Source organism: Streptomyces sp. NPDC001858, assembly GCF_053594615.1.
Genome location: NZ_JBSFEV010000052.1, coordinates 1 through 50787, shown reverse-complemented (window position 1 = coordinate 50787; position 50787 = coordinate 1). Strand labels below are relative to the sequence as shown.

42 protein-coding genes are annotated in these 50787 nt (G+C 72.5%); 21 read left to right on the top strand and 21 right to left on the bottom strand.

What is annotated here, in order from left to right:
* The first annotated feature begins 142 nt into the window (after nucleotides 1-142).
* Nucleotides 143-2323: an ATP-binding SpoIIE family protein phosphatase gene (locus ACWCPF_RS41005; protein ID WP_451050233.1), complete on the top strand. Its 2181-nt coding sequence runs from the start codon at nucleotides 143-145 to the stop codon at nucleotides 2321-2323.
* 50 nt (nucleotides 2324-2373) lie between these two features.
* Complete coding sequence (locus ACWCPF_RS41000) at nucleotides 2374-2859, top strand: SRPBCC family protein (RefSeq protein WP_451050232.1); 486 nt, start codon at nucleotides 2374-2376, stop codon at nucleotides 2857-2859.
* 49 nt (nucleotides 2860-2908) lie between these two features.
* On the opposite strand, the gene ACWCPF_RS40995 is transcribed toward ACWCPF_RS41000, so the two are convergent.
* On the bottom strand, nucleotides 2909-5446 hold the full coding sequence (locus ACWCPF_RS40995) for a SpoIIE family protein phosphatase (protein ID WP_451050231.1): 2538 nt from the start codon (nucleotides 5444-5446) through the stop codon (nucleotides 2909-2911).
* 139 nt (nucleotides 5447-5585) lie between these two features.
* On the opposite strand from ACWCPF_RS40995, the gene ACWCPF_RS40990 reads away from it, so the two are divergent.
* Complete coding sequence (locus tag ACWCPF_RS40990; protein WP_451050230.1) at nucleotides 5586-7667, top strand: SpoIIE family protein phosphatase; 2082 nt, start codon at nucleotides 5586-5588, stop codon at nucleotides 7665-7667.
* Between the two features lie 39 nt (nucleotides 7668-7706).
* Here ACWCPF_RS40990 and ACWCPF_RS40985 read toward each other — a convergent pair whose 3' ends face one another.
* Together ACWCPF_RS40985 and ACWCPF_RS40980 are read right to left on the bottom strand one after the other, a co-directional pair.
* Entirely contained in the window at nucleotides 7707-8315 is a 609-nt protein-coding gene (locus ACWCPF_RS40985) for a TetR/AcrR family transcriptional regulator (RefSeq protein WP_451050229.1), read from the bottom strand.
* 22 nt (nucleotides 8316-8337) lie between these two features.
* Nucleotides 8338-10389 (bottom strand): discoidin domain-containing protein, encoded by a 2052-nt coding sequence (locus ACWCPF_RS40980; RefSeq protein WP_451050236.1) that lies wholly within the window; start codon nucleotides 10387-10389, stop codon nucleotides 8338-8340.
* A 434-nt stretch (nucleotides 10390-10823) separates the two neighbouring features.
* Here ACWCPF_RS40980 and ACWCPF_RS40975 point away from each other — a divergent pair, with 434 nt between their 5' ends.
* Both ACWCPF_RS40975 and ACWCPF_RS40970 read left to right on the top strand, forming a co-directional pair.
* Complete coding sequence (locus ACWCPF_RS40975) at nucleotides 10824-12824, top strand: flavin monoamine oxidase family protein (RefSeq protein WP_451050228.1); 2001 nt, start codon at nucleotides 10824-10826, stop codon at nucleotides 12822-12824.
* 91 nt (nucleotides 12825-12915) lie between these two features.
* Complete coding sequence (locus ACWCPF_RS40970) at nucleotides 12916-13857, top strand: TIGR01777 family oxidoreductase (protein WP_451050227.1); 942 nt, start codon at nucleotides 12916-12918, stop codon at nucleotides 13855-13857.
* 87 nt (nucleotides 13858-13944) lie between these two features.
* On the opposite strand, the gene ACWCPF_RS40965 is transcribed toward ACWCPF_RS40970, so the two are convergent.
* Both ACWCPF_RS40965 and ACWCPF_RS40960 read right to left on the bottom strand, forming a co-directional pair.
* Nucleotides 13945-14661, bottom strand: coding sequence for an alpha/beta fold hydrolase (locus ACWCPF_RS40965; RefSeq protein WP_451050226.1), 717 nt, complete (start codon nucleotides 14659-14661; stop codon nucleotides 13945-13947).
* 22 nt (nucleotides 14662-14683) lie between these two features.
* The gene (locus ACWCPF_RS40960) at nucleotides 14684-15652 is read right to left on the bottom strand and encodes an alpha/beta hydrolase (RefSeq protein WP_451050225.1); all 969 of its coding nucleotides are present in this window, start codon (nucleotides 15650-15652) and stop codon (nucleotides 14684-14686) included.
* Nucleotides 15653-15813: 161 nt separating this feature from the next.
* Here ACWCPF_RS40960 and ACWCPF_RS40955 point away from each other — a divergent pair, with 161 nt between their 5' ends.
* The gene (locus tag ACWCPF_RS40955) at nucleotides 15814-16689 is read left to right on the top strand and encodes an alpha/beta fold hydrolase (protein WP_451050224.1); all 876 of its coding nucleotides are present in this window, start codon (nucleotides 15814-15816) and stop codon (nucleotides 16687-16689) included.
* A gap of 62 nt (nucleotides 16690-16751) precedes the next feature.
* Complete coding sequence (locus ACWCPF_RS40950; RefSeq protein ID WP_451050223.1) at nucleotides 16752-17042, top strand: hypothetical protein; 291 nt, start codon at nucleotides 16752-16754, stop codon at nucleotides 17040-17042.
* 75 nt (nucleotides 17043-17117) lie between these two features.
* Here the strand turns inward: ACWCPF_RS40950 and ACWCPF_RS40945 are convergent, their stop codons facing one another.
* Nucleotides 17118-17411: a DUF6355 family natural product biosynthesis protein gene (locus ACWCPF_RS40945; protein ID WP_451050222.1), complete on the bottom strand. Its 294-nt coding sequence runs from the start codon at nucleotides 17409-17411 to the stop codon at nucleotides 17118-17120.
* 338 nt (nucleotides 17412-17749) lie between these two features.
* Between ACWCPF_RS40945 and ACWCPF_RS40940 the strand changes: the two genes are divergently transcribed.
* The 4 genes from ACWCPF_RS40940 to ACWCPF_RS40925 all read left to right on the top strand — a co-directional run bounded on the left by ACWCPF_RS40940 (nucleotide 17750) and on the right by ACWCPF_RS40925 (nucleotide 22509).
* Nucleotides 17750-18325: a hypothetical protein gene (locus ACWCPF_RS40940; protein WP_451050221.1), complete on the top strand. Its 576-nt coding sequence runs from the start codon at nucleotides 17750-17752 to the stop codon at nucleotides 18323-18325.
* Nucleotides 18326-18508: 183 nt separating this feature from the next.
* On the top strand, nucleotides 18509-20074 hold the full coding sequence (locus ACWCPF_RS40935; protein WP_451050220.1) for a hypothetical protein: 1566 nt from the start codon (nucleotides 18509-18511) through the stop codon (nucleotides 20072-20074).
* Nucleotides 20075-20245: 171 nt separating this feature from the next.
* Nucleotides 20246-21619 (top strand): D-alanyl-D-alanine carboxypeptidase/D-alanyl-D-alanine endopeptidase, encoded by a 1374-nt coding sequence (gene dacB / locus ACWCPF_RS40930; RefSeq protein ID WP_451050219.1) that lies wholly within the window; start codon nucleotides 20246-20248, stop codon nucleotides 21617-21619.
* A gap of 191 nt (nucleotides 21620-21810) precedes the next feature.
* The gene (locus ACWCPF_RS40925) at nucleotides 21811-22509 is read left to right on the top strand and encodes a LuxR C-terminal-related transcriptional regulator (RefSeq protein ID WP_451050218.1); all 699 of its coding nucleotides are present in this window, start codon (nucleotides 21811-21813) and stop codon (nucleotides 22507-22509) included.
* An 18-nt stretch (nucleotides 22510-22527) separates the two neighbouring features.
* Here ACWCPF_RS40925 and ACWCPF_RS40920 read toward each other — a convergent pair whose 3' ends face one another.
* The gene (locus ACWCPF_RS40920; protein WP_451050217.1) at nucleotides 22528-23559 is read right to left on the bottom strand and encodes a LacI family DNA-binding transcriptional regulator; all 1032 of its coding nucleotides are present in this window, start codon (nucleotides 23557-23559) and stop codon (nucleotides 22528-22530) included.
* Nucleotides 23560-23673: 114 nt separating this feature from the next.
* On the bottom strand, nucleotides 23674-24672 hold the full coding sequence (locus ACWCPF_RS40915) for a hypothetical protein (RefSeq protein WP_451050216.1): 999 nt from the start codon (nucleotides 24670-24672) through the stop codon (nucleotides 23674-23676).
* A gap of 234 nt (nucleotides 24673-24906) precedes the next feature.
* Between ACWCPF_RS40915 and ACWCPF_RS40910 the strand changes: the two genes are divergently transcribed.
* The gene (locus tag ACWCPF_RS40910) at nucleotides 24907-25200 is read left to right on the top strand and encodes a zinc-ribbon domain-containing protein (protein ID WP_451050215.1); all 294 of its coding nucleotides are present in this window, start codon (nucleotides 24907-24909) and stop codon (nucleotides 25198-25200) included.
* A gap of 10 nt (nucleotides 25201-25210) precedes the next feature.
* Here ACWCPF_RS40910 and ACWCPF_RS40905 read toward each other — a convergent pair whose 3' ends face one another.
* Entirely contained in the window at nucleotides 25211-26305 is a 1095-nt protein-coding gene (locus ACWCPF_RS40905; protein ID WP_451050214.1) for a sugar ABC transporter substrate-binding protein, read from the bottom strand.
* Nucleotides 26302-28665 carry a SpoIIE family protein phosphatase gene (locus tag ACWCPF_RS40900; RefSeq protein ID WP_451050213.1) on the bottom strand — a complete coding sequence of 788 codons (2364 nt, stop codon included), beginning with the start codon at nucleotides 28663-28665 and terminating at the stop codon, nucleotides 26302-26304. Before ACWCPF_RS40900 ends, ACWCPF_RS40905 begins: the two co-directional genes overlap by 4 nt.
* Nucleotides 28666-28786: 121 nt before the next feature.
* Between ACWCPF_RS40900 and ACWCPF_RS40895 the strand changes: the two genes are divergently transcribed.
* The 6 genes from ACWCPF_RS40895 (at nucleotide 28787) to ACWCPF_RS40870 (ending at nucleotide 36694) form a co-directional block, all read left to right on the top strand.
* Entirely contained in the window at nucleotides 28787-29875 is a 1089-nt protein-coding gene (locus ACWCPF_RS40895) for a sugar ABC transporter substrate-binding protein (RefSeq protein ID WP_451050212.1), read from the top strand.
* Nucleotides 29876-29955: 80 nt separating this feature from the next.
* Nucleotides 29956-30732 carry an ATP-binding cassette domain-containing protein gene (locus tag ACWCPF_RS40890; RefSeq protein WP_451050211.1) on the top strand — a complete coding sequence of 259 codons (777 nt, stop codon included), beginning with the start codon at nucleotides 29956-29958 and terminating at the stop codon, nucleotides 30730-30732.
* Nucleotides 30729-31934, top strand: a complete 1206-nt coding sequence (locus ACWCPF_RS40885; RefSeq protein WP_451050210.1) for a sugar ABC transporter permease — start codon at nucleotides 30729-30731, stop codon at nucleotides 31932-31934. Before ACWCPF_RS40890 ends, ACWCPF_RS40885 begins: the two co-directional genes overlap by 4 nt.
* 267 nt (nucleotides 31935-32201) lie before the next feature.
* Nucleotides 32202-34349: a sensor histidine kinase gene (locus ACWCPF_RS40880; protein ID WP_451050209.1), complete on the top strand. Its 2148-nt coding sequence runs from the start codon at nucleotides 32202-32204 to the stop codon at nucleotides 34347-34349.
* Between the two features lie 187 nt (nucleotides 34350-34536).
* Entirely contained in the window at nucleotides 34537-35610 is a 1074-nt protein-coding gene (locus ACWCPF_RS40875) for a right-handed parallel beta-helix repeat-containing protein (protein WP_451050208.1), read from the top strand.
* Nucleotides 35611-35665: 55 nt separating this feature from the next.
* The gene (locus ACWCPF_RS40870; protein WP_451050207.1) at nucleotides 35666-36694 is read left to right on the top strand and encodes a methyltransferase; all 1029 of its coding nucleotides are present in this window, start codon (nucleotides 35666-35668) and stop codon (nucleotides 36692-36694) included.
* 97 nt (nucleotides 36695-36791) lie between these two features.
* On the opposite strand, the gene ACWCPF_RS40865 is transcribed toward ACWCPF_RS40870, so the two are convergent.
* The 10 genes from ACWCPF_RS40865 to ACWCPF_RS40820 form a co-directional block, all read right to left on the bottom strand.
* Nucleotides 36792-37121: a TcmI family type II polyketide cyclase gene (locus ACWCPF_RS40865; protein ID WP_451050206.1), complete on the bottom strand. Its 330-nt coding sequence runs from the start codon at nucleotides 37119-37121 to the stop codon at nucleotides 36792-36794.
* Nucleotides 37122-37144: 23 nt separating this feature from the next.
* Complete coding sequence (locus ACWCPF_RS40860; protein WP_451050205.1) at nucleotides 37145-37624, bottom strand: SRPBCC family protein; 480 nt, start codon at nucleotides 37622-37624, stop codon at nucleotides 37145-37147.
* Nucleotide 37625: 1 nt separating this feature from the next.
* Nucleotides 37626-37880 (bottom strand): acyl carrier protein, encoded by a 255-nt coding sequence (locus ACWCPF_RS40855; RefSeq protein WP_451050204.1) that lies wholly within the window; start codon nucleotides 37878-37880, stop codon nucleotides 37626-37628.
* A 36-nt stretch (nucleotides 37881-37916) separates the two neighbouring features.
* Entirely contained in the window at nucleotides 37917-39167 is a 1251-nt protein-coding gene (locus tag ACWCPF_RS40850) for a beta-ketoacyl synthase N-terminal-like domain-containing protein (protein WP_451050203.1), read from the bottom strand.
* Nucleotides 39164-40435 carry a beta-ketoacyl-[acyl-carrier-protein] synthase family protein gene (locus ACWCPF_RS40845; protein WP_451050202.1) on the bottom strand — a complete coding sequence of 424 codons (1272 nt, stop codon included), beginning with the start codon at nucleotides 40433-40435 and terminating at the stop codon, nucleotides 39164-39166. Before ACWCPF_RS40845 ends, ACWCPF_RS40850 begins: the two co-directional genes overlap by 4 nt.
* Complete coding sequence (locus ACWCPF_RS40840) at nucleotides 40432-40842, bottom strand: cupin domain-containing protein (RefSeq protein ID WP_363174508.1); 411 nt, start codon at nucleotides 40840-40842, stop codon at nucleotides 40432-40434. Before ACWCPF_RS40840 ends, ACWCPF_RS40845 begins: the two co-directional genes overlap by 4 nt.
* A gap of 73 nt (nucleotides 40843-40915) precedes the next feature.
* Nucleotides 40916-42073 (bottom strand): SchA/CurD-like domain-containing protein, encoded by a 1158-nt coding sequence (locus tag ACWCPF_RS40835; protein ID WP_451050201.1) that lies wholly within the window; start codon nucleotides 42071-42073, stop codon nucleotides 40916-40918.
* A gap of 200 nt (nucleotides 42074-42273) precedes the next feature.
* Entirely contained in the window at nucleotides 42274-42996 is a 723-nt protein-coding gene (locus ACWCPF_RS40830; protein WP_451050200.1) for a class F sortase, read from the bottom strand.
* A 115-nt stretch (nucleotides 42997-43111) separates the two neighbouring features.
* Nucleotides 43112-43582: a hypothetical protein gene (locus ACWCPF_RS40825; protein ID WP_451050199.1), complete on the bottom strand. Its 471-nt coding sequence runs from the start codon at nucleotides 43580-43582 to the stop codon at nucleotides 43112-43114.
* A 145-nt stretch (nucleotides 43583-43727) separates the two neighbouring features.
* Nucleotides 43728-45395 (bottom strand): FAD-dependent oxidoreductase, encoded by a 1668-nt coding sequence (locus ACWCPF_RS40820; RefSeq protein ID WP_451050198.1) that lies wholly within the window; start codon nucleotides 45393-45395, stop codon nucleotides 43728-43730.
* 317 nt (nucleotides 45396-45712) lie between these two features.
* On the opposite strand from ACWCPF_RS40820, the gene ACWCPF_RS40815 reads away from it, so the two are divergent.
* Nucleotides 45713-47431 (top strand): protein kinase domain-containing protein, encoded by a 1719-nt coding sequence (locus tag ACWCPF_RS40815; RefSeq protein WP_451050235.1) that lies wholly within the window; start codon nucleotides 45713-45715, stop codon nucleotides 47429-47431.
* Nucleotides 47432-47456: 25 nt separating this feature from the next.
* On the opposite strand, the gene ACWCPF_RS40810 is transcribed toward ACWCPF_RS40815, so the two are convergent.
* The gene (locus tag ACWCPF_RS40810) at nucleotides 47457-48392 is read right to left on the bottom strand and encodes an anti-sigma factor RsbA family regulatory protein (RefSeq protein ID WP_451050197.1); all 936 of its coding nucleotides are present in this window, start codon (nucleotides 48390-48392) and stop codon (nucleotides 47457-47459) included.
* Nucleotides 48393-48532: 140 nt separating this feature from the next.
* Between ACWCPF_RS40810 and ACWCPF_RS40805 the strand changes: the two genes are divergently transcribed.
* On the top strand, nucleotides 48533-49156 hold the full coding sequence (locus ACWCPF_RS40805) for a DUF6629 family protein (RefSeq protein WP_451050234.1): 624 nt from the start codon (nucleotides 48533-48535) through the stop codon (nucleotides 49154-49156).
* Between the two features lie 96 nt (nucleotides 49157-49252).
* Nucleotides 49253-50749 carry a sigma-70 family RNA polymerase sigma factor gene (locus tag ACWCPF_RS40800; RefSeq protein WP_451050196.1) on the top strand — a complete coding sequence of 499 codons (1497 nt, stop codon included), beginning with the start codon at nucleotides 49253-49255 and terminating at the stop codon, nucleotides 50747-50749.
* Nucleotides 50750-50787: the final 38 nt, after the last annotated feature.

Below are 50787 nucleotides of genomic sequence, written 5' to 3'. Positions count from 1 at the left end.
GCGCTCCGCTGGAGGTGCCGCGATGTGCCGTCGTTCGGCTGCGGCGCCGTCGTGGCCGGTCGCGCAGTTCCCCGCGCCCCTTCAGGGCACCTCTGACGAGCACGGGGAGTGGGTATGCGTCGGTCGGCGTACCGTCGTAACTGTGGACGTCGCTGCGGACCGACTCGTGTCCTGTGCCACGCGTGAGGTCCGACTCCGCGCGGACCGGCTGATCGACGACGTGCAGCAGGCGCTGCGGCGCGAGGTGCCCGACATCTGGGACGACCCGGACATCGCCCGGCTGATGGCGGAGAGCGTCGCCGAGCACATCCTCGTCGCCCTGGCCGGCCTGGAGGACGGCGTCGAGCCGAGCCTGCTGTCGACCTCCGCCATCGACCTGGAACGCACCCGCCGGGTGGCCCGGCGCGGATCGCCGCTCAGCGTGATGCTGCGCTCGTTCCGGCTCGGGCAGGGCGTCGTCCTCGACCGGCTGCTGGCCGAGCTGCCCAAGCTCACGGACGACGTCGAGCTGCTCAGCACGGCGGCCCGCCAGCTGGTCGAGACGGCCACCGGGTACGTCGACCGGCTGTCGGAGCAAGGGGTGGCGACCTACCAGGAGGAGCGGGACCGGCGTCTGCGGTGGCGGCTGTCGGTGGTCAACGACGCCGGCCTGCGCATCGGCACCACCCTCGACATCGTCCGCACCACCGAGGAGCTGGCCGACCTCGCCACCGAGTACTTCGCCGACCTCGTCACCGTCGACCTGCTCGACTCCGCGCTGCGCGGACACGACACGCAGGCGCAGGGCCCACTGGTGCTGCGCCGCGTCGCCCAGCGGGCGGCCGAGGGCGTCCCGGAACCGGCGATCCGGCCGCAGCAGCTGCACACCTGGCCGGACGGCACACCGCCGGCGCGCGCCCTGCTCACCGGACGGCCGGTCCAGCACCGCTCCGGCCCGGCCGGCGCCGCCCACGCGACGCTGGCAGTGCCGCTGCGCGCCCGCGACTCCGCCCTGGGCATCGCCCAGTTCGTCCGCCACCGCAACGCCGGCGCCTTCGACGACGAGGACCTGCTCCTCGCCCAGGAGATCGCCGCGCGGGCGGCGGTGGCCGTCGACAACGCCCGCCGCTACACCCACGCCCGCAGCGCCGCCCTCACCCTCCAGCGCAGCCTGCTCCCGCGGCACACCGCGCGGCAGTCGGCCGTCGACATCGCCTGCCGGTATCTGCCCGCCGGCGGCCAGGCCGGCGTGGGCGGCGACTGGTACGACGTCATCCCGCTCTCCGGCGCCCGGGTCGCCCTGGTGGTGGGGGACGTCGTCGGCCACGGCATCCACGCCGCGGCCACCATGGGCCGGCTGCGGACCGCGGTGCGCACCCTGGCCGACATCGACCTGCCGCCGGACGAGCTCCTGACGCATCTGGACGATGTGGTCCTGCGGCTGTCGGCCGAGGCCTCCAGCGACCCGGAGCCGGGGACCGACACCGACGGGGACGCGGCGCAGGCGGGCGGGACGGTCGTGGCGCCGGGCGGGCAGGAGGGCGGCGAGGAGATCGGCGCGACCTGTCTGTACGCCGTCTACGACCCCGTCGCCGGCCGCTGCACGCTCGCGCGCGCCGGGCACGTGGTGCCCGTCGTGGTGGCCCTGGACGGCACCGCCGACCTCCTCGAACTCCCCGCCGGCCCCCCGCTGGGCCTCGGCGGCCTGCCGTTCGAGGCGGCGGAGATCGACCTGCCCGAGGGCAGCGTCCTCGCCCTCTACACCGACGGCCTGATCGAGGCCCGCGACCACGACGTCGAGACCGGCCTCGCCCTGCTCCGGGAGACCCTCGCCGCGCCGGCCCCCTCGCTGGAGGCCACCTGCGACGCCGTCCTCGACGCCCTGCTGCCGAGCCGCCCGGAGGACGACGTCGCCCTGCTCCTGGCCCGGACCCGCATCCTCGGCGGCGATCACGTCGTCAGCTGGGAGCTGGACGCCGATCCGGCCGCCGTCTCCCAGGCCCGCTCCGACGTCGCCCGGCAGCTCGGCGTCTGGGGGCTCGAAGAGCTCTCCTTCACCGCCGAACTGGTGGTCAGCGAACTGGTCACCAACGCCGTCCGCTACGGCCGGGCGCCCATCCTGCTGCGTCTGATCCACGACCGTTCCCTCCTGTGCGAGGTCTCCGACGCCAGCAGCACCACCCCGCATCTGCGCCGGGCCCGGGTGTTCGACGAGGGCGGCCGCGGCCTGCTGCTGGTCGCCCAGCTCGCCGAGCAGTGGGGAACGCGCCACTCCCGGGGCGGCAAGACGGTCTGGGCCGAACTGGGCGACTCCGCCGGCCTCCCGGCCTGGGAGGTCGGATGACCGACAGAACAGAGCGAGAGACAGAGCGAGAGACAGAAGGGACCGGACAGATGAGTGTGACCAGCGTGGACAAGGATTTCGAGCATCTGACCCTCACCCTGATCGCCGACTTCCCGGCCGCGACCGACCAGGTCTGGCAGCTGTGGGCGGATCCCCGTCGGCTGGAGCGCTGGTGGGGGCCGCCGACCTACCCGGCGACCGTCGAGAAGCACGATCTGACGCCGGGCGGCGAGGTCACCTACTTCATGACGGGCCCCGAGGGCGACGAGCACCACGGCTGGTGGCACGTCACCTCCGTCGCCGCGCCCTCGTCCCTGGAGTTCACCGACGGCTTCGCCGACGACCATGGAAACCCGAGCCCCGGTATGCCGACCACCACCATCCACACCGAGCTGACCCCGCACGGGGACGGCACCCGGATGGAGATCCGGTCCGCCTTCGGCGATCGGGACCAGATGCAGCAGCTGGTGACCATGGGCATGGAGGAGGGCCTCAAGGAGGCGGTCGGCCAGATGGACAAGCTCCTCGGCGAGTGACGACGAGCGACGTCGAGCGACAGCGCATGACGGCGCGTGACGGCGACTCTCAGGGAATCTCCTGCTCGGCCCAGATGATCTTTCCGTCGGCCGTGTACCGGGCTCCCCACCGATGGGCGAGCTGAGCCACCAGGAAGAGGCCGCGGCCCCCCTCGTCCATGATCCGGGCATGTCTCAGCCGCGGGGCCGTGCTGCTGGCGTCGGCGACCTCGCAGGTCAGGCGTGCGTCGTACAGCATGCGCAGCCGGATGGGCGGCGTGGCGTGGCGGACGGCGTTGGTGACCAGTTCGCTCACGATGAGCTCGGAGGTCATGGCCAGCTCCCCCAGTCCCCAGTCCGTCACCTGGCGGGTCGCCCGGGCGCGGACGTCGGCGACGGCGGCCGGGTCCGCGGGCACCTCCCAGGAGACGACGCGGTCGGCGTCCAGGGCGTGGGTGCGGGCCATGAGCAGGGCGATGTCGTCGGGCTGGGGCACCGGCACGAGCTGTCGCACGGCCGAGGTGCACAGCTCGGCCAGCTCGGCCGACGCGGTGTCGGACCGGGCCAGCAGCTCGCCGAGGCGGGACATGCCCCGCTCCAGGTCGCGGTCGGCGCCCTCGATGAGGCCGTCGGTGTAGAGGCCGATCAGGCTGTTCTCGGCGAGTTCGATCTCGGTGGCCTCGAACGCCATCCCGCCCAGCCCCAGCGGGGGCCCGGCCGGGGGCTCCGGGAACGACACCTGCCCGTCGGGGGCGACGACGACCGGCGGCGGGTGTCCGGCCCGGGCCATCGCACACCGGCGGGTGACCGGGTCGTAGACGACGTACAGACAGGTCGCCCCGATGAAGGCGGTCGTGCTCTGCCGGTCTGCCGGGTCCGTCGCGTCGTCGCTGCGCTCCACGCTCAGCCGGAGCACGAGGTCGTCGAGGTGGGCCAGCAGCTCGTCGGGCGGCATCTCCATGTCGGCGAGGGTCTGCACGGCGGTGCGCAGTCGGCCCATGGTCGCGGCGGCGGCGATGCCGTGCCCCACCACGTCGCCGACGACGAGACCCACCCGTGCCCCGGACAGCGGGATCACGTCGAACCAGTCGCCGCCGACGCCGTCCGTGGGGTCCGCCGGCAGATACGAGGAGGCCACCTCCAGCGCCGTGCCGCCCGCCAGGGCGTGCGGCAGCAGGCTGCGCTGCAGGGTGACCGCCGCCGTGTGCTCACGGGTGTACCGGCGGGCGTTGTCCACGCACAGCGCCGCCCGCGCCACCAACTCCCGGGCCAGCAGGACGTCGTCGGGCCGGAACGACACCGGATTGAGCGAGCGTACGAAGGTGGCGAGGCCGAGGGCGGTGTTGCGGGCCCGCATGGGCACGGAGATGAGGGAGTGCAGTCCGAAGGCGCGGATGCTCTCGGCCCGTTCGGGCTGTTCGGTGGCCCACAGCCGGTCGGACGGGTCGAGCACGGGGATGAGGATCGGCTCGCCGTGGAGGAGCAGGTTCGCGTCGTGCGGCGGCGGCAGGAAGTCCACCCGGTCGCCGACGCGGGCCACCGCCTCCGGACAGCCCTCCCGCACCGATCTCATCCCCGCGCGGCGCATCTCCGGCCGGGCGGGGGCCGGTCCGGCGTCGGTCAGCCAGGCGCCGTGCCCTTCGGTGCTGAGCACCGGCTCCAGGAGGTCGACGATGACGAAGTCGGCGAAGCGGGGGACGGCGAAGTCGGCGAGTTCCTGCGCCGTGCGCATCACGTCCAGGGTCGTGCCGACGCGGGTCCCGGCCTCGTTGACCAGCGCCAGCAGCTGTCGCGCGTTCCACCGCTCGGTGACGTCCTGGACCATGTAGCACACCCCGGTGACGGAGTCGTCGACGCCCGTCAGGGGGAAGAAGGACGTCGAGTAGGCATGCTGCCGGTGGGGATCGGCCCAGCTCCAGCCCAGGTACTCGTAGTCGGTGACCGGAGCGCCGGTCTCCAGGACCTTGCGCATCAGCCCCTCCAGGGTGACCGCCTGGAGCCCGGGGAGCAGTTCGCTGAGCCGTCGGCCCAGCCGCTGTTCGCGGGGGACGCCGCCGAAGCGTTCCAGCGTGTCGTTCAGCCAGACGTACCGCAGCCCCGGATCCATCACCGCCATCCCGACCGGGGCCCGGGTCAGGAACCCGTCGAGGACGGACCGGCCCGCCGCCCAGGGCCGGCTCTGCTCGCGTGCCGAGAGCAGAAAGCACTCCTCGTCGCCGATCCGGAAGGACGCGGAGACCCGCAGGTCGACCTCGACGGTACGGCCGTCGCGGTGCCGCAGGCCGATGACACCGCTCCACCCCATGCCCGCCCGGCACCGCGCGGCGACGGCGGCCACCCGGGCCGGGTCGCGGGCCATCGCCGTCAGGGCCGCCGCGGAGCGGCCGACCACCTCCGACGGCGGGCGGCCGAGCAGCGCCTGCGCGCCTCGCGTCCAGCCGACGACGACGCCGTCAGCGGAGAGGATCGCCGCCGCGTCGGTGGACGCGTCGAGGAGATCCGGTGCCCCCGCGGGCGCAGGGGCCTCGCCTTCGGCCGGGGCTTCGGCCGTGGCGGCGGCCTCGGCTCCGGCCTCGGGAGCTTCTCGCGCAGAATCCGCAGAATCCATGGGTGCCGTCCTCTACACGACCATGGTCCTGCTTGTCCGCCCGATGCGCACGGCGCCGCCGGACCGCCCTCCCGGGAGCACCCCGCTACCGGACCGGCCGGGCGAGGCGCAGCATGGAGGTGCTGGAGGAGGATCCGCGATGACAGCCGAACCCATCCGGTCCGAAGGCGACCCGTACCGTCCCGGGGCGCCCCCGCCCACCGGTCTGCTGGACATGCTGAGCGTGGCCGCCATGGTCGTCGACGCCGACGGACGCATCGTTTTCTGGACCCCGCAGGCGGAGGATCTGTTCGGGTACACCGCGCAGGAGGCCCTCGGGAAGTACGCGGCGCGGCTGTTCATCCACCCCGAGCATCTGAAGTCGGTGGTGCGGCTGTTCACGGAGGTGCTGGAGACGGGCCGGAGCTGGGCCGGCGCCTTCCCGATCCGGCACAAGGACGGCAGCAGCCGGCTGATGGAGTTCCGCAACATGCGGCTCCAGGACGACCTCGGGGGCGTCTACGCGCTGGGCATCGCCGCCGACCACGGCCTGCTCCAGCGCCTGGAGACGGATCTGGCCCTGTGCGAGCGGCTGATCAACCAGTCCCCGATCGGGCTGGCCCTGCTGGACCCCGAACTGCGCTACGTCCTGGTCAACCCGGCGCTGGAGCGCATCGACGGCATCCATGCCGAGGACCACGTCGGCCGTCTCCTCAGGGAGACCCTGCCGCTGCCCGACGTGGACACGATCGAGTCGGCGCTGCGCCAGGTGCTCACCACCGGCACTCCGCTGCTCGACCAGTACCACGTGGGCCGGCCGCAGACCGATCCCGAGCACGAGCACGCCTGGTCCCTGTCCTTCTACCGGCTGGAGGACCCCGGCGGGCGGATCCTGGGCGCGGCCGCCTCGGTCGTCGACGTCACCGAACGGCACCGCGCGGCCGCCGAGGCCGACCGGGCCCGGCGCCGACTCGCCCTCATCGCCGAGGCCTCCACCAAGGTCGGCACCACGCTGGAGGTGGAGCGGACCGCGCACGAGCTGGCCGAGATCGCCGTCCCCCAGCTCGCCGACGTGGTCGCCGTGGACGTCCTGGACTCCGCGCTGGCCTGCCGCCGCTCCCGTCGGCCGGACAACGGCCCGGAGCTGTTCCGCGCCCTCGCGCTCAAGGCGAGCCACCCCACGGTGGCGCTGCGCGCCGCCGACCCTCCCGGCGACCTCGCCGCCTACGACGGCGACCGGCTGGTCACCCTGTGCGTGCACACCGGGCGGCCGGTCCTGGTGCGGCATGTCGGCGACCGGGATCTGCGCCGCATCGCCCGGGACGCGGAGGCGGGCTCGCTGCTGGCCCGGGCCGGGGTGCACTCGTATCTCGCCGTGCCGTTGATCGCGCACGGCGAGGTGCTCGGCGCCTTCGACCTCAAGCGCACCCGCAACCCGCTGCCGTTCGACGAGGACGACGTCATCCTCGCCAGTGAGCTGGCCGGGCGGGCGGCCGTGGCCATCGACAACGCGCGCTGGTTCCAGAGCGTGCGCAACACCGCGCTCACCCTGCAGCGCAGTCTGCTGCCCGACCACCCGCCCTGTCAGACCGGTCTGGAGCTCGCCTCCCGCTACCAGCCCGCCCAGGCCACCAGCGAGGTGGGCGGCGACTGGTACGACGTCATCCCGCTGACCGACGACAAGACCGCGCTGGTCGTCGGGGACGTCATGGGCAACGGCATCGACGCCGCCGCCACCATGGGCCGGCTGCGCACCGCCACCTGTGCCTACGCGGACCTCGACCTCGACCCGGGCGCCGTGCTCCAGCACCTGGACAAGATCACCTGCGATCTGGAGCACTACATCGTCACGTGTCTGTACGCCGTGTACGACCCGCACACCGGGCAGTGCCGCATCGCCAACGCCGGGCACATGCCGCCCGCGCTGGCCCGCCCGGGCCGGGCCCCGAGCCTGCTCGAACTCCCCCCGGGGGCTCCGCTGGGCGTCGGCGGCGTCGCCTTCGAGACCACGACGACCGAGTTCGCCCCCGGCGATCTGCTCGTCCTCTACACGGACGGCCTGGTCGAGACGCGACACCATCCCATCGACGACCGGCTGGCGGTCCTCCTCAACTTCCTGGACGAACCCGACCGTCCCCTGGAGGAGATCTGCGACCTCCTGCTGTACGGCCTGCGCCACCCGGAAGACCACGACGACGTCGCCCTGCTGGTCGCCCGGGCGGTGGCGACCGACGCCCCGTGACCGGGGCACGACCCGCGGGTCGGGACCTCCCCGCGCGGATCAGACGGCCTGGTCGCGGGTCGTCACCAGTCCGGCGATATGCGCGGTGACCGTGTCGAGAATGCCGGTCCAGGCCTCCGCGTCGCCGAGCACCAGATAGTTGAGGGTCAGGCCGTCGGTCATGGCGGCCAGGTAGCGGGCGAGGACCTGGACGGGGACGCCGAGCCGGAGGTCCATGCTCGCGCACAGCGTCTCGATGAGTTCGGCGTACGCCTCCTCGTAGAGCTCGTACTGGCGGCGGGCCAGGTGCTCGAACCCGGGCTCGCGCAGGGCGTACTGGGTGAGCTCGTAGGTCAGCATGTGCGCGTCGGGGTGGGCCCGGACGTGGTCCCAGTACGCCCCGAAACCGGCCCGGACCGTCTCCTCCAGGGTGGCCCTGGGCCGTAGCGCCTCCTTCACGACGCTCACCGAGTGGCCGGTGAGCGTCGTGATGACGGACTCGACGAGGGCCTGCTTGGAGTCGAAGCAGTAGTGGAAGACGCTCAGGGACACGCCGGCCTCGGCGGCGATGGACCGGGTGGTCGTCTTGGGGACGCCGTCCCGGGCCATCGCCCTGATCGCCGCTTCCGTCAGCTGTCTGCGCCGCTCGGCCGACGGCATGCGTGCCATGCGTGTCCCCCGCTCTCGTGCCTCAGGCGCTGTGGACGCCCACTTCGTACAGCGAGTATCCCCAGTCCGTGCCCCGGTCGAGGCCGTGCACCCGGACGTAGCGGGCCGGGGCGCCGGTGAACTTCGCCGTGTCCAGGCCGCCGTCGCCCGCGGTGGTGGACCAGGCGGTCGTCCAGGTCGTGCCGTCGGTGGAGAGTTCGACGCGGTAGGACTTGCCGTACGCGCGCTCCCAGTCGAGGGTGACGCGGGAGACCCGGTGGGTGGCGCCCAGGTCGACCTGCCAGTACTGGTCGTCGCTCCAGTCGCTGGCCCAGCGGGTGGCGTCGTCGCCGTCGACGGCCCGGCCGGGCTGGTAGCTGGTGAAGGGGTTCGACTCGGACGAACTGGCCGTGGCCGCCTTGCTCTTGGCGAGGTCGACCGACGCCTGGTGCTGTTCGGTCGAGCCCCAGGTGCCGAGGTAGGACTCGGCGCCCTTGAAGAGGTCGTCCACCACCTCCTGGCCGCCGACGAGCCGGATGTCCTCGATCCAGTCGGGGATCTGGCCGACGTTCGCGGCGCCGTCCGTGTTGAAGTCGAAGGTGCGCTGCCCCACGGTCTGCCGGTCGATCACCGAGCCGCCGTCGACGCTGGTGAAGGGGTAGGTCACCTTGTTCGCGGCGTCGGCTCCGCGCGGGGCGGGGTGGTCGCCGATGCCGTTGAAGTCGGTTCCGTAGCCGTAGCCGACGCCGTACTCGTCGCGCAGCGCCTCGGTGCGCTCCGCCTCGCTGACGAAGTCCTCGGAGCCGTGCATGTACTGGGCGACGAAACCACCGAGGGAGTAGACCCGCTCGGTCCAGTCCAGGTCCATCCAGCTGTGGGAGGAGAGCACGCCGGGGTAGTTCGCGGCCTCGAAAAGGTCGAGGGCCTGGCCCGTGGCCTTGACGCTCATGTGGTCGATCTCGAGCATCATCTTGCGCTGCATCATGCCGCGTACGGCGTACTCGCCGAGGTCGGTGAGACCGCGGGTGTTGCACTGCGCGTCCTCGTCGTAGGCCGGGACCTCGGTGCCCGCCGGCAGATCCGCCTCCGCCTCGGAGGCGGCGGTCCCGATCGGGTTGTCGTGCATCGCGGTGGTGCACTTCTCGGTCTGCCAGAAGGTGCCGGTCGACAGGAACTGCCCGACGTTGATGGCCGTTCCGAGACCGCCCTCGTCGAAGCGGACGCCGCACAGCGCGTTGTCGAACTTGTGGCACAGGAACATGCTGCGCACGCCCAGCGCGTACAGCTCGTCCAGGCCCTTGTCGATGTCCGCCTTGCTGCACTGCGCGATGTCGAAGATCTGCTTGCAGCCGAACGGCTCGGAGGTCTCCACGCCGAGAATGACCGCGAGCTTGCCCTGCTCGATCACCTCACGCGCCTGGGCGCTGTCGAGGACGATCCGGAACCAGCCCTTGCCGGCGCCGCCGTACTGCTTGTCGATGTAGGCCTGGAGGTCGTAGGTCAGCTTCGCCTGGAGCCGGATCGACGTCATCTCGTCGCAACTGCGGTCCTTGAACGGGTAGATCGAGCAGATCATGCCGTTGGTGACGAGGTCGTTGACGAGCACCCGCTGCCCGCCGCGCCAGGCCCGCTCCACCCAGGCGTAGTAGTTGGCCTGGTGGGTCATCGAGTCGTAGGCCGGCCAGTCGGTGAAGGTGGGCCAGCCGACGGGGTCGTGCCGCCCGTCGCCGCCGTGGGTGATGTAGTCGAAGAGCGCGAGGGTGCCGTCGGGGTAGTGCTCGGGGCAGTCCTTGAGCGCGTCGGCGACGCCGGCCTCGGAGAAGACCTTGCCGCAGATCAGCCGTCCGCCGAACGCCTCGTTGGAGAACAAATGGTTGTGCGCGTCGACGAAGCCGCGCACGTCCCCGGCGGAGTCGGTGCCGGTGAACGGCTCGCCGGTGACGTTGATCTGGGAGTCGGGGGCCGGCCGGGCCGTCGGCGTCCACCAGTCGGTACCGGCGGCCGAACTCTGGGCCGGCCCCAGGATCGTGGCCAGGACGAGCAGGAGCAGCGAGACGACGGTGACAGGGCGTCTGCGGTACGGGCGTCGGGTCATGGTCACAGCCCACTCCCTCGGTCGACGGGAAGGCGCGGTCGACGAGGGCGTGCTGACTGCCCATGAGATTGTCATGACCGACGCAAGATAGTGCGACGAGAATGCGGACTGCCGCCGTTCCGAGTCAATAGTCCGGGACGCTTGACCTGATAGACCGACCGGCAAATGGGGGGTGGGAGAAGGAGCGGGGCTGGGTGCGTGCAGCCGCAAGGCGGAGGAGGGAGGCAACGCGGAGCGTTGGTGACTGACGACAACGCCGCAGATGCGCGTGCCCAGCCCCGCGACGCCGCCCCCCATTTGCCGGTCGGTCTAAAGTGCCTCGGCCCGCGCAAACCTCGTCGTGGGAGCACGCCCGCGACAATGCGCTTACACGTTCAGGTGATGATCCGCGCGACCCCGCCGAAGGCCCCCCATGCGCCCCCTATCCAGGGCACATGGACATCTACCGCACTTCCGCAGACCCGGGGCGGCTCTCCCGTCGCCGGTTCACGGCCACCGCCGGCGCCGGAGCCGCCGCCGCGCTGGCGGCCTCCGCCGCCCCGGCCGGGGCCGCTCTCCCCCGACAGGCCGACTGTCCGCCCGAGTCCACCGCGGACTGGGCGACCTGCCTGGCCGTGGCCCGCGCGCTGCTCGTGGTCGACGAGGACGACCGGCCGCTCGTGCCGGGGTACGCGAAGATCCTCGACCAGGGTCTGCCCCGGGCGAAGACGGGCGCCGCGAAGAAGGTGCTCGTGATCGGCGCCGGGCCCGCCGGACTGGTGGCCGCCTGGCTGCTCAAGCGGGCCGGGCACCGCGTCACGCTCGTGGAGGCCAACGGCAACCGGGTCGGCGGCCGGATCAAGACCTTCCGCACCGGCGGGCACGAGCACGCGCCGCAGGCCTTCGCCGACGCCCGCCTGTACGCGGAGGCGGGCGCGATGCGGATCCCCGGCAGCCACCCGCTGGTGATGGGCCTGATCGCCCGGCTGGGCGTCGAGAAGCGCCGGTTCCACCTCGTGGACGTCGACGCGGACGGCAAACCGGTCAACAACGCCTGGCTGCACGTCAACGGCGTCCGGATGCGCCGCTCCGCGTACGCGGCCTCGCCGCGCCGGGTCAACCGCTCCTTCGGGGTGCCCCGCAAGTACTGGGACACCCCGTCCTCGACGATCCTGCGCGAGGCCCTGGACCCGGTGCGCGACGAGTTCAGCACCCGGGGCGCCGACGGCAAGCGGGTCGACAAGCCGCTGCCGGAGCGGGTGCTGGGGTGGGCGCGGGTCGTGCAGCGGTTCGGGGACTGGTCCATGTACCGGTTCCTGACCGAGGAGGCGCGCCTGGACGAACGCACCGTCGATCTCCTCGGCACCCTGGAGAACCTCACCTCCCGGCTGCCGCTGTCGTTCATCCACAGTTTCATCAGCGCCTCGCTGATCAGCCCGGACACCGAGTTCTGGGAGCTGGTCGGCGGCACGGCCATGCTCCCGGACGCGCTGCTGAAGGAGGTCTCGGACGTGCTGCGGCTCGACCGGCGCGCGACGCGCATCGAGTACTGGGCGCCGGACCGGCAGGGCGCGGACGACACCTCGCAGGTGCGCGCCGAGGGGCCGCACGTATGGATCGACACCGTCTCCGAGGGGCGCGGCGGCGAGATCGTGCGCGAGGAGTTCACCGCGGATCTGGCGATCGTCACGGTGCCGTTCTCGGGGCTGCGGCAGGTGCAGGTCAGCCCGCTGATGTCGTACAAGAAGCGACGGGCCGTCGCGGAGCTGCACTACGACAGCGCGACCAAGGTGCTGCTGGAGTTCGGCCGCCGCTGGTGGGAGTTCACCGAGGCGGAGTGGAAGCGCGAACTGGACGCCGTGCGGCCGAGGTTGTACGAGGAGTACCAGGCGGGGAAGGCGCCGGCCGACGGGAGTCTGCTCGGCGCGCATCCGTCCGTGCCGCCGGGCCACATCTCAGCGGGGCAGCGGGTGCACTACGCGGCCAACCGGTGGGCCGCCCGCGATCAGCCGGAGGCGGCGCACATCGTGGGCGGGGGCTCGGTCTCCGACAACTCCAACCGGTTCATGATCAACCCCTCGCACCCGATCGACGGCAGCGAGGGCGGTGTCGTCCTCGCCTCCTACAGCTGGGCCGACGACGCCTCCCGCTGGGACTCGCTCGACGACGACGCCCGCTACGCGCACGCCCTGCGCGGGCTCCAGCAGGTCTACGGGCAGCGCGTCGAGGTCTTCTGCACGGGCGTGGGCCGCACCCAGAGCTGGCTGCGCGACCCGTACGCCTACGGGGAGGCGTCCGTCCTGCTCCCGGGGCAGCACACGGAGCTGCTCGGCGCCATCCGCGCCCCCGAGGGCCCGCTGCACTTCGCGGGCGACCACACCTCGGTCAAGCCGTCGTGGATCGAGGGCGCGCTGGAGTCGGGGGTGCGGGCGGCACTGGAGGCGCATCGGGCGTAAGACCCCGAAGCATGTTTTGAACACGTTCAAATAGGGGGTAGGGTCGTCTCCACGCAGGCTTTCGAGGTCGTACGAGGAGGGGACGCCGCCCATGAAGATCGTGCTGCCCGGCGGGACCGGACAGGTGGGGACCGTCCTGCGTCGCGCGCTGACCGCGGCCGGACACGAGGTCGTGGTGCTCAGCCGGCGGCCGGCCGGCCGGGGCGAGGCGCGGTGGGACGGCCGCACGCTCGGCCCCTGGGCGAAGGCGATCGACGGCAGCGACGTCGTGGTCAATCTGGCCGGCCGCAGCGTCAGCTGCCGCTACACCCCCGATAACCTGCGGGACATGATGGAGTCCCGGGTGGACTCCGCCCGGGTCGTGGGCGAGGCGATCGCCGCCGCGGCGCGGCCGCCCCGGGTCTGGCTCCAGATGAGCACGGCGACCGTCTACGCCCACCGGTTCGACGCCCCCAACGACGAGGCCACCGGCAGAATCGGCGGCGCCGAACCCGGCGTCCCGGGCTACTGGGCCTACAGCGTCGACATCGCCACCGCCTGGGAGCGGGAACAGGAGAAGGCCGACACGCCCCGCACCCGCAAGGTGGCGCTGCGGTCCGCGATGGTGATGAGCCCCGACCGGGGCGGGGTGTTCGACGTGCTGCTGCGGCTGGTCCGGCTCGGGCTCGGCGGCCCGGTCGCGGGCGGCGCGCAGTACGTGTCGTGGATCCACGACGAGGACTTCGTCCGCGCGGTCGAGTTCCTCGTCGCACGGGACGACCTCGCCGGACCGGTGAACCTGGCCGCCCCCGCCCCACTGCCGCAGCGCGTGTTCATGCGCGCCCTGCGCCAGGCGTGGGGCGTCCCGGTGGGCCTGCCCGCGACGAAGTGGATGGCCGAGCTCGGCGCCTTCGCGCTGCGCTCGGACACCGAACTGCTGCTCAAGAGCCGGCGCGTCGTCCCGGGGCGGCTGCTCGACGCGGGATTCGCCTTCGACCGGCCCGAGTGGCCGGCGGCCGCCGCCGACCTCGCACGACGGGTGCGGGGTCGCTGACGGCGGCCGGACGTGACTCGGGCAGCGCCGCCGTGCGGCCGTGGGCGAAGGGCCCTCGTCCGCACGGCGGTCAGCCGGGGTGCGTGATCAGCTGGTCGCGCGCACCGCTTCGCGGATCAGGTCCGCGACCGCCTTCGGCTGGGACACCATCACGGCGTGCGAGGCGCTCTCCAGCTCGACGACGGTCGCCCCGGCCCGCTCCGCGCCGAAGCGCTCCACCTCGGGGTTGATCGCGTCGTCCGCGCCGGCGATCAACGCCCAGGACGGCTTGGTCCGCCAGCCGGCCGCGCCCGCGGGCTCCCCGAACACGGCGGCTGCCAGCGGGCGTTGGGCCGCGGCGAGGACCCTGGTGACATCGGCGGGCACGTCGGCGGCGAACACCGACGGGAACGCGTCCTGGGCGATGGTGACCTCGACGGCCGGGTCGCCGCCCGGCACCGGGTACGTCCACTCCTTGAGGTTGGCGCCCAGCGACGACAGCGGGAAGCGGCTCTGCAGCTCGCCGAGATTCTCGCCCTTCTCCGGGACGAACGCGGCGACGTAGACGAGGCCGACGACGTTCTCCGCGGCCCCGGCGACGGTGATGACGGCGCCGCCGTAGGAGTGGCCGACGAGGACGACGGGGCCGTCGATCTGCGCGGCGACCGAGGCGATGTAGGCGGCGTCGGAGGCGAGGCCGCGCAGGGGGTTGGGCGGGGCGATCACGGGGATGCCCTGGCCCTGGAGCTCGGCGATGACGCCGGACCAACTGGCCGCGTCGGCGAACGCGCCGTGGACCAGGACGACGGTGGGGGTGGTGGTCATGGTGCCGCTCTCTCCTGAGAGGTCAGACGTGCAGGGCGTCGCGCAGGGTGCCGACGGCCAGGGTGATCGCGGCCTCGGCGGCGTGCGTCCGGCGCAGCGCGTTCAGCATCACGAAGTCGTGGATGATGCCCTGGAAGCGCACCGCGGTGACCGGGACGCCGGCCTCGCGCAGCTTGTTGGCGTAGGCCTCGCCCTCGTCTCGCAGGACGTCGGCCTCGCCCGTGATGACCAGCGCCGGCGGCAGGCCGGTGAGCTGCTCGGTGGTGGCGCGCAGCGGGGACGCGGTGATCTGGGCGCGCTCGGCCTCGTCGGTCGTGTACTGGTCCCAGAACCACTGCATGCCGTCGCGGCGCAGGAAGTAGCCGGTGGCGAACTGGCGGTAGGAGCCGGTGTCGAAGCTCGCGTCGGTGACCGGGTAGAACAGCACCTGCTGCACCAGCGGGACGCCGCCGCGCTCCTTGGCCATCAGGGTCAGGGCGGCGGTCATGTTGCCGCCGACCGAGTCACCGGCGACGGCGATCCGGGCGGCGTCCAGCCCCTTCGTCGCGCCTTCCTGGACGATCCACCGGGCGACCGCGAAGTTCTGCTCGATGGCGACCGGGTAGCGGGCCTCGGGCGAGAGGTCGTACTCGGGGAAGACGACCGCGGCCTCGGCGCCGACGGCGAGTTCGCGCACCAGCCGGTCATGGGTGTGGGCGTTGCCGAACACCCAGCCCGCGCCGTGGATGTAGAGGATCACCGGCAGGGTGCCCACGGCGCCGGCCGGCTTGACGATCCGGGCGCGGACGCTGCCCGTCGGCCCGCCCTCGACGGTGATCCACTCCTCGTCGACCGCGGGCTTGTCGATCTCGCCCGACTGCACCTCGTCCACGGCCTTGCGCCCCTCCGCCGGAGCGAGGTCGAAGAGGTACGGCGGGTTGGCGGTCGCCTCGGCGAACGCGGCGGCCTCGGGCTCGAGCACCGGCGTGACCGGCTCGACGACGTCGGACATGGAATCTCCTGCGGTTTCTCGATGTGCGCTGTCTTGCCCCCTCACCGTAAATCTGCCACGTACGACCATCTTGTCCACCCGCGCACCGCCGCTGTTCTCCAAGCGCACTGGACGAACCAAAACCTGGTTGCCCTAGCTAAAAACCTAGAGATACTAGGAACGTGAACTCACCGTATGCGACCCAAGCGACGCTGAAGGTGCCCGGCGCCACCCTCCACTACGAGACGCTCGGCAGCGGCCCGGTCCTGCTGCTCATCCCGGGCGGCGCCGGGGACGCCGGGCTGTACGCGGGCATGGCCCCGGAGCTGGCCGCCCGGTACACGGTCGTCTCGTACGACCCGCGCGGACTGTCCCGCAGCCCGCTCGACGACCCGGCGGACACACCCCGCACCGACGCAGCCGCCGCACCCGAAGAACAGGTCCGGGTGTGGAGCGACGACGCCCGCCGGCTGCTCGATCTGCTCTCCCCCGACGACGACGCGGTCGTGCTCGGTTGCAGCTCCGGGGCGGTCGTCGCGGTCGAGCTGCTGGCCCGGCATCCGGAGCGGCTGCGCCGGGTCGTCGCGCACGAACCGCCGCTGCTGGAACTGCTGGCGGATCCCGCCCCGCATCGAGCGCTGTTCGCCGAGGTGCACGAGATCTTCCGCGCCGCAGGAGCCGGCCCCGCCATGGCCCGGCTCGGTGCGGGCCTGGCGGACGGAGCCGTGCGGCAGGAGCCCGCGCGGTCGCCCACCGAACTGCCGCCCGGCATCCAGGAGATGGCCGTGCGGATGCACGCCAACCTGCCCGTCTTCCTGGGCCGCGTCCTGCGCCCGTTCTCCTCGGCCCTGCCCGACCTCGCGGCGCTGCGGCCGGTGGCCCACAAGCTGGTGCCGGCCGCGGGGCACGACTCGCGTCGCCAACTCCCCCTGTACGGACCTGCCGAGCGGCTCGCGCAGCTCCTCGGGTGCGACCTCGTCGAGTTCCCGGGCGGCCACCTCGGAGCGGTGGAGTCCCCGAAGGAGTTCGCCGACCGCCTGCTGAGCGTCCTGGAGTGAGCCAAAGCCCGGCGCCGGTGTCGGCGAGGTCGCCGTCCGGGTCATGGGCCGGCGGGGTGGGCTTGCCGTCGTCGCCGGCGCCGGGCGCGGACCGTCCGGAACTGGTGCGGCGGCTCGACCGGCGTGCCGCCGGGTTCGCCGGCTGGGCGCGGGAGGCGGGTCCCGGGGAGCTCTGGGACTACTCCCCCGGCTCCCTCGACCGGATGGAGACAGTCCTGCGGGACCGGTTCGCCGACAGCGGCGGGCTGCTCGCCGCGAAGAGCGGCGCGTTCGTGCAGGGCGTCGTCCGGTACGTCGGCGAGGTGGTCCGCCTCGAGCCCCGTCCGGCCGACATCCTAAACGACTTCGTCTGACCCGGGCCCGCCACGGACGCCGGGGGCCCGGGACGGCGTCGTCCCGGGCCCCCGGCAGGCGGAGGTGACCGCTCGTCAGCAGGTCCGGCCGGTGTAGTAGGCGCCCTGGATCCTGCTCGCGGAGCCGAGCCAGACCGTGCCGGGTCCCACGCACCGCTCGTAGTCGGGCGCCAGGGCGACCTCGACCTTGATGACCACCCGGGAACCGTCGGACGTGCAGTGGTTGTAGTAGGCGTCGGAACTGGTCTCGTAGAACCCGCACGGGTCCGCGGCCGCGGGACCCGCGGTGGCGGCGGTCAGCGCACCCAGAGAGGTGAGCACGAGAGCGACGGAACCGATGGTGCCGAGCACCGAACGACGAACACGCAAAGTACGACTCCTTGCCGGAAATAAGGGATCAGAACCCGGAAAAGCCCAGGTCCGCTGATCGGCGGGATGCCTGCCCCAGGATCGTGGCGCTCTCCTCGCGGTGATCGGACAGCGCGCCGTGTTCACCCCGCGAATCGTTTCGTCGCTACGCCGATGGAGTGGATCTTCAGGGAACGACGACTCGGCGGCCCGGATCTCGGGCAGGGCGGGGCCCGTTCACCCGGGTGAGCGCCCCGAGTGGTGGCGCGGCCCGGGCTGGCTGACGGTGGATCACGTCAGGCCGGGTCTTGTCAGCTGACGAGGCGTCGGCTGCCCGGCCGTGACGGAAGGACCATCAGATGCGTTCTGCTCGCATGATCCTGGCCACCGCGGCGGCGTCCGCCGCCCTCGCCATCGGCGCCCCCGGCGTCTACGCGGCCGCCGGTGACACGGACCACGACGACTCCTCCTACAGCAAGGAGGACAGCTCCTCGTACGGCAAGGACGACTCCTCCTCCGACAAGGAAGAGCACGGCAAGGACGAACACGGCAAGGAGGAGCACGGCAAGGACGAGCACGGCAAGGAAGACCACGGCAAGGACGAGCACGACAAGCCCAGCGGCGGCATGCACACCGGCGGCGGTCACCTCGCCTTCGTGAACGACAACAGCGACAGCGCCAAGGACCCCAAGTACGACCCGGAGACCTACAAGGACAAGGACTCCGAGAAGGACAAGGAGTCCTGGGGCGGCGGCAAGGAAGAGAACGGCGGCTGGAGCAAGGACGAGCACGACAAGCCCAGCGGCGGCATGCACACCGGCGGCGGCGCCCTCGCCTCGCCCTCGGCGACCGCGGCCGGACTCGGCGTCCTCGCCGTCGCCGGCACCGGCATCTACGCCCTGCGCCGCAAGAAGACGGTGGGGGGTGTGGCCTGACCATGCCTGACGCGATAGCAGCCGCGGCCGCCACGCTCTCCCCGCGTGGCGGCCCGGCCGGCTGTCCGCTCCGGCGCTGATCCCGGCACCGGAACCAATGCTGACCCTGTCGACGTCCCCCTCCTCGCCCGTACACTGACAAATCGCAGATGTGCGCGAGCAGTTGATCCGGGGGGAGCCGCCATGTCGGGGGACCAGTACGGCAGATACGACTACACCTTCAACGTTCCGCCCATGCCGCCGACGCCGCCGCCGGCCCCGGCGGACGGCGCACGGGCCGTCGCGGCGGCCGTGCTCAACCTCAGCGGTCTGGGCCTGGGGTACGCGCTGCTGCGCCGCTGGATCCTCATGGTCGCGTGCTGGGCCGCCACCGCCGTCCTGCTGTTCGTGGCACTGCCGGCCGACCCGGACGGCGTCCCGGGCCTCGCGCTCGTGCTGTATCTGCTGTTCCTCGCCGCGGCGGCGGCGCACGGTGCGCGGCTGGGCCTGCGCACCCCGCTGGCCGGGCTGCGGCAGGCGCCGCTCGCGCTCGGCCTCGGACTGGTCCTGCTCGTCGTGCCGGCCGGCGGCGTCGTGCTGTACGACAGCGCGCGGGACGAGGCGACGCAGCAGATGCTGCTCGACCGGCTCGAAGAGGCGGACCGGCTGGTGCAGAGCGCCGGCGAGAAGTCCTTCGACACGGCCAAGTCGGACTACCGCAAGGCGCTGACGGCGTACGCGGACCTGACGGACGACCACCCCGGCTCGCGGGCCGCCGAGAAGGTGCCCGCCCGGATGAAGACCTTCTACACGACGGTCGGCGCCCCCTACGCGCAGGGCGACTACTGCGGGGCGACGGAGCCGCTGAAGTATCTGCGCACGGTGCCCAAGAGCCTGCCCGACACGGATCTCGGGTCGCTGAGGTCCTGGCCCGACGACCGGCTGGCCACCTCGCTGTTCGAGTGCGCGTCGACGGCGCTCACGGCGGGCGAGTCGACCTGGGGAGCGCAGTTCGGGGAGCTGCTGACCACCTTCCCCGAGTCGCCGCAGGCCCAGAAGGCCGAACCGGCCGTGGCCGCCGCCGTGGTGAAGGCGCAGAAGGCCCTGGGCGGCGCCGACCCCTGCACGGCGGTCGAGAACCTGAACACCCTCGGCTCCCAGATCGACGCGGTGCCCTCCGAGCAGGCGGACGTGGGAGCCGCCCTCACCAAGGACGCCCAGCGGGCCAGGACCAGCGCGGGCACGGGCACGTACAACTGCGCCGTGGACCAGTACCGGGACGGCGACTTCGAGTCGGCCCAGGAGACCATCAACGAGTACGTCTCCGGCCACAAGACCGCCAAGAACGTGGCGCTGGCGAGGAAGATCGCGATAGCGGCGGAGATCGCCCAGACGGTGCCGGCCGCCGGCAAGAAACTGCCGACGAACCGCACGGGCGGCAGCATCTCGGTCACGGTGCAGAACGACAGCCCCGACGAGATCACCGTCCTCTACACGGGTCCGGTCACCGGGAGTTTCACCCTCAAGGGCTGCGGCGGCTGCAAAGCGTACTCGTTCTCCAGCACGCTCGACCCGAATTTCGAACCGTGCAGCAACAGCAGCCGGAACTATCCGGAGCGCACGATCAGTCTGCCGGTCGGCACTACATACTTCCTGCACAAGCCGAAGGACGGCCTCGACTCGCCCGCCTCGGACACGGCCAAGCTCGAATCGGGCTACATCTACACGGAATGCGCCTACACGACGCAGAGCCTGGGGTCGCTCTCCTGAACCGGGAGTGAAGAGACCGGAAATGCCGAGGGATTCCGCCTGCTGAATATCCGTCAACCGTGAATTCGCTACCCATGGGTCACATATGACGGGTGATAAGGTGCGGCGGAATTCTCTTGTGCAGAGTCTCTTGTGCAGAGCACCCCACACGAAAGCCTTGAGATGCTCCATATGAACGACATTACGGTGGAATCCCCTGTGAGTTCCTTTGTTCCGGGCGGTAACCGCCGACACCGCAAGGCCAAGCAGAGCAGTGCCGGTGTGCGGCGAGCCCTCGTGCTCGCCCTCGCCCTGCCCCTCACCTCCGCGGCCCTGGCCGGCACCTCGGCGTTCGCCGCCGAGAAGGGCCTCGGCACGACGGCCAAGGACACCGCGTCCGGTCGGACGCTGGACGAGGACGACCAGCAGATGGTCACGAACCTTCAGACGCGGGTCCTCGACCAGCGGCTGGGCTCGAACGTCAGCGGCGTGGTCCTCGACGCGGAGTCGGACGACACGCTGTGGGACCACAACGCGGCGACCGCGCTGATGCCCGCCTCCAACGTCAAGCTCGCCACGGCGACCGGCGCCCTCACCGTGCTCGGCCCGGACCACAGATTCACCACGGACGTCGTCTACGGCAACGGCACCTTGACCCTCGTCGGCGGCGGCGACCGGACCCTGACCGCCGCCGACCTCGCCGAATTGGCGAACACCGCGGTCGCCGGGCTGAAGGCGGCCGGTCTGACGTCGGTGAAGGTCGCCGTGGACGACAGCCTGTTCCCCGCGCCGACCCTGGCCAACGGCTGGAACACCGGCTACTACCCCGACTCCGTCGCGCCCGTGCGCGCGCTCGTCGTGGACGGGCACGGCGTCGACGACACCTCCCTGGACGCCGGGCAGGCCTTCGCCAAGCGGCTCACCGCGGCCGGGATCACCGTGCACGGCACAGTCGCCCGCGCCACCGCGAGCAAGACGGACGTGCCGGTCGCCCGGCACACCTCGGCGCCGCTGTCGGACATCGTCCACACGATGCTCAAGACCAGCGACAACAACATCGCCGAGACCCTGCTGCGGATGACCGCGCTGGGCGCGGACCGTCCGGCCACCTTCGAGGCCGGCGCCGAGGTCGTGCGCCAGGTGCTGAGCGTGCGCTACGGCGTGTCGCTGGCGAACTTCGAGATGTACGACGGCAGCGGTCTGTCCCGGGCGGACCGCATCCCGGCCGCCACCCTCGCGGAGATCCTCGAACTGCTGACGCAGCCCCGCTACGCCGGCACTCTCGGCTCCATCCTCGACGGACTGCCCGTCTCCGGTGAGGCCGGCAGCACCCTCGGCCCGGAGTGGGGCCGCTTCGACGACGTGAACTCCAGTTGCGCGGTCGGCAAGGTGCACGCGAAGACCGGCACGCTCACCGGGGCCATCGCGCTGAGCGGCCTGACACAGGGCAAGGACGGCAAGTGGAAGGTCTTCTCGTTCATCGAGAACGGCTCCACGGCCGGCGCGAACGACATCAAGGACGCCATGGACGGGCTCGCGGCGACCGTGAACGGCTGCTGGGCCTGACCGAGCGGACGGCCGCGGCAGGCGGCGAGGGCCGGCGTCACAGATGCCGGCCCTCTCCTGTCTTTTCCGATGTGACCGAAGCCACCGGAGAAACGACGCCGTTTCGATGAATCCGAGGACTAGGCTCTCACCAAGTGAACGAAACCGTTTCGTTCATAGGTGTTTCCCCCACCGCATGGAGAACGACAACCATGGCCTCCGTACTCATCGTCAACGACCAGTCCCTCCAGCGCCTCGGCCTGCGCATGCTGCTGGACGCCGAGCCCGGCCTGACCGTCGTGGGCGACACGGCGAGCGGAGCCGAAGCGATCCGCCTGAGCGCCGCGCTCCGGCCCGACGTCGTCCTGATGAGCGGCCCCCGGTCCGAGTCGGACGACATCCCGACCATCCGCCGGATCGCGCGGCCGACGCACCTCACGGCGGTCGGGAAGCACTCCGAAGCGGCCGAGCGCCCGCCCCGGGTGCTCGTGGTGACCTCCACCGGCGACCAGGGCTACGCCTACGCCGCCCTGCGCGCGGGCGCCGGCGGCTTCCTCCTCGACGACGCCACCACCGACGAACTGACCGCGGCCATCCGGGCGGTGGCCGCCGGAGACGCCGCCATCACCCCCGAACTGACCCGCGCGCTCATCGACACCGTGCGCCACGAGCGCACCCCGCTGCACCACAAGCGCACGGTCGGGCTCGACGCCTTCACCGAGCGCGAACGCGACGTCCTGCTCGCCGTCGCCTCCGGCTGGTCCAACGCGGAGATCGCCGCGCGGCTGTGCATCGCCCCGACCACGGTCAAGTCGCATGTGAGCCATATCCTCGCCAAGATCGGCGCCCACGCGCGCGTCCAGGCGGTCGCCTTCGCCTACGAGTACGGCCTGGTGCACCCGGCCGCCTGACCCGACACCGGCCGCCCCTCAGCCGGGCTCGGCCGTCGAGTCGCGCAGGACCAGCCGCGGGGTGAGGACGACCTCGCGGAACTCGGTCCGGCCCTGGTCGAGGCGTTCCACGGCGGCCGTCACGGCGTATCGGGCCTGTTCGCGGGCCCGCTGGCTGACGGTCGTCAGGTTGAAGCAGCTCAGCCGGGAGAGCGTGTCGTCGTCGTACCCGGCCACGGAGATCTGCCCCGGGACGGAGACGCCGGCCCGGGCGAAGGCGGCGAGGACGCCGATCGCGCTCTGGTCGTTGAAAGCGACGACGGCCGTGGGCAGAGCGCCGCCGTCGAGGAGCTGACGGGCCGCGCGTTCGCCGGCCGCCTCGGTGTGGTCGCCGCGCACCACCCGGACCTGGGCGTCGAGGCCGTGCCGGCGCATGGCCGTACGGTAGCCGCGCCGCCGGTCGGTGGCGATGACGCCCTTGCCGCCGTCGACGTAGACGATCTCCCGGTGTCCGAGGCCGACCAGGTGATCGACGATCTGCCCCACCCCGTCGTCGTCCGCGGTGCGCACCACGTCCAGGCCCGCGCCCGCGATCCGGCGGCCCACCGCGATGACCGGTGATCTGCGGTCGAGGACGGCGAGCTCGTCGGCGGGGGCGGTCGGGCCGAGCAGGATCAGCGCCTCGGTGCGAAAGGCGAGCAGCGTCTCCACGGCGGTGCGCTCGTCGCGGGTGCGGGTGAGGGTGCTCAGGACCAGGTCGTAGCCGACGTCCTCGGCGGCCGTGTGCAGCTCCTCGACGAGTTCGGCGTGGAACGGGCTGTGGATGTCGACCATGACGCCGAGCAGCCGGGTGCGGCGGCTGGCCAGCATGCTGGCCGTGCGGTCCACCTGATAGCCGAGGTCGGCGGCCGCCTTCAGGACCCGCTGCCGGGTCCGTTCGCTCGGGCCGGCCACCCCCCGCAGCACCAGGGACACCGAGGCGGTGGAGACGCCCACCCGCGCGGCCACGTCCTCCAGCCGGGGGCGCCTGGGCGCACCCTCCCGGTGACGTGTGGAATCGGCCTCGCCCACCTGTGCCTCCTCGAAGAACCCGCACGGCACCCCGGCCGCCCGGCGCCCCGCTCCCCGCGTGGCCCCGCGACCGTCGGTGGTCCCGGGGCCACGCCCGCGTACCTTTCCGAAAGGCTAGCCGCGGGTCCGCTGGTGCACGTCGGCCAGGAGGAGGTTGGGGTCCTGCCGGGTGAAGTAGGCCGCGCTCGGGACGTAGGCGGTGCGGCCGCGGACGGCCACGGAGGTGGGGTTGGACAGCCCGTCCTGTCGGGTCAGGACGACCGTGTGGGTGCCGTCCGGGCGCACCAGGACCACCTGGTTGGCCCCGGTCAGGGCGACGAGGGCGGTGTCGCGGTAGCGCTGGACGAATCCGAAGTCGTCGATCCCGTACAGGCCGGTGGCCCGGGTCTGGATCGCGGCGGCGGAGCCGTTCTGGCGTACCGGGATGCGCAGCAGGGTGCCGGTGGCGGAGTTGGACACCCATACGGCGTTGCGGTGGATCCGCAGGCCGTTGGCGCCGACGCCGGCCGCGGGCGGCCTGTCGCCCGTGTGGGGCGCGGTGCTCGGGGCGAGCGCGGTTCCGGTGGCCCATGCCCGGGGGGTGCCGCCCGAGCGCGGGACGCGCCAGACGGTGCCCAGCACCGAGTCCGCCACGTAGAACACGCCCCGGCGTTCGTCGAGGGCGAGGCCGTTGGGGAATCCGTTCGGCGGCAGCTGCGCGATCTGCCGGGGGGCGCCGCCGCCGCGGGGGATGCGCCAGATGCCGGTCTCGCGGGTGCCGGTGGCGTAGTTGACGTAGAGGGTGCCGTCGTAGGCGCGGACGATGCCGACGACGATGGCCCTGCCGACGACGGGGGTGTGCGGGTTCGCCACGGCGGGCAGGGTCGCGAGGATGCGCGTGCCGTAGCTGCGGCTGATGTTGGCGACCTGTCTGGCGCTCGACAAGGTCAGGTCGGCGGAGCCGTCGGGTTCGAGTGCGATGTTCTCCGGTGTCTGTCCGGCGGCGAAGTCGAAGTGGGCGACCACGCGTGGGTCGGTGACGGGCGGCTCGCCGCCCGGGGCGGGCGCGGCAGCGAGCAGGCCCAGGGCGAGAACGGCGGCGGTGACGCCCGCCGACCGGGTGAGTCGGGGCATGAACCTCTCCTTGAAAGGGAGCGGGAAGCGCCGCGGTGCGGCGGCCAGACGACCATGGCTGTGCGCCGGCTGCGACCGCCGCAGTCGCGGCCGGGAGGTCGCCCGCGTGGCGCAGGGCTTGGAGCCGCCTGCGGCTCACGCGAGTGACGCCGAATGCGCCAGACTGGGCCGTGCGGAGCACCGTTCTCGGATCATCGTCCAGAAATCGGATCATCGGCCAGAAAGAAGAGCAGCGTGATCATCTTCGGCACCAAGGGATACCTCTACCAGCTGGCGATACTGACGCTGGTGTGCGGGCAGTGCGGCAACCCTGCCGCGCACACGCTCAGGAAGCGGGTCACGAAGTTCACGCTGTTCTTCGTGCCGCTGTTCCCGATCTCGACGAAGTACGCGACGCAGTGCACGTTCTGCGGTGCGGAGCAGAAGGTGACGAAGGAGCAGGCCGACCAGCTGTCGGCGCAGGGCGCGGGCGGCGTCGGCGGGGGCCAGGCGTACGGGCAGCCGCAGCAGCAGCCGTACCAGCGGTGAGGGCGGCTGCCTACGGGGTGAGTCCGGCCCGGTCACAGGCGGCCCGCAGGTGCGGGGTGCAGATCTGGGCGACGGTGTAGAGGCCGTCCTCGACGAGGATCGGCTCGATGTCGTCGACCGTCACGGGGACCGGTGTGAGCAGGACCGCCGGGATGTCGTCGTCGGTGGGGCTGTCGACGGTCGTCGTGGCGCTGTCGCGGGGGTCCTCGCCGCGGCCGGCGGCGACGGCCATGGCGGCGACGGCGGCCGCTTCCTTCTCGAACGGCTTGTACACCGTCATGTACTGCTCGCCCTTGACGATGCGCCGCACGGCGTCGAGGTCGGCGTCCTGGCCGGTGACGGGCGGGAAGTCGGTGACGCCGGCGCTCTTGAGGGCGGCGACGACGCCGGCCGCGATGGTGTCGTTCGCCGCGAGGACGCCGTCGATCCGGTCCGGGCCCAGGGCCGCGATGGCGGCGGACATGTTGGTGTGGGCGTTCTGGGTGCTCCAGTCCAGGGTGTCGTAGGACCTGCCGATCCTCACGTGACCGGCGAGCACGGACAGTGCGCCGTTCCGGTACAGGGCCGCGTTGGGGCTGGTGGGGTCGCCGTTCACCATGACGATGTCGCGGCCCTCGCCCCGCTGCTCCATGGCGTCCAGGAGCGCCTGGCCCTGGAGTCGGCCGACCTGGCGGCCGTCGAAGCTGACGTAGCCGGTGATGGGGCCCTCGGCGAGGCGGTCGTAGGCGATGACGGGGACGCCCGCGCGGCGCGCCTCCTCGATGGAGGAGCGCATCGCCCGGGTGTCGGCGGCGTCGAGGATCAGCACCTCGGCGCCCTTGGTGACCATGGAGATCAGCTGTTGGCGCTGTCTGGTCACGTCGTTCTCGGCGTTGGCGTACTCCAGCGTGCAGTCGGGGCACAGCGTCTTCAGCTTCGACTGGATCAGCGGCCGGTCGGCGTGTTCCCAGCGGGGGACGGCGCGGCTGGGGAGCAGCAGGCCGACGGTGAAGCCGTCCTCCGCGGTCGGCTCCTCGTCTCCCCCGCAGGCGGCGAGGGGCAGCGCGAGGAGTGCCGCGGCGAGCACGGCGACGAGTTGCCTGCGACGGTTCGGACGGTTCCTCATGGCTCTGCCCCCGGTACGGCGATCTCGCTGCACACCTGTTTGCCGCCGGCCACCGGGACCGTGACGAAGGACTCCGACATGGCCTCGACCAGCAGCAGGCCCCGGCCGCCGGTCGACTCCCAGTCGACGATCACGGGCTTGGCGGGTGCGCGCGGCGAGGAGTCGCTGACGCAGACCCGCACCCGGTCGCCGCGCAGGATCAGGTCGAGCCGCACCGGGCCCTGGGTGTGCACGAGGGCGTTGGTGACGAGTTCGGAGACGACGAGCAGCACGGCGTCGCCCGTCTCCGGGATGTTCCAGCGGCGCAGGGTGCGGGCGGTGAAACGGCGGGCGTGCATGACGGCGTCGGGCAGCCGCCACACCATCCAGCCGGCCCGGATGGGCCGGGTCGTCATGCCGTCGTAGCGCAGGAGCAGCAGCGCCACGTCGTCCTCCCGGCGGCCGGCGTCGCCGAGGAGTTCGTCGGCCATCTTGCCGAGGTCGCCGGGGTCGGCGGCGGCGAGGGCGACGCGGGTGCGGCGCATGCCCTCGTCCAGGGGGAGGTCGGCGGCCTCGACCAGGCCGTCGGTGACCAGGGCGAGGACGGTGGCGGGGGCCAGTTCGACGGCCGTCATGGGGAATTCGGCCTCGGCCAGGATGCCCAGCGGGGGGCCGCCCGCGACCTCGACCTCCTCGGTGTCGCCGTCGGGCAGCCGCAGCATGGGGGCGAGGTGGCCGGCGCGGACGAAGAGGGTGTTGCCCTCCTCCATGTCGAGTTCGGCGTAGCAGCAGGTGGCGAAGAGGTCGGTCTCCATGCCGACGAGGAGCCGGTTGGCGTGCGAGACGACCACGTCGGGCGGGTGGCCCTCCATGGCGTAGGCGCGGACCGCGGTGCGCATCTGGCCCATGATCGTGGCGGCTCCGGCGCTGTGTCCCTGGACGTCTCCGATGACCAGGGCGACCCGGTCCTCGGAGAGGGCGATGACGTCGTACCAGTCGCCGCCCACCTGGAGGCCGCGTCGGGCGGGCAGGTAGCGGGCGACGGCGGTGCCGCCGGGGAGTTCGGGCAGCCGCCGGGGCAGCAGGCTGCGCTGGAGCATGGTGGCGAGTTCCTGCTCGGCGTCGTGGGCGTGGGCGCGTTTGAGCGCCTGGCCGACGAGGGCGGCGGTGGCGGTGAGCAGGGAGCGTTCCTCGGGCGCGAAGTCGTGCGGCCGGTCCCAGCCGACCAGGCAGACGCCGGCGACCCGGCCCTTGGCGGGGAGCGGCAGGACGGCGAGTCCGCCGGTGCCGATGCCGGCCAGGCCGGGTTCGAGGAGCGTGCCGGCGGGCCAGAGGTCCATGCGGCCGTCGCGCATGGCGGCCTGGAGGGTGGGCAGGGCGCGCAGGGATGCGTCGGGCCATTCGGTGCGCCACTCGGAGCGCCAGGTCGGCGGCCAGGCGCTGGGCTGAGGCGGGTCGAGGACGGTGACCATGAGCCGGTCGTCCTGGAGTGCGGCGAGGGCGACGCGGTCGGCGGCCAGCGGCTCGCGCAGGGCGGCGACCACGACGCGGCCGACGTCCCGGACGGTCGCGGCGTCGTCGAGGGCGGCGGTGAGCCACTGGATGCGGGAGACGTCGTCGCCGCCGCGGCGCAGGACGGGGGTCGCGGTCACCACGCCGACCAGCTGATCCGGTCCGTCGGCGGCGTCCGCGGCAACCCGGCAGCTCAGGCTGAGCCAGCGCATCTCGCCGGCGGGGCCGCGCACCCGGAACTCCAGGTCGCGTCGGCCGGAGTCCTCGGCGGAGGGCTCCAGGACGGACATGAGGGCGTGCATGTCCTCGGGGAGGGCGTGGGAGAGCAGGGTGTCGGCCTTGCCGTCGAAGTCGTCCGGGGTGATGCCCACCAGTTCGAGGAGGGTGTCGTCGGCGTCGATGAGGCCGGTGTCCGGGACGAGGACGAAGGAGCCGACGCGCAGGTTGCGCAGGGCGGGGCCGAGCAGCGGGGTCGGCGTCGGCGGGTCGGCGCCCGGTCGCAGGAGGCCTGCGACCGCGTCGGCGTAGCGCTCCAGGAAGCGGCGTTGCTCGTTCTCGAAGCCCTCCGGGGTGGCGCTCAGGACCAGCAGGCAGCCGAGGCGTCCGCCCTGCGGGCCGAGGGGGAGCGCGCCGAGGGGCAGGGCTTCGGGCGGGGCCTCGGGGGTGAGCCAGAGGGGGTGGTCGGTGCGGAAGGCGCGGGCCGCGGGCGAGTCACCGGACAGCGGGAGGCGCTCCGGCGGGCCTGCTCCGGAAGGGGTGCCTCCGGACGCGTCCACCAACCGAAGCTCTTCGGTGCCGGCACTGGGCGCGTAGACCGCTGCCAGGGTCGCTCCGGCGAAGGTCAGGGCCCGGTCGAGGCATGTCCGCAACGTACCTCCCGTCCTGCCGCAGGTGCCGACCGGTTGAGATCGACGCACCCACCCACCAGAATCGCATATACGGATCAACCGAACATATCCACCTTATTGTCATCTATGACAGGTATCGCAGATGAAGGCCTGCATACGGGACACAGCTGCCGCGGTGACCGCGTTCTCCACCGCGGTCGTCCTGGCGGCCTGCGGGGCGGATGCCGGGACCGACTCCGACGGGGAGGAGGGACCGCGCATCGGCCTGCTGCTGCCGGACGCCACCACGGCGCGCTGGGAGGCACAGGACAGACCCCTGCTGGAGAAGAGGATCGAGGAGCTGTGCGACACCTGCGTGGTCGAGGACACCAACGCCAAGGGCGATGTCGCCCTGCAGCAGGAACAGATGGACTCGATGGTCACCAAGGGCGTCGACGCCATCGTGCTGGTGGCGGTGGACGCCCGCTCGCTCGGCCCGGCGGTCACCAAGGCGCACGAGGCGGGCATCCCCGTCATCGCCTACGACCGGCTCGCCGAGGGCCCGATCTCGGGCTATGTCTCCTTCGACGGGGTGGAGGTCGGCCGGCTGCAGGGCCGGGCCCTGCTGACGGCGATGGGCGACAAGGTGCCCGGCGCCCAGATCGTCATGATGAACGGCGATCTCAGCGACCCCAACGCCAAGGCGTTCAAGAAGGGCGCGCTGTCCGTGCTGAGCGGGCAGGTGAAGATCGGCAAGGCCTACGACACCCCGCAGTGGCGGGCGGAGACCGCGCACATGAACATGTCCGGGGCCGTGGCCGCGCTGGGCGCCGACGCCATCGACGGGGTCTACGCGGCCAACGACGGCCTGGCCGGCGGGAGCATCGCCGCGCTCAAGGCGAACAAGGTCTCCCCGCTGCCCCCGGTCACCGGGCAGGACGCGGAGCTCTCGGCGGTGCGCCGGATCGTCGGCGGCGAGCAGTACATGACGGTCTTCAAGCCGTTCGGGCCCGAGGCGGCCGCGGGCGGCGCGATGGCCGTGGCGGCGGCCCGCGGGCAGAGCCTGGAGCCGGTGGCCACCGGCGAGGTGCCGACCCGCGGCGGCCAGGCGGTCGCGTCCGTGCTGCTCACCCCGGTGTCGGTGACGGTCGGCAACATCGCGCAGACGGTCGTGAAGGACGGTCTGCACACCGTCCAGCAGATCTGCACTCCCGAGCTCCGGGCCGCCTGCGCCGAGGCCGGACTCCTCTGACCCGGACTCCGACCCGGGCTCCGACCCGGAAACCTCTGACGCCGCATCGGCGGCCCGCCCTCGGGAAGGAGTTGGTCGCCGTGCCGAGTCCTCCGCTGCTGGCGCTGCGGGGCGTCTGCAAGCGCTTCGGCGTCGTCGAGGTCCTCACGGACATCGAGCTGGAGCTCCACGCCGGCCAGGTCGTCGCGCTGCTCGGGGACAACGGGGCCGGCAAGTCCACCCTGGTCAAGGTGATCTCCGGGGTCGCCCCGGCGGAGCGGGGCGTCATCGAGTGGCAGGGCCGGCCGGTCCACATCAGACGCCCGCACGACGCCCGGGACCTGGGCATCGCCACCGTCTACCAGGACCTCGCGCTGTGCGGGAACCTCGACGTCGTCGGGAACCTGTTCCTCGGCCGGGAGATCCGCAGGTTCGGGTTCCTCGACGAGATGGAGATGGAGCGCCGCACCCGGCAGCTGCTGCTGCGGCTGACCAAGGGGCTGCCCGATCTGCGCGGCCCCGTGGTCTCGCTGTCCAGCGGGCAGCGGCAGACGGTGGCCATCGCCCGCTCACTCCTCGGCGACCCGCGGGTCCTGCTGCTGGACGAGCCGACCGCTGCGCTGGGCTTCGAGCAGACCACCGAGGTCCTCGACCTGGTCGACCGGTTGCGCGACCGGGGCTTGGGCGTCCTGCTCATCAGCCACAACATGGGCGACGTGAAGGCGCTCGCGGATCGCGCCGCGGTGCTGCGCCTGGGACGCAACAACGGCTTCTTCGACGTGCACACCGCCTCGCAGGAGCAGATCGTCTCGTCCATCACCGGCGCCACCGAGAACGTCCCCCGCCGTCCGGCCGCCCGGGAGGCGGGGTGGGAATGAGCACCGGGGCCGTCGTCCGGGGCGTGCGGAGCGCGGCGACGGTCTTCCGGCGCAAGCTGCGCGCCGGCGAACTGGGGTCGCTCCCCGTGGTCCTCGTCCTGGCCGTCGTCTGGATCACCTTCCAGTCCCTCAACGACAACTTCCTCTCGCCCCGGAACCTGTCCAACCTGAGCGTGGACATCGTGGGGACGGGGCTGATCGCGGTCGGCATCGTCTTCGTGCTGCTGCTCGGCGAGCTCGATCTGTCCGTGGGCTCGGTCAGCGGCCTGGCGGCGGCCGTGTTCGCGGTGCTGAACGTGAACAACGGGGTGCCGGAGTGGCTGGCGCTGATCATGGCGGTGCTCGCGGGCACCGCCGCGGGGACCGTCCAGGGCTACTCCATCGCCCGGACCCGGGTGCCGGCGTTCGTGGTCACGCTCGCCGGGCTGCTCACCTGGAACGGCCTGATGCTCGCCGTCCTCGGCGACAGCGGCACCGTCAACCTCGACGAGGACGGTCTGGTCGCCCGGTTGACCAGCTACTACTTCACCCAGGACGCCGTCGCCTACAGCCTGGCGGCGCTCGCCGTGGGCGCGGTCTTCCTCGTCTCCGACCGGGACCGGCGGCGGCGCAGGGCGGTCGGCATGCCGCACCGTTCGCTGAGCGACATCGTGGTGCGCACCGGCGGTCTCGCGGCGGTCGCGTTCACCATCGCCTATCTGCTCAACCGCTTCCAGGGCCTGCCGCTCGCCCTGCTGATCTTCCTGGCGGTGGTGGCGGGCCTCGACGTCCTGCTCCGCCGCACGCGCTACGGCCGGCAGGTCTACGCGCTCGGCGGCAGCGTCGAGGCCGCCCGCCGCGCCAGCCTCAACGTGACCTGGGTGCAGACGGCGGTACTCGCGACCTCGGGCACGATGGCCGCGATCGGCGGCCTGTTCCTCGCCTCCCGCATCACCTCGGTGAGCCAGAGCTCCGGTTCGGGCGTGCTGCTCGTCAACGCCATCGCGGCGGCCGTCATCGGCGGCACCAGTCTGTTCGGCGGGCGCGGCACGACCTGGTCGGCGGTGCTCGGCATGCTGGTCATCCAGTCGATCGCCTCGGGGATGGCCATCACCGACACTCCCCCGGCCGTCCAGTTCGTCATCACCGGCGGGGTGCTGTTCGCCGCGGTCGTCATCGACGCACTGTCACGCCGCACCCAGGAGGCCCACGGACGGGCTTGACGGGGGTGTCCTGCCCGCCGAAGCGGGCGTTCGGCGTACTGTGACGCCCGATCACTTGGGTGAAAGTTGCACCATTCTTTTGGCCGAAAATGAACACAGTGCCGCAGACGCGTCGTACTGAGGGGTGCCGGCGCGTCATGCGCGCGGCGATCCAGAGGCGATAGGACAACTGTGCCGAACAACTCACCCGCAACGGAGGGACGGAGAAGGTCCCTCACCCGCAACTGGCCGGTACGCAGGCGGCTACGGGCCGTTCTGCTGCTCCCGGTGCTCGTCGCCCTCGTGCTCGGGGGCGCCCGGGTGAAACGTTCCGTCAACACCTGGCAGGACGCCGACGACGCGGTCCGGGTGGCCGAACTGGTCCAGGCGGCGAACAAATATGCGAGCGACGCGATCAACGAACGCGATGTCTCGGTCATCCCGCTGCTCACGGAGAAGAAGGCGACGGACCCGGTCGTCCAGGCCCGGAAGACCACCGACTCGGACGCGCAGGCGTTCGACGCGGCGGTCGCCCGGATGCCGAAGACCTCCGGACTCCTGCGCCGCGTGCAGCTGGTGCGCAAGGGCGAGAAGCAGCTCGCCGCCGTGCGGGGCGCCGCGTTCACCCCCCGGATGTCCGGGGTGCAGACCGAGGAGAGCTACCACACCATCCAGCACCCCCTGATGGAGATCTCGAACGAACTCGGCTTCGGCAGCTCCAACCAGACGAGCTTCGGCCGCACGCTCTACACCATCTCCCTCACCCAGGCGGCCGAGTCCCTGATCCGGTCCATCGGCACGCACCTGCTGGTGGAGGACCGCGACGGCCTCGCCCAGGGCGAACTCCAGGCCCAGCTCGCCTCGTTCCGCTCCTACGCCTACCTGGAGCAGGTCGGGCTCCAGGAGTTCGCGGGCGCCGGCACGACCCAGGACATGGCGCGGCTCCAGCAGGCGCTGGCCGACGCCGAGGCCAAGGGGAAGCAGCAGACCGCCGACGCCGCCGCGAAGGCCGAGGCGGCGGGGCAGACGTTCGTCACCCCGCCCGGCATCGACGTGATGATCACCGAGATCTCCAGCGGGAAGCCGCCCGCCGAGCTGGCCGCGCAGGGCATCACCCCCGAGTCGTTCTTCGCCGCGTCCACGCTGGGCTTCGACGCCTACCGGGGCATTCAGGTGAACCTCACCGACACCGCGCTCGCGAGCGCCCAGGACATCGCCGACGACGCCCGCCGTGACGCCATCGTGAACGCCGCGCTCGTGCTCGCCGCGGTGCTCGCCGCGTTCCTCCTCGCCTCCTGGGTGGCCCGCACGATGAGCACCGGCATGCGCCGGCTCAGCGCCTCCGCCATCGAGATCTCCGGCCAGCGGCTGCCGGCCCTGATCGACCAGCTGTCGCAGACCGACCCCGGCCAGGTGGACACCCGGATCACCCCGATCGCGATCGACACCACCGACGAGATCGGCGAGGTGGCCCGGGCCTTCGACCACGTCCACCGCGAGGCCGTCCGGCTCGCCGCCGAACAGGCCCTGCTGCGCGGCAACATCAACGCGATCTTCACCAACCTCTCGCGCCGCACCCAGTCCCTGATCGAGCGTCAACTGACGCTGATCACCAGCCTGGAGGACAACGAGACCGACCCGGACCAGTTGGAGAACCTCTTCCGGCTGGACAGCCTCGCCACCCGCGTGCGCCGCAACGGCGAGAACCTCCTGGTGCTCGGCGGCGAGACACCCGCCCAGCAGTGGAACCAGCCCCTTCCGCTGGTAGACGTCGTCCGCGCGGCCTCGTCGGAGGTGGAGCAGTACGAGCGCATCCGGTTCGCCGGCATCCCGGAGGCCCACATCCACGGCCGGGCGGTGACCGACCTGGTGCATCTGCTCGCCGAACTGCTCGAGAACGCCACCGCGTTCTCCTCCCCGCGCTCGGAGGTGCAGGTGACCGCCGTCCGGCTCCCCGACGGCCGGATCATGATCGAGATCCATGACGAAGGCATCGGCCTGGAGGCGGACGACTTCGCGGTCATCAACCACAAGCTGGCCAACCCGCCGACCGTGGACGTCGACATCTCCCAGCACATGGGACTGTTCGTCGTCGGCCGGCTCGCCGAACGGCACGGCATCCGCGTCCAGTTGCGCCCGTCCGGCGAGCAGTCCGGCACCACCTCCCTCGTGATGCTGCCCGACACGATCGCCCAACGCGCGCCCGACGCCCAGCCCGACTCCGACACCCTGGCCCTGGCGCTCGTCAAGACCGTCCCGGCGTCCCGGTATCCGGGCGGCGCGGCGGCGCTGGGGCTGCTGGACTCCGGCGACGCGTTCACGGACTTCGAGTCGTGGCAGGACGAGTCGGGCAGGGCGCGATCCGCCCCGGAGACCCCGGCCGAAAAGGTCCGGCCGCGCCGGCTTCCCCGGCGCCAGCGCCCCGCCTCGAACTGAGCGCGCCCTGAAGGGGCGCGGGGCGCTGACATATGCGGCTCCGCCGCGCGGGCGCGACCAGCCACGACGGCGCCGCAGCCAAACGACGGCACAGCGCGGCACGTCCCGCGGAGCGCTCTGCGAGGGACACGCCGCCGGATGGCCCATCTCACCGGTTCCCGGGCCATCCGGTCATAGCGTGCACAATATGAAGAAATGCCATATCGCATACCTGGCGTGCACGGCGGCGCTCCTCGGTACGGGGCTCGGCGCAGCTCCGCCCGCCCCCGCGCACGTGGTCCATCTGGTACAGCCGGGGGACTCCATCCAGCAGGCCGTGGACCGGGCCCGGCCCGGAGACACCGTGCTGCTGGCCGCCGGCAGCTACCGCGAGAGCGTCGACGTGAAGACGCACGGGCTGACCCTGCGCGGCATGGGCCGCGACACGGTGCTCCAGCCGGCGGCCAAGAAGAAGGGCAAGAAGGCGGTCGGCGCCTGCGCCGCGGGCGGCAACGGCATCTGTGTCACCGGCACCAAGGCCCACCCCGTCGAGGACGTCACCATCGCCAACCTGACCGTCTCCGGCTTCACCAAGAACGGCGTCTACGCCATGGCCGCCGACGCGCTGACGGTGCGCAAGGTCACCGCGGTGAAGAACGGGGTCTGGGGCATCGCCCAGGAGGCGTCCCGGCACGGCGAGTTCCGGGGCAACACCGCCCGCGACAACGGCGACGCGGGGCTGTTCCTCGCCAACAGCGTCACCCAGGAGCTGGGCGCCACGGACTCCGAGGGGACGGTCGTCGAGCACAACCGGCTGGAGGGCAACCGGATCGGCGTCACCGTGCGCCGGCTGCGCAACCTCACCGTCGCGAACAACCACCTCACCGGCAACTGCGCCGGAGTGTTCGTCGTCGGCGACGAGAACAAGCCCAAGGCCGGCTTCGTGACCGTCGCCGAGAACCGCATCGTGCGCAACAACAAGTCCTGCCCGAAGACGGCCCGACTGGACGCCCTCCAGGGCTCCGGCATCGTGCTGACCGGCGCCGAGGACAGCCTGATCACCCGGAACGTCATCGAGGACAACGTCGGCAAGTCCCCGCTGTCGGGCGGCGTCGTGCTGTTCAAGAGCTTCGTGGGCACCACCAGCGACCGCAACCGGATCAGCGACAACAAGCTGCGGGGCAACTCCCCGGCCGACCTGGTGAACACGGACACCACCGGCAAGGGCAACACCTTCGTGGGCAACACCTGCAAGGCGTCGAAGCCCGCCGGCCTGTGCTGACCCCGACCGTCTCGTCCCCCCACCGGGACTCCCCCACAGAGAAAGAAGGCGGCACATGACCACCGCTGAGACCGCCCCACCGCCGTCCATGCGACTGCGGGAGCTCGTGTTCGGCGCGGCGTGCGCCGCCGCCGTCCGCTCCTGCGCCCGCCTCGGCGTCGCCGACGTCCTCGGCGACGCCCCCATGACCGTCGACGACCTCGCCGCCGCGGCGAAGCTCGAACCCCGCCCGCTGCGCAGGCTGCTGCGCGCCCTGACCTGCTACGGCGTCTTCGCCGAGCGCCCCGACGGGACCTGGGCGCACACCGAGATGTCCCGGCTGCTGCGCGAGGACGACCCGCACAGCCTGCGCAACATCGCCCTGTGGTGCACCGAGCCGTGGACCTGGGACGCCTGGCCGAAGCTCGACGAGGCGATGCGCACCGGCGGCAACGTCGTCGAGGACCTCTACGGCAAGGAGTTCTTCACCTACCTCAACGAGGACGCCCCCGAGTCCGCCGAGGTCTTCAACCGGGCCATGACGACCTCCAGCGAGCAGTCGGCGCGCGAGGTCGCCGCCCTGCTCGATCTGACCGGCAGCACATCGGTCGCCGACATCGGCGGCGGCCAGGGCCATGTGGTGGCCAGCCTGCTGGACAAGTACCCCGCGATGCAGGGCAGCCTGCTCGACCTGCCCCGCGTCGTCGACAACGCCGTGCCCCGGCTGCTCGACGGCGGCGACCTCGCCCACCGGGCCCGGATCGTGCCGGGCGACGTCCGCATGGCCGTGCCGGTCAAGGCCGACGTCTACATCATCAAGAACATCCTGGAGTGGGACGACGAGAGCACGGCCCGCACCCTGGCCAACGTCATCAGCGCCGGCGGCCCGGGGACCCGGGTCGTCGTCATCGAGAACCTCGTCGACGACTCGCCGTCGATGCGGTTCAGCACCGCGATGGACCTGATGCTGCTGCTCAACGTCGGCGGGGCGAAGCACACCACCGAGAGCATGGTGAGCCGGCTCACCGAGGCGGGTCTGATCATCGACGACGTCAGCCCCGTCAACCCGTATCTGCACGCGTTCGACTGCCACGTCCCCGGCTGATCCGACCGCGTCACCGGCACAGGACACCGGTCGCCGGGCCCGCGACGCTGCGGGCCCGGCGACCGGTGTGGTGCGGTGCGGTGTGGTGCGGTGCGGGTCAGGCCCGCTCGCGCTCCCAGAGGTAGAAGCGCTGCGCCATGGCGTCCTTCGGGGACCGCCAGGTCTCGGGGTCGTACGCGCTGACGTACGCGGACAGGCGCTCGCTGACGTCCCGGAACTCGGGGTGCCCGGTGATCTTGGCGATGGCGGGCCCGGGTTCGCGCTCGGACTCGATCAGATGCATGTACACGTCGCCGAACTGGAAGAGGCTGCGCCGGACGACGCCGACGAGCTGCGGCAGCTCGCCCCGGTCGGAGTCCTCGAAGACCTTGGCGATGTCGGGCGCCGATCCCGGGGCCATCCGGGCGACGATCAGGGCTTGGTGCATGGGGGGACTGTCCTCCGTCCGGCTCAGTCGGTCAGACCGCGCGTGGCGCCGCGTTCGGCGGCGGCCTTCTCGATGCGGTCGCGGATCAGGCCCAGCTGGACCTTGGAGTTGCGGTTGATGTTGTCGGTCATCCAGTCGTCGTCGACCGGCGCCTCGGGCTTCATCGCGAAGTCCTGCGTCCAGATCATCCGCGTGCCGGCCGGGAGCTCCTCGTACCGCCAGTGGATGTCCATGTGGGCGAACGGGCCCGTCTCGACCCGGCGGGCCTTGACGGTGAGCGTCTCGCGGTCCGGCTCGCGCTCGGAGACCCAGCTCCACACGGTGCCGTTCTCGTCCGGGTGCATCGTCAGCCGGAAGGTGGTCTTGCGCCCCTCCCGGGAGAGGATCTCGACGGACGCGTACTCGCTGAACAGCCGCGGCCAGTTGTCGAGGTCGTTGGTGATCTCCCAGACGAGGTCCAGCGGGGCCGCGATGGTGATCTCGTTCTGTGTGTGTCCGGTCATCTCACGCTCCTGTCATGAGGGCACTGTTGACGAGGTCGAGGAACTCCCGGGGCGACTTGGAGCGTTCGGCGTCGCAGGGCATCGGCGTGCCGTACCGGTTCTCCAGCTCGCCCACGATGCCCAGCAGCCCGAGCGAGTCGACGCCCAGGGTGCCGAAGTCGACGCCGTCGCGCCGGAGTTCGGTCGGGGCGACGGTGCAGCCTGCGGACTTCTTCATGAGTTCGGCCAGCTCTTCCACGGTGATGCGGTCGGTCATGGGTGTTCCTCTCCTCTACTGCTTCGCGCCGTCTCGCTACGAGGCGGCGGTGGCGCCGTGCCGCAGCACCAGCGCCGAGTTCGACCCCATGAGTCCCCGGCTCAGGACCAGTGCCGTGCGCACTTCGGCGGTGCGGGCAGCGCCGGTCACGAGGTCGAGGTCATGGCAGATGTCGAAGACGTTGGGAGTGGGCGGGACCAGGCCGTGCTCCATCGCGAGCACCGCCGCCGCGGTGTCCATCAGCGGCGCCGCGCAATAGCCTCTGCCGATCCCGGTCTTGGGCGCCGTGACGGGCACCCGGGCGCCGTGCCGGCCGAGGGCGTCGACGATCGCCAGCGCCTCGGCGCGGTCCGCCTCCGGCACGCCGAGGGCGTCGGCGAAGACCACGTCGATCTCCTCGGGGGCGCAGTCGGCCTCCGCGAGGGCTCCGCGGATGGCCTCGGCGAGTCCGTCCCGGGACTGCTCCCAGCGGGAGGCGCCGGTGAAGGTCGCCGCGTGTCCGGCGAGGTGGGCCCGCACCCGCGCACCGCGCGCCCGGGCCACCGACTCCTCCTCCACCACGAGCATCGCGCCGCCCTCCGCGGGCACGAACCCGCAGGCCGCGGCCGTGAACGGGCGGTAGGCGCGGGTCGGTTCGTCGACCGTGCTGAGTTCCCCGTAGCCGAGTTGGCAGACGACCGAGTAGGGGGCGATCGGCGCCTCGGTCGCCCCGGCCACGATCACATCGGTGCCGCGGACCACGGCCCGCGCCGCGTGCGCGAGGGCGTCCAGACCGCCGGCCTCGTCGGCGGCGACCACCGAGCAGGGGCCCTTGAAGCCGCGGCGGATGGAGATCTGGCCGGTGCTGGCGGCGTAGAACCAGGCGATGGACTGGTACGGGCCGACGTAACGGCTGCCCTTGCCCCACAGTTGCTGGAGCTCGCGCTGGCCGAACTCGCCGCCGCCGGAGCCGGCCGCGGTGACCACGCCGACCGAGAACGGCGCGGCGTCGGTGTCGGGCCGGCCGAGGGCGGCGTCCGCCAGCGCCAGGTCGGCCGCGGCCATCGCGAAGTGCGTGAACCGGTCGGTCTGGACGAGGTAGCGCTCCTCGATCGCGGCCGCCGGGTCGAAGTCGCGGACCTGGCCGGCCACCCGCAGCGGCAGGTGCTCGCAGCCTTCGCGGGTCACCCGGTCCAGGACGCTGATGCCTTCCCTGGTGGACTTCCAGAAGGTCTCGGTACTGGCTCCGTTGGGCGCGACCACGCCGATTCCCGTGACGGCCGCGCGCCGTGGAAGGGGTTGGCTCATCGTGTCTTCTCCCTCGGCCGGTTCATGACCACCGCGGACTGGAAGCCGCCGAACCCGCTGCCCACCGACAGCACGCTGGCCAGCTTGCGTTCGCGGGCCACCTTCGGGACGTAGTCCAGATCGCACTCGGGGTCGGGCGTCTCGTAGTTCGCGGTGGGCGGTACGACCTGGTGGGCCAGCGCCAGCACACAGGCGACGAGTTCGATCGCCCCGATCGCGCCCAGGGAGTGGCCCACCATCGACTTGATGGAGCTCATGGGGGTGTCGTAGGCGTGCCGGCCCAGGACCCGCTTCACGGCGGCGGTCTCGTGGCGGTCGTTCTGCTTGGTGCCCGACCCGTGCGCGTTGACGTAGTCGATCGCCGTGGCGTCGACCCGGGCGTGGTCGAGAGCGTCCTCGATGGCCCGGGCCATCTCCAGGCCCTCGCTGGTCAGGCCGGTCATGTGGTAGGCGTTGCCGAAGGTGGCGTACCCGCCGAGCTCGCAGTAGACGTGCGCGCCGCGGGCCCTGGCGTGCTCCAGCTCCTCCAGGACGAGCACCGCGCCGCCCTCGCCCATGACGAACCCGTCGCGGTCGGCGTCGAAGGGACGCGAGGCGTGCGCGGGGTCGTCGTTGTTGCAGGAGGTGGCCTTGATCGCGTCGAAGCAGGCCATGGTGATCGGGGAGATCGGCGAGTCCGTGGCGCCGGCTATGCATATGTCGGCCCGGCCCTCCTCCACGGTGTGGAAGGCGTAGCCGACCGCGTCGAGGCCGGAGGTGCAGCCCGTGGAGACGGTCTGCACCGGCCCGCGGGCGCCGAACCGCTCGGCGACCGTCGAGGCGAGCGTGCTGGGCGAGAACGCCCGGTGCAGGTGCGGGGCCGCCTCGCGGTGGTCGACGTCCCAGCGCTGCCCGCCGTGGCTGACCTTGACGTAGTCGTTCTCCAGCCGGGTGGTGCCGCCGACGGCGGTGCCCAGGGAGACGCCGACCCGCCAGGGGTTCTCGGCCGCCAGGTCGAGACCGGCGTCCCGTACCGCCTCGTCGCCGGCGACCAGGGCGAACTGGATGTAGCGGTCGCACCGCTCGACGTCCTGCGCGTCCAGCCCGAGGGCCGTCGGCTCGAAGTCGCACTCGGCGGCGATCCGCGACCGCAGGCCGCTCGGATCGAAGAAGGTGATGCCGCGCGTCGCCGTCCGCCCCTCGGTGAGGAGCTTCCAGAACGCCGGGACGCCTATGCCGCCGGGGGCGACGATGCCTATGCCGGTGACCGCCACACGACGCCCGGTCATGAGCGGACCACGGCTTCGGCGTCGCTCTCCTCGGTGTCGACGTGGCCGAGCGGCGGGCTCGGGGCCAGCGGGCCGAGGTGGAACACCATGCGGGCCTCGACGTTGCCGACGTTGCGGAAGCGGTGCCGCATGTGGGCGGGGATCATCAGTCCCTGCTCGGGCTGCAGCGGCACGGCCTCGCCGTCCAGGTCCACCTCCAGCTGCCCGCACACGACGTACACGAACTCCTCGGAGTACGGGTGGTAGTGCTCAGCGATGCGGTCGCCGGGCTTGATGAGGGCCAAGCCCATGAAACCGCTGGTCGAGCCGACCGTGACCGGGGTGAGCATGGCGCGCAGATCGCCGCCGCGCCGGGTGTTCGGCTCGACCTCGCTGAGATCGACGACTCTGGGACGGGATGTGATCACGACGTTCCTCCGTTGATGTACTGCGCCGACGTGGGCGGGGCGGGGGCGCCGCCCCGGCCCACGTGATGACGGATCAGGCGTCGGGCGACCGGCGGTCGGTGACGAGATCCATGCGCGCGAGTTCGAGCAGTCGCGCGAGTCGGGCGTCCTTCGACGCGGACCGGTCAGCGTCGCCGGCGTCGTCCAGCAGCGTCGTCAGCTCGGCCACCTGCTGGGGGTCGGACAGACCGAGGGCCTGTACCGGGTCGGCGGCGTCGAGTCCGCCGCGCACGTCGACCAGCCGGACGACGACGTCGTCGCGCTGGAAGATCGTGCTGCGCAGCACCGGGTTGCTCGCGTCGTCCGCCGCCGCCTCGTCCTGCCGGGCCAGCAGCTCGGCGAGCTTCATGCCGCGGTCGGGCCGGGCCGGGTAGTGCAGGGCGTACCGCTCGGCCTGCGGGTCCTGCCGGTCCGCCGTCACATGGTGGACGGCGGGCAGCGCGGCCCGGGTGAAGAACACCCGGGCGGACTCCGGATCGTTGAGGTCCCGGTCCTGCTCCAGATGGGGGTTGATGGCCTCCTCGACGGCCCGTACCTCGGGCTGCCGGGACACGTGCCGCAGCGCGGAGAGCAGGTCGCCCCGCACCTCGATGGCCCGCACCACCCGGTTGCCGTGCATGAACAGCGAGGTGCGGCACAGCCGGGTGGTGTCGTCGACCTGCGGCTCGGGCGAGGCGTAGTCGGCGAGGATCTTGGCGACGATCTTCTCGCTGCCCGGCTTGACGGTGAAGGTGAGCGCGTGCCGGATCATTCCGTCGCCGATCCTGGGCGAGGTCTGCAGCCGGCGCTTGCCCGCGTCGGCGGCCGCCGCCGGGCCGCCGGTCTCGCGGACCACGTGGAAGCGCAGCGACCTGGTGTCCCGGACGCAGCTGTGCAGCGGCTCCACCATCCGCACGTGCTCCTCGCTGTTGACCCAGGCGAGGAACGGCGGGGCGCTCTCCCATTCGCTGGTGATGAGCCACTGGGAGGGGTTCTCGATGGACTGGCAGAGCTGGTCGCTGACATGCCCGGGGACGGACGCGACCTGGTTGCAGAGCTGCTCGTACGCCTCCAGGAACTGCTGCTGGGCTCCGTCGTAGACGTCGACCAGCAGGACGACCCTGAGGCGGGAGCCGTCGAACACGGACTGGGAGACACGTTGCGACGCCTGTCGCGTCCGCGAACCTGCAACACGTTCGGACGTGGTGGTCATCCTGCGCACATCTCCTTCGCGGAGGGGGTGGTGAACGTCGGCCGCGGGTCCGCGACGTCAGCGTTCCTCGATCCTGTGCCCGTCCCCGCAAGTGCGCGACTCGGATGAACTACGTGGGTGACTGGGCGGGTGAACGGGCGGCGGAAGGTCGCCCGGGAAGGGTCGGTGGGACGTTCGGTGGGACGGTCGGTGGCGGACGGTCAGACGAGGTGGGCGAAGACGACCAGGTTCTCCGTGTAGTCCTTGGCCCGTCGGTCGTAGGCCCCCGCACAGGTGATGAGCCGTACCTGCGCCTCGGCCGTGTCGGCGTACACCCGCTCGCTCGGGAAGTCGTCCTTCTCGAAGGTCTCCACGCTGTCGACCCGGAAGGTCGCCTTGCCGCCGTCGGCCCGCCGCACATGGACGAGGTCGCCCTTGGCCAGCTCGCTGAGCCCGGCGAAGACGGCGGGGGACGTCTTGGTGTCGACGTGCCCGGCGATGATCGCGGTGCCCGCCTCCCCCGGGGAGGGCCCGTCGGCGTGCCAGCCCACGAGGTTGACGTCGTTGGCGGGGGGCGCGTCCAGCCGGCCGCTGGGGCCGATGGCCAGGTCGGTGAAGGGCGCGTCTACCGAGATCTTCGGGATCAGCAGACGTACCGGCCGCGAGCGCGGCAGATGCTTGCCCATCGGGGCGTCGGCGGCCGCGCCCGAGGAGGCCGTGGCCGGTGCTCGGGTGCCCGGGACCGGGGCGGCGGCGGGCGGGGCGTGCGGGGGGCGCGAGGCGTCGGTCGTCGACGTGTCGTTGCCGCCGCCGAACAGGTTCAGCGCCAGGATCACGGCGGCCGCGGCGCAGAGCATGGTGACGCCGGCCCGGGAGCTGCCGGGTTCAGGGGAGGTCGAAGGGGGGGTGGGCTCGGGGGTGGGGGACGAAGGGGGAACTGCCATCGGGGACAACCTCACTCGGGCGCGGCGGCGGAGCGTACGGGGCACGGGGAGCGAGCCGGGCCGCCGCACGGGGTACGGGCGGCGGCCGCGGCTTCGCTATCGCAACCGGCATGGCTCAGGCCGCGCTTTCGGCGGAGTTCCTGCGGCGCAGGACGTAGAGGCCGGTGCCGGCGACGGCGAGGACGCCGAGACCGGCCGCGGTCGCCGAGGGCCCGGCGAGGGCGCCGCCGCCGGTGTGCACGCCGCCGCTCGGCTTTTCGTGGCCGCCGCCCCAGGACTCCTTGTCCTTGCCGGCCTCCTTGTCGGCTTCGCCGTCCGCGGCCGTGTCCCTGAGGGCGCCGCCGCCGGTGTGCATCCCGCCGTGCGGCTTGCCGTGGTCTTCCTTGCCGTGTTCGTCCTTGCCGTGCTCTTCCTTGCCGTGCTCTTCCTTGCCGGACTCCTCCTTGCCGTACGAGGAGCTGTCCTCCTTGCTGTAGGAGGAGTCGTCGTGGTCCGTGTCACCGGCGGCCGCGTATACGCCGGGGGCGCCGATGGCGAGGGCGGCGGACGCCGCCGCGGTGGCCAGGATCATGCGAGCAGAACGCATCTGAATGGTCCTTCCGTCACGGCCGGGCAGCCGACGCCTCGTCAGCTGACAAGACCCGACCGGGACGTGATCCACCGTCAGCCGACGACCGCCGCCGCACCACTCGGGGCGTTCACACGGGTGAAGCCCACGGGAAGGGGACGGGTCAGCCGAGCGCCAGCCCGGCGGTCAGGACCTGACGCAGCGTCGACTCGGCGTCCGGGTCCGGACCGGGCGAGCGCCAGGCGACGAACCCGTCGGGCCGGACGAGCACCGCGCCCCCGCGTGCCGTGCCGTGGCACTGCGCCCAGTCGGCGTCGCCCTCCGGCGCCAGGTCGGCCCCGGAGCCGGTGCCGACCCGGTACGACGTGAGCGGAAGCGCGAGCTCCGCGGCGAGGCGTTCGGCGGCCTCGTGCCAGCCGCTCGGCTCGGCGGCGTCGCTGAGCAGCACCAGGGACCGCTCGTAGAGGTCCAGGGTGGAGATCCGCTCCGCCCCGCGCCGCACCCACAGGTGGGGCGCCCTGCTGCCGGGCTCGCCGGTCAGGTCGAGGCCCTCCGGGACGACCGGGGACACGGGATCGGCGCCGACCACGGCGCCCTGCGGGTAGCGGTAGCCGAGGGCGACGTTGAGGATGCCGCGCTGGGGACCGCCCCCACCGCCGCCGCCCGCGCCGGGCGGCGGGGCGAATCCGGGGTGGCTGTGCTCGGCCGACCGGACGGCGGCCCGGGCGCTGGTGGCCTCCGCGACGGGGCGGCGCTCGGCGTCGTAGCTGTCCAGCAGGCCCTCCCCCGCCCAGCCGTCGAGCACCGCGGCCAGCTTCCAGGCGAGGTTGTGGGCGTCCTGGATACCGGTGTTGGAGCCGAAGGCCCCGGTCGGCGACATCTCGTGGGCCGAGTCGCCGGCCAGGAACACCCGCCCCGAGCGGTAGCTGCGGGCGACGCGCTGGGCGGCGTGCCAGGGCGCCTTGCCGGTGATCTCCACGTCGAGGTCGGCCACCCCGACCGCCCGCCGGATGTGCTCGACGCACCGCTCGTCGGTGAACTCCTCGAGGGTTTCGCCCTGTTCGGGGTGCCAGGGGGCGTGGAAGACCCAGTTCTCGCGGTTGTCCACCGGCAGCAGGGCGCCGTCGGCGTCCGGGCTGGTCAGGTAGCAGACGATGAAGCGGCGGTCGCCCACGACCTCGGCGAGGCCGCGGGAGCGGAACGTCAGGCTGACGTTGTGGAACAGGTCGCCGGGGCCGCTCTGGCCGATGCCGAGCTGCTCGCGGGCGGGGCTGCGGGGGCCGTCGGCGGCGACGAGGTAGTCCGCGCGGACGGTGAGGTGCTCGCCGGTGTCACGGTTCTTCGCCACGGCGGTGACGCCCTGGGGGTCGGTCTCGAACGACATCACCTCGGTGGAGAACCGGAGGTCTCCGCCGAGCCGTCTGGCGTGGTCGAGCAGGACCGGCTCCAGGTCGTTCTGGCTGCACAGGCACCAGGAGCTGGGGCTGAACCGGGCCAGTCCGCCGCCCGGGTCGATGTCCTTGAACAGCCACTCCCCCGCGTCGCCGACCAGGGTGGGCGCCTGGAGGATGCCGTGGTTGTCGGCCAGGGTGGCGGCGGCCTCCTGGATCGCCCGCTCGACCCCGGCCACCCGGAACAGCTCCATCGTGCGGACGTTGTTGCCGCGGCCGCGTGGGTGGATGGAGGTGCCGGAGTGGCGCTCCAGCAGCACATGCGGCACCCCCAGCCTGCCCAGGAACAACGAGGTCGCCAGACCGACCAGGGAGCCGCCGACGATGAGGACCGGGACCCTGAGGGTGCGGGGGCCGGCCTCTTCGACTGGTTCGTTCATCACTCTCGCCTCCAGCGCGTCGTGTCCGCCGACCCGGCCGGATACGGCGGAGATCCTCATGCATGCCCCGTGGAGCTGACGGCGCTTCAGGCTTCACCCGCCTGCTTCGCGCCGCCCACGGCCCGGCGCGCGGTCGGGACGGGCCGGACGGAACCCGTGGAAACCCTGAGCACGGGGCAGGGCTCGGCTAGCCTCGATCTCCCCTCGCATACGAACTGAACTACGACGAACATCACTTCGGGAGTTCCGTGTCCGACCAGTTGCCGCCCCCGCCGAACCCCGCGGCGAACCCCGCGGCGAACCCCGCGGCGAACTCCGTGGCGAACACCTTGGCGCACGAGACCGCCGCGCTGCGGCAGACCGGCGCCGCCCCGCTCCGGATCGGCGATCCGGGCCGCGTCGGCCCCTTCGTCCCGGTGGCGCTGCTCGGCAGCGGCGGGATGGGACGCGTCTATCTGGCGCGGGCCGCGGACGACGGTCCCGGACTGTTCGCCGTGAAGGTGATCCGGCCGGAGTACGCCGAGGACGTCCGGTTCCAGCGCCGGTTCGAACGTGAGGCGTCGGTGCACGGCCGCCTCGGCCCGCCGCACGCGCCGAGGTTATGCGGCACCGGCTGGGACGACCGGCTGCTGTGGATGGCCACCGAGTACGTCCCCGGCCTGGACCTGGCCGAAGCCGTGCGCGGGGGCGGCGCACTGCCCCCGGCGACGGTGTGGCGGCTGGTGGCCGAGCTGGGCCGGGCGCTGACCGCCCTGGCCGCCGCGGGAGTCGTGCACCGGGACCTGAAGCCGTCCAACGTCCTGCTGTCGCCGCAGGGCGCGCATGTGATCGACTTCGGGATCTCCAAGGCCCTGGACGCGAGCGCCATCACGGGCACCGGCAACCGGGTGGGCACCGCGGCCTACATGTCGCCGGAGTATCTGCGGACGGGCCACTGCGACACGGCCTCCGACGTGTTCTCGCTGGCCGGCACCCTGCTCTACGCGGCCACCGGCCGGGCCCCCTTCGGCGACGGCACCGGTGTCGACGTCATGCACCGCGTGGCGTTCGAGCAGCCGAACCCGGAGGTGACCGGCGCCGTCTCACAGGTCGACCCGGAGCTGGGGGCGCTGCTGACCGCCTGTCTGGCGAAGGAGCCCGAGCGGCGGCCGACCCCGCGGCAACTGATCGACACGGCCGGCGCGCGTTCCTCGGCCCCTGACTGGCCGGAACCGCTGCGCGGCCAGGTGCTGGCCCGCCGGCGCGCGTACGACACGCTCCACCGCCTCCCGGTGGAGCGCGCGGAACGCCTCCAGCCCACGGACAACCGGGCGCAGCCGGTGCCGGCGCCCTTGCCGGTACAGGCGCCGACGCCCGCGCCGTCCGCCGTCGCGGCGACGTCGCTCACGGCGGGCAGGCCTCCGGTGCGCCGGAAGCGGATCCTGGCCGCCGCGGCGGGCACCGCGCTGTGCGCCGTCGCCGCGGGGGCCTTCGTGCTCGTCCGCACGGACGTCCCGGCCGCCGCCTCCCCGGAGGCCGTCGCGTCGGCGGACGGCGGCCGGTCCGGCGACCTGCCCGGCGTCGGCGGTCGGCCGAGCAGCACCGGCGTCCCGGACCCGACCGCCGCCGCAGACGCCTCCGACAGCCCCACCGACGTCACGGGCGACGACGACGGCACGCCCCCCGAAGCCTCCGTCACCCCGGCCGCCTCCGTCCCCGCCGTCGACGACCCACCGAGCACCCCCGCCGCCCCCGTCGGCGACACCGGCGCCTCCGTCACCCCGGTCCCGACCGAGGCCGGCGCCCCGGCCTGGATCACCGACTGCACCTACTACTCGGGCAACGGCCGCACCGACCTGGGCGACAGCGGCCAACGGGTCGTCCAACTGCAGTGCATGCTCACCAGACGCGGCTACGACGTGGGCGGTTCGGGCGTCGACGGCGACTTCGGACCCGGCACCGAGGCGGCGGTCCGCGGCTTCCAGCGCGACCAGGCGCTGGCGGTCGACGGCATCGTCGGCAAGAACACCTGGGGCGCGCTGCGCGCCGCCGACTGACGCCCTGCGTGCGGCCGGCGCGCGCTCAGCGGCCGATGTAGAAGCGGACGGTGGTGCCGTCGTCGCCGGTGTGCAGGCGCACCAGGTCGGTCACGCAGTGGACCAGCAGCAGCCCGCGGCCGCCGATCTGACCGCGGGCGGGCGGCCGGCGTCCGGCGAGCGGATCGGCCAGCCGGCCCGCGTCGCGGACCTCGCAGACGATCTGCCCGGCCTCGGCCCAGACGGCGAGGGTGCCCCGTCCGTCGCCGTGCACCACGCTGTTGGTCGTCAGTTCCGCCGCCGCCAGTTCGACGTCCGCCAGCCGCTGCCCGGCGAGACCCAGTCGCGCGGCCTGGCCGACCGCGAAGACACGCACCGCGAACAGGTCGTCGGGGCCGAACGGGAACTCGGCGGCGTCCGGCGCGGGCGTCGGCGCCCGGTTGTAGCGGGCGACGACGGAGGGCCAGTCGTAGGCGTCGCTGACCTGTTCGACGCCGTCGGCGATGACGGTCGGGTGGGTGGTCCGCGCGTCGGCCAGGATCTGCCCGTCCAGCCGGGTCTCGTCGTACGGGCACAGGATCGTGACCGTGCGGCCTTCGAAGGCCGCGTTGATCAGCGCCTCGTGCTGTGCGCACGCCGGATACTCCACCGCGCTGCGGCCCGGCCAGATCGGCTCGCCGATGATCCGCACGCGTCCGCCCGGGTGGGCGTCGGCGAACGCGCGGAGCACCGTGGGGATGATCCGGCCCGGGTTGCGGCCCGCCTCGGTCATGTCGAGCAGGCGGACGCTCCCGGCGTCGGCGCCCAGACCCGCCGCGATCAGCTCCAGGTGGGGGCCGGGCACCGCCACCGCCACCGGCTCGCCGACGGCCAGGCCCTCCTGAACGAACGACACCGTCCGGTCCACGTACTCCTGTTCGGACCGGTAGAACAGCGCGGGGTGGAGCAGCCCGAGCCCGTCGACTCCCTGCGAGGCGTCCACCACCCGCGGCCTCCTTCGGTATCCACCGAAAGCAGCGTAACGCCGCCCCGCAGGGCGACAGGTGGATCTCAGGAGCGGGACGTAGCGTGGCAAACACAGCGAAACGGATGGCGGACGACGGCCGAACCCATGGTGACGTGATGTGTTGGAGTGCGACGGCGGATCTGGTCGCGGGCGCCGGGGTGGCGGCCGTCGGAGTGGCCTGTGTGACGCGTGCGGGCGGCAGCCGGGACCTTCCGCTGGCGGCGCTGCCGCTGCTGCTCGGGGCGCACCAGATCGTGGAGGCGGTGGTCTGGGACTCGGGCGGGGGCAGCGGAGCCGCCACCGTCCTGTGGGCCGTCATGGCCATGCCGCTGCTGGCGGTCTGGGTGCCGGCGGCGGTGTGGTGCGTCGCCCCGCCCCACGCGCGGCGCAGGCTGACGCTGCTGCTCGCGGTCGGCGTCGCGACCGCGGCGGCGCTCGCGTACGGGATCGCCGCCGGCCCGGTGACCGCCGAGATCCGCGGCCGCACGATGGGCTACACCCTCGATCTGCCGCATCCGGAGCTGCTCGTCGCGGGCTACCTGCTGGCCACCGTCGGCTCGCTGCTGCTCTCCGGCGACCGGGGGCTGGTGGCCCTGGGGGCGGTGGTCGGCGTGGGCGCGGCGGTCTGCTTCACGTTGTGGCGACTGGAGTTCGTCTCGACCTGGTGCGCGTTCGCGGCCCTGTGGTCGGTGCTGCTGCTCGGCTGGATCCGCCGCCGGAGCCCCGCAGAGGTGATGTGAGTCACATCCATGGGTGACTGCAACTTTAATTGAAAGTTTTGTCATCTAGGCTCACAAATCCCTCCGCCCCTCAGCAGGCCACTGGAGCGTTCAGCCATGACCGACCGGTCCACTGCCGTGTCCGCCCCGGCCTCCGCCACGGCCGCGTACGCCCGTGTCTACGAAGAGCAGCAGCCGCGCCTCGTCGCCTACGCCCGCTCCCTCACCCGGAACGCCTGGACCGCCGAAGACCTCGTCGCCGAGGCGCACTTCCGCGTGTGGCGACGGCTGGCCGAGGGGCACGAGATCGACAACGTGCCGGCGTATCTGAGGACCACCGTGCGCCATCTCGCGATCGCCTCGGGCAGTGCGCTGCGCGAGACCCCACGGGATCCGCACACCGAGGACCGGGCCGCGCCGGGCGCACACGGAGAGGACCCGGCCGAGCAGGTGTCCTCCGTCGATCTGGTCGTGCGGGTGCTGGGCCAGCTGCCCGAGCGCTGGGTGAAGGCGCTGTGGCTCGCGGAGGCGGAGGGCCAGCCGCTGGCGGCGATCGGACCGCAGCTCGGCACCAAGGACGGTGCGACGGCCGTCCTGCTGCACCGTGCGCGGGAGGGCATGCGGCAGGCCTTTCTGCGGGCCCAGACCGGAGCCCCTCAGGACCCCGCCTGCCAGGTCCACTGGGCCCGGATGCCCGCGTACGTCCGTGGCGCCGCGACCGCGCGCCAGGGCGAGCGGCTGCTCGGCCATGTGGACGCGTGCGACGACTGCCGCGAGACGCTCGCCGCGCTGATGCTCACCAACAACCGGCTTCCCGCGCTCGTCGGACCGGCCCTGCTGGTCTTCGCGCTGGGCGGCGCCGGCAAGTTCCTGCTGAGCTTCGTCGCCGGTTCGGCGGGTGCGGCGACGGCCGCGGCAGGCGCCGCGGGCGCTGCGGGCGGGCCCGGCGCCGGGTTGCTGCACGGGGTGCGGCACGCGGCGATCGGCGGCTCGAAGGCGCCCGTGGCGGTGACGGCCGGCGCGCTCGCTGCGGGCGCCGCCGCGGTCTGCCTCATCCTCGGCGGGGCCGACGCCGCCCCGATACCGGTGCAGCGCACCCCGGTGGCCGAGGCGCCCGTGACGCAGCCGCCGGTGGCCGAGGCCCCGGTCGCGCCGCCCGCAGGGGCCGTCGTCCGGGCCGAGGCCGCCGAGAACCACGACCCGTCCGCACCGACCGGCGACCTCGGGGAGCCGACTCCGGCCCCGGCCGCCCGCAAGGCCGAAACGACCGCGCCCACCACACCCTCGGACGCGGGCGACACTTCCGGCGGAACGGGAACCGCCCTCCCGCAGGCTCCTGACGGAGGCTCGGCCGAGAGGCCCAAGGACCCCGCGCCGGACCCCGCGCCCCCGGCCGACGAAGACCCGCCGGAAGCGCCGGAACCCGAGGCCCCGCCGACGGAGGATCCGGACCCCGGCACGGTGGAGGACGGCGGGGACGACGACCAGCCCCCCACGGCCGACGAACCCGACTGCCCGACCGACGGACAGACCACCGGCACCGAAAACACACACGGACGCGGGCACGGACACGGAGATGGACACGGACACGGCGGCAGGTCCGACCGAAGCTGACCGCCCGTCCGCGGGCGCACCGGCTTCCTGCACGCGTG

Coding starts and splice junctions, on each gene's coding strand:
- ACWCPF_RS40935 (WP_451050220.1), top strand. CDS start 18,509: ATGTCGGGGGACCAGTACGGCAGATACGACTACACCTTCAACGTTCCG.
- ACWCPF_RS40870 (WP_451050207.1), top strand. CDS start 35,666: ATGACCACCGCTGAGACCGCCCCACCGCCGTCCATGCGACTGCGGGAG.
- ACWCPF_RS40865 (WP_451050206.1), bottom strand. CDS start 37,121: ATGCACCAAGCCCTGATCGTCGCCCGGATGGCCCCGGGATCGGCGCCC.
- ACWCPF_RS40885 (WP_451050210.1), top strand. CDS start 30,729: ATGAGCACCGGGGCCGTCGTCCGGGGCGTGCGGAGCGCGGCGACGGTC.
- ACWCPF_RS41000 (WP_451050232.1), top strand. CDS start 2,374: ATGAGTGTGACCAGCGTGGACAAGGATTTCGAGCATCTGACCCTCACC.
- ACWCPF_RS40960 (WP_451050225.1), bottom strand. CDS start 15,652: ATGTCCGACGTCGTCGAGCCGGTCACGCCGGTGCTCGAGCCCGAGGCC.
- ACWCPF_RS40985 (WP_451050229.1), bottom strand. CDS start 8,315: ATGGCACGCATGCCGTCGGCCGAGCGGCGCAGACAGCTGACGGAAGCG.
- ACWCPF_RS40965 (WP_451050226.1), bottom strand. CDS start 14,661: ATGACCACCACCCCCACCGTCGTCCTGGTCCACGGCGCGTTCGCCGAC.
- ACWCPF_RS40800 (WP_451050196.1), top strand. CDS start 49,253: ATGACCGACCGGTCCACTGCCGTGTCCGCCCCGGCCTCCGCCACGGCC.
- ACWCPF_RS40915 (WP_451050216.1), bottom strand. CDS start 24,672: ATGCCCCGACTCACCCGGTCGGCGGGCGTCACCGCCGCCGTTCTCGCC.
- ACWCPF_RS40990 (WP_451050230.1), top strand. CDS start 5,586: ATGACAGCCGAACCCATCCGGTCCGAAGGCGACCCGTACCGTCCCGGG.
- ACWCPF_RS40905 (WP_451050214.1), bottom strand. CDS start 26,305: ATGAGGAACCGTCCGAACCGTCGCAGGCAACTCGTCGCCGTGCTCGCC.
- ACWCPF_RS40895 (WP_451050212.1), top strand. CDS start 28,787: ATGAAGGCCTGCATACGGGACACAGCTGCCGCGGTGACCGCGTTCTCC.
- ACWCPF_RS40875 (WP_451050208.1), top strand. CDS start 34,537: ATGAAGAAATGCCATATCGCATACCTGGCGTGCACGGCGGCGCTCCTC.
- ACWCPF_RS40830 (WP_451050200.1), bottom strand. CDS start 42,996: ATGGCAGTTCCCCCTTCGTCCCCCACCCCCGAGCCCACCCCCCCTTCG.
- ACWCPF_RS40845 (WP_451050202.1), bottom strand. CDS start 40,435: ATGACCGGGCGTCGTGTGGCGGTCACCGGCATAGGCATCGTCGCCCCC.
- ACWCPF_RS40825 (WP_451050199.1), bottom strand. CDS start 43,582: ATGCGTTCTGCTCGCATGATCCTGGCCACCGCGGCGGCGTCCGCCGCC.
- ACWCPF_RS40855 (WP_451050204.1), bottom strand. CDS start 37,880: ATGACCGACCGCATCACCGTGGAAGAGCTGGCCGAACTCATGAAGAAG.
- ACWCPF_RS40925 (WP_451050218.1), top strand. CDS start 21,811: ATGGCCTCCGTACTCATCGTCAACGACCAGTCCCTCCAGCGCCTCGGC.
- ACWCPF_RS40835 (WP_451050201.1), bottom strand. CDS start 42,073: ATGACCACCACGTCCGAACGTGTTGCAGGTTCGCGGACGCGACAGGCG.
- ACWCPF_RS40860 (WP_451050205.1), bottom strand. CDS start 37,624: ATGACCGGACACACACAGAACGAGATCACCATCGCGGCCCCGCTGGAC.
- ACWCPF_RS40940 (WP_451050221.1), top strand. CDS start 17,750: ATGCGTTCTGCTCGCATGATCCTGGCCACCGCGGCGGCGTCCGCCGCC.
- ACWCPF_RS40805 (WP_451050234.1), top strand. CDS start 48,533: ATGTGTTGGAGTGCGACGGCGGATCTGGTCGCGGGCGCCGGGGTGGCG.
- ACWCPF_RS40970 (WP_451050227.1), top strand. CDS start 12,916: ATGAAGATCGTGCTGCCCGGCGGGACCGGACAGGTGGGGACCGTCCTG.
- ACWCPF_RS40975 (WP_451050228.1), top strand. CDS start 10,824: ATGGACATCTACCGCACTTCCGCAGACCCGGGGCGGCTCTCCCGTCGC.
- ACWCPF_RS40995 (WP_451050231.1), bottom strand. CDS start 5,446: ATGGATTCTGCGGATTCTGCGCGAGAAGCTCCCGAGGCCGGAGCCGAG.
- dacB (WP_451050219.1), top strand. CDS start 20,246: ATGAACGACATTACGGTGGAATCCCCTGTGAGTTCCTTTGTTCCGGGC.
- ACWCPF_RS40820 (WP_451050198.1), bottom strand. CDS start 45,395: ATGAACGAACCAGTCGAAGAGGCCGGCCCCCGCACCCTCAGGGTCCCG.
- ACWCPF_RS40980 (WP_451050236.1), bottom strand. CDS start 10,389: ATGACCCGACGCCCGTACCGCAGACGCCCTGTCACCGTCGTCTCGCTG.
- ACWCPF_RS40850 (WP_451050203.1), bottom strand. CDS start 39,167: ATGAGCCAACCCCTTCCACGGCGCGCGGCCGTCACGGGAATCGGCGTG.